The sequence below is a fragment of the Synechococcus sp. Nb3U1 genome, from assembly GCF_021533835.1.
Taxonomy (GTDB): domain Bacteria; phylum Cyanobacteriota; class Cyanobacteriia; order Thermostichales; family Thermostichaceae; genus Thermostichus.
Window position 1 is genome coordinate 113,209 of the sequence record NZ_JAKFYQ010000003.1, and the last position, 57,671, is coordinate 170,879.

The window sequence follows — 57,671 nt, forward strand, 5'->3', positions numbered from 1 at the left end:
GGCCCTCAGTTTGGCCGGAATCGGGGGGATGAGCCTGAGTGGGATATTCTCCGGGCTGGCATCCCTCAGTTGGGAAGCCATTGGGGCGCTGGGGGAGGTATTTGGGGCGGCAGGACAAATCTTGATCGCCATTCTGGCCGCCTACATTGCCTGGAGGCAGTACATCATCTCGCGGGATCTGACCATTCAGCAGAACGTGATCACCCAACAGCAAACCATCGATGCTTACTTTGAGGGGATCTCTGGTTTGGTTTTGGCCCCGGATGGACAACTGGATGATTGGCCTCTGGAACGCGCCATTGCTGCTGGACGCACCGCCGCACTGTTGAATGGGGTAGATCGCTTTGGTAAAGCCAAGATCCTGCGCTTTCTTTCCACGGCCAATTTGCTCAGCCCTTTACGCCGCGATGATCATCTTGGGCGCCCGATTTTGGATGGCAAAGGCGGCTACCAACGGGATCGCCTGCACGGGATCCGCGTCGTCAAACTGGAGGCGATGTTGGAGGGGGCCGATCTGCACGACACCCAGTTGCGGGCTATTGATCTGAGTGAAGCCAGCCTGGAGGGGACCGACCTGCGTGACTGTGATCTCAGCCATGCCAATTTGTGTGGAACCAACCTACGCCATGCGGATTTGCGGGGAGCGGATTTGCACCGGGCTTTGTTGTTTGTGGGATCTTTGGAGACGGCTTCTCCCGCTCAACCGGGGCAAAAGCCCGACTTCAAAAGCGGAGCCTATGCCGGTGCGATCGTGACGGGGGCCGATTTTCGTCAGGTGCGTCGTCTTTCTCCGGAGCAACGGGCCTACCTAGCCACTTGGGGAGCCCAACTCAGCCCAGAACCGCCTCCGCAGGTACTTCACAAGAATCCGGATCCCAGCCCTGGCGCTTCCGAGCCACCAGACCCCATAGGCTAGAGTGAGTGGCCGGTGCAGTTGGAGGATCGCCAGGTTGCTGACCAAGTTCTGGCTGTTGGAGCGCTATCTATTTGGGCAGATGCTCACCCCAGTGCTGGCCGGTGTGGCGGGGGGAACGATGCTGCTGCTGGTGGGCCGGCTGTTTACCCTGGCGGAGCGATTGGTGGAGGGATCCGTCCCGCCCTTAATGGTGATGCGCCTTCTGGCTTTGGATATGCCGGAGATGGTGGTGCTGGGGATGCCCATCGCCGCTTTTTTCGCTACCATGCTCACCCTCGGCAAGCTGAGCGGCAACAGCGAGATCACCGCCTTACGGGCGGCTGGGATCCCGTTTACACGAATTTTCATGCCCCTGTTGTTGGTGGGCCTGACCATGAGCCTCAGCGCTTTTGGCATTAGCAACGTGCTGCTCCCGGCCAGCAAACAGCAGATCCGCGAGATTGACCAGCAGGCTTTGCTCACCCAAGCCACTACTCCGGTTCAGTACGATGTTTTTTTTAAGACCGAAGATAACCTCTGGTTTTTCATTCGCCAGGTGGATCCGCGGCTGAATACGATGCAGGATGTGAGCGTGTTGCAGGTGAATCCCCTACCGGGGGGAAAATACCAGTTGGTGGAAGTGACTCTGGCGGCTCAGGCGGTGTGGAATGGGCTGGAGTGGAGCTTGATTGAGGGAGTTCACCACATCTATGGCCCTGCTGGCACCAGTATTGCTGAGCAACCCTTCGACCGCAAACCGTTGCAAGTGTCGGAGGATCTGGCCACCCTAATGCAGCCGCCGGTTCCCCCGAGCGAGTTGCGCTTACCGGAATTGGCGGAGCGAATTTCTCGTCTGGCCCGCTCCAACCTGAACACACAAGCCCTGCGCACCGAGTTTCATCTGCGCTTTTCTCTGCCCTTGGCCAGCTTTTTTGCGGTGTTGATTTCTTTGCCTCTAGGATCCGGCACCGCCCGTCGGGTAGGTCGCTATGGCGGTGTGGTTTTCGGCATTTTGCTGGTGTTTGGCTACTACGTGATTCTGAGTGTGTCCCGCAGTTTGGGAGAAGCCGGGGCATTGCCCCCTTGGGCAGCGGCCTGGAGCTTCAACATTCTGTTCGGAGGCATCGGTATGGTGTTGTTGGCTCGCTTTTTGCGTTAGGCCTCCCACTCAGGATCTTGGCCTAAAGCGCGCAATCTTTCTGCTAGGCGCTCGGCTCTTTGGCGCTCTTGCTCCGCTCTTTGACGTTCCTGCTCGGCTCGTTGCCGCTCGAACTGGGCCTGTTCATCTCCTGTCAGAAGCAACTGCCCTTGCGCATCGCACCAGCGTAGCCAGCGGGCCTGTTTTGCCTCAAAAACTCCCTCCCACACCGTGAGTCCAAGCTCCACCTGTTCCAGCCAAGTTTCGGTCATTTCCACGTAGTGGCGGCCCCGCAGCTCAAAAATTTGCAGCTCGTCTGCTCCTAGCTCGTGATTCGGGTCAAAGACAACATAGTAACTAACCCGCATCTGTTCATAGCGGCTCAGCTTGCTTTCCAACTCGTTGCCTTCGGGATTAGAGACAATCTCAATCACCACATCTGGCGGCTTATCAAACTGCCACAGTAGGTAACAACGGTTCTGCTTCTCCCACCACTGCTCCGGCACAGTGACATCTAGGCTGAGAAAAACATCTGGCACAATTGGAGGCCGACCAATGGCGGTGTAAATGCCCACATTAGCCGCGGCCAAAAAGGTCTTGCCCTGCAACGCGCTGTAGAGGACTCCAGTCAAGAGGCGCTGCTGCTTTTCAGAGGCAAAATTGTCTACGGGGGTGTCATCCTCAGTCACGAGCTCAGCAACGTCAGGAGCCAGTAGTTCGATATCCATCAGCAGATGCGGTTGTAGGTAGGTTTTGGTGATCTTAGCCGCCGACAAGCAAAAAGCCGCAGGTTTGGCTTTGCCAGAACTGGTGTTGGTGGTGATTCTGTACTAATAAGACCCACTGCTGGCATCACAAGTACTGGGATCATTGCCTGAACCGGTGTTGCCATTGAGGTTAGCCACATTGGGGCCTGTTGAGGCTACGTTGGCTGTACTGCTGGGAACCGCCGTGCCGAATTTGTTGCTATTCAAAATCACAGTGCCCCCAAGGTTACTGATAGCTCCACCGCTGGTTGTAGCGGTATTGCCGCTGAGATTGCTGTCTGAGACAGTGGCTTTAGAAAAGGTGGTGAATAAGCGGATTCCACCGTCAGAGTCTGCGCTGTTGTTACTGAGGGTACTGTTGTTCACAGTGAGGGTAGAGCCAGTTGCCGCAAAGATCCCGCTGCCATAACCAGAAGATCCGTTGGTAATGGTCAGCCCATTGATGGTGACATTGAGATTGGATCCGATATTAAATACCCGGAATTTCACTTAACTGAGGGCCATTTGCAGCTGTTCTTGAGCCACCTGCAAGGCTTCTGGTAGTTTCTCCGGTTGTTTCCCGCCCGCTTGAGCCAGGTTGGGCCGTCCACCCCCGCCCCCGCCAGTCAGCTTGGCGATCTCGCCAATGAAGGATCCGGCTTTCAGACCTTTTTTCTGCACCAACGGGCTAAAGGCTGCCACCCAGCTCACCTTGCCTGGCTCCGGCAGGGATCCCAGCACGATGGCTCCTTCCCCCAGTTTGTGGAGCAGATGCTCGGCGGCGGTTTTCAGGGCTTCGGCATCGGTGGATCCCAGTTCTGCCACCAAGATTTTCAGTCCACCGACGGAAATCGCCTGTTCCAGTAGCTGTTCTGCTTGTAGCAACGCCAGCTTGGCGCGGGTTTCCTCCAGTTCCTTTTGAGTGGTTTTCAGCTCTGTTTGTAAGGCCACGATCCGTTCTGGGATCTCCTGCGGCTTGGCCTTAAATTGGGCGCTCAGTTCTCGTACCACGCTATCCCGCTCGTTTAGGTATTCCAGCACCGCTGGCCCGGCTACGGCTTCAATGCGACGGATCCCAGCAGCGATGCCGGTTTCGGAGATGATCTTAAACAGCCCAATTTCAGCGGTGTTGTTGACGTGGGTGCCGCCACACAGCTCCATCGATACCCCCGGAAAATCGATCACCCGCACCTGCTCGCTGTATTTCTCCCCGAACATGGCCAGTGCTCCCTTAGCCTTGGCCTTGGCTAAGGGCATGACCGCCACCTGGGCAGTATGGGCTTCGGCAATCCAGGTATTCACCAAGCTCTCGATTTGCTCCAACTCAGCAGGGGTGACGGCCCGCGATAGGGTGAAATCGAAGCGCAATCGGTCAAAGGCTACCAGGGATCCCGCCTGACCCACCGAGGGATCGACAATTTTTTTCAGGGCCGCCTGCAACAGGTGGGTAGCGGTGTGATGGGCTTGGACGCGCCGCCGACAGGCCAGATCAATCTGAGCCTGGACGGGATCCCCGACTCGCAGGGTGCCTCGTTCCACTCGACCCAGGTGAATAAACAGATCCGACTGCTTCTGGACATCCTCAATCCGCACCAGCAGCTCATCCCCAGATAGATAACCCCGGTCGCCAATTTGACCGCCCGACTCGGCGTAGAAGGGGGTGCGATCCAAAATGATCTGTACGGATTGTCCCGCTTCCACCTGTGGTACCGATTCCCCCTCCACCAACAGGGCCTCCACTACCCCTTTGGCTAAGGCTTGGCTATAGCCCAAAAACTCCGTTTGGCTCAAGAAACCCGCCAATTCATCCAGGGATCCCTGGGCGGTGAGGTCGATGGTTTGGTGAGCCGCCCTAGCCCGTTGCCGCTGCTGCTCCATTTCCTGCTCAAACCCGGCCAGATCTACGCTGAAGCCCTGTTCTGCGGCGATCTCCTGGGTCAGTTCCAGCGGAAAGCCGTAGGTGTCAAAAAGTTTGAAAGCATCGGCGCCAGAAATCTGCTTTTGCGGGGTTTTCTGGCCTTTTTTACCCGCCTTAGCAGAGCCGGTGGCCGTAGCAAACAGGTCAAACAACAACTTTTCCCCTCGCTCCAGGGTTTTGAGAAATTGCTCCTCCTCCCGTTTCAGCTCCGTTTTGATCAGGATTTCCCGCTCTCGCACCTGCGGATAGGCTGCTTCCGCCAACTGAATGGAGGTTTCCACCACCGCTGGGGTAAAGGGATCCATGATCCCCAACAGCCGCCCATGGCGCACGATCCGCCGGATCAACCGCCGCAACACATAGCCCCGATCCACATTGGAGGGAATCACCCCATCGGCAATCAGGTGCATCACCGCCCGCGCATGATCCCCAATCACCTTCAACGAGGTTTGTTGCTCCGGGGTGGCCTGGAAATAGTCCAGTTGGGCGAGGCCGGCAGCCGTTTGAATGATTGGCAAGATCAGATCCGTCTCGTAGTTGTTGGGCACCCCCTGCAGCACCTGGGCCAGCCGTTCCAGTCCCAGGCCGGTATCGATGTTTTGCTTGGCCAAAGGGGTGAGGCGACCTTCGCTATCCCGGTTCAGCTCCATGAACACCAGGTTGTAGATTTCCAGGAAGCGGGAATCATCCTCTAGGTCGATGTGGGCATCTCCCAATTCCGGCTTGAAATCAAAGTAGATCTCGGAACAGGGGCCACAGGGACCGGTCGGGCCAGAGGCCCAGAAGTTATCCGCCTCCCCCATCCGTTGAATGCGGTGGGCCGGGATCCCTACCTCATCTCGCCATAGGGCAAAAGCGTCATCATCCTCCCGAAATACGCTCACCACCAGCCGCTCCGGAGGCAGGCCAAAGACCTCCGTCACCAGTTCCCACGCCCAGGCAATCGCTTCTTTTTTGAAATAGTCTCCAAAACTAAAGTTGCCCAGCATCTCGAAGAAGGTGTGGTGGCGAGCGGTTCGCCCAACATTCTCGATATCGTTGGTGCGCACACATTTCTGGGAGGTGGTGGCCCGTGCATAGTCGGGATCCCGTTGCCCCAAAAAAATCGGTTTAAAGGGCAACATCCCGGCAATTGTCAACAACACCGTCGGATCCTCCGGCACCAGCGAGGCACTAGGCAGCACTTGATGGCCCCGTTGGGCATAGAAGTCCAGAAAGGTTTGGCGAATTTCTGCACCGGAGAGAGATGGGAACATAGCAGGGGCAAAGGGAGACTGTATCAATTCTAAGTTTTTTGCATTCTGGGCAACCCACTCCTTCCCAGACTGGCGCCTAGTCCACGCCAATCAACGGCAAAACTAAGCGATTTCTCCGATTTATCTCAAGAGGGCAGACGCTAAAATCACCCTATCCGCAGCAGTTGTGCAAAATTTATTCCCTCCCGGTCTAACCTAGATGTATCTCTCACAACTTGTCTGCCCCCCTTGCTCCTCAGCCCCGCACCGGTTGCACGAATCGTCAGCTGGTAGGCCCTGAACTGGTATGCCCAACTGTTACTGCCTCAATCCTGCCTGTTCGCAGCCGGAAAACCCGCCGGAGGCTTCCACTTGTGCAGCTTGTGGCCATCCGCTTCTGGTTCGCAATCGCTATCGGGCATTCAAACGAATTGGGCAAGGGGGCTTTGGCTCCACTTTCCTGGTGCGCGACCAAGATATGCCCTCCAAACCTTGGCGGGTGATCAAGCAGCTACGCCCAGTGGAGAATTCACCGCAAATTGCCAAGCTTTCAGAAGAACTGTTTAACCGCGAAGCCCAGGTGTTGGAGCGTCTTGGGGAACATTCACAAATTCCCAAGCTGTTTGCCCACTTTCAGGAGGGTGGCAAATTTTATTTGGTGCAGGAGTTCGTTCAGGGCATCACCCTCTCCCAAGAAATGCACCGCAATGGGCCTTTTTCGGAGGAACAAGCCCGACAGGTGATGCAGGAGGTGCTGCTGATCCTCAGCTATGTCCACAGCCACAACACGGTTCACCGCGATATCAAGCCCGCCAACCTGATCCGCCGCAAAGAGGATCAGCGGTTGGTGCTAATCGACTTTGGGGCCGTGAAGGAGCTGGGCCCGGCCCATGAACAAGTGGTGGAAGTGACGGCGATTCGTTCCCTAGGCTTTTCTCCTCCAGAGCAGGTGCAGGGGCAGGCGGTAGGCCCCTCCAGCGATCTTTATGCCTTGGCGGCCACTTGCATCAACTTAATGACCTTAGAATCGCCGGCCAAGTTTTATGACCACGACACGGGTCAGTGGGATTGGTCGAACCGTCTACAGCTCAGCCCGGAATTCAACGCCATTTTGACCCGGATGTTGCAGCAGACTGTAAATCAACGGTTTGCTACGGCGACCGAAGTGTTGCGGGCGCTCCAGGGGATGTCGCTAGAGGAAATTAACGGCCCGGTTTCTCAGCCGATAGTTTTACCCCATCACCCGGTCGGCATCAGTCCGAGTCCGTCGATGATCTCCAGTCACTGGGCCAGACGCCGTTCGGAGGGATTTTCCCAGCCCACACCGATCGCGCGACCCACCGCTGGCGGGATCCCCTCTGGGGGTCTAGGGACTACCCCCACTGGGTTCATCAGCACCACTGGGTTTGCTCAAGGTCGGGTTACCAGCACTACGGGTTTCGGACGAGTCAAACCTGCCACGCCACCCCGAAATCAGTCTATGGCCGGAGCCGATTTGCGCGGACAATCTTTTGCCAACCAAAACTTGGCTGGTCAGGATCTGCGGCGGGCGGATCTGCGGGGAGCGGATTTTTCGGGGGCCAACCTCCAGCGGGCCGATCTGCGCGGGATCCTCTTCAATACCCCTCAACCCAGTTGGTTACAGGCCCTCAGCAGGTTGTTTGGGCGGGCCAAGACTCTGGGGGGAATCGCAGCTGGCTTGGGGGGGTTGCTGGGCTCAGGGCTCCTGGCCTTTTTGATTATCCGCCTTGCCACAGGTAATTTGGTCTACGCTTTGGGAGCAGCTTTGATCGCTTTGGTGGTGGCCGGCTCGGTGCTTTGGTCGATGACAGGGCGGGTGAGCTTGGCCCAACACACAGAGGAAACCAACAAACGCTTTACCAGCTTTCGCAAAGCTGACCTACGGGGGGCACAGATGGATGAGAAGTTCCGGGAGTTTGCCCGGCGGCAGGGTGCCTTGCTGGGTTAGAGAGATGGATTTGAGAAGCTGATGACGTGACTCGAACACGCGACCTGCTCATTACGAGTGAGCTGCTCTACCAACTGAGCTACATCAGCAGGGTATGCTTCAACAGTTGAAAGACTCCGAAAACCCGAGCGGCCACCAAGTCTGGGTTTCTTGTCATTCCCCTGAATTGAGCTTATCGATTCTATCTCATCCCCGCCGCGCTCGGGATCCCCAACGCCAGCGCAACAATCCGAAAGACAATGCCAGGGTTAGCCATGCCATCCAATCGCCGCTGCGGCTGAAAAAGGTTTGCTCCGAGCGCCGCATCACCTCTCCAGTAATCACCCCCCGCTGAAAAATCGGGCCTACCTGTTGCAGCCGCCCCGAGGGATCCACCACCAAATTGCCGCCGGTATTGTTCACGAACACTACGCTCCGCCGATTTTCAATAGCCCGGAAAACCGAAAGCTTGCCGTGCAGCATCGGCCAGTGACTGTTGCCAAACCAGCTATCATCCGAGATCACAATCAAAGACTCTGCCCCATTGCGAGTCAACGTCCGACTCGGCGCAGGCAAAACACTCTCCAGACAGACCATCACCCCCAGAGCCCCGAAACGCTCACCTCCCGCCAGAGGCCGATATCCATCCGGTGAAGGCACATACCGCCCCGACTCGAAATAGGGAAAAATCCACTGCTTGCCAAACAAATCCAGCAGATTACCCTGAGCATCGAACAGCAGGGCGGTGTTGAAAAACTGCATTTGATCATCAGGCAGATCCACTGTGCGGGGATCCGGCTCAGTGGCACCCGTAATCAGCGCTCCTGTGGGGAGGAGGATCCCTTGCATTGGCTCGAGCACATAGGGTTCCAACCCCGTGTTGAGCAACCGCGCCCGCAACGCCCCCTCCGGCCAGATCACCAACTCCGCCCCTTTCGCCACCGCCTGCCTAGAAAGTTGATGCAGCTCTCGATACCGCTCTATGCGATACTCCCAACTGCGATCTGCCTCCAACCAAGCCACCTGCTGTACAGCCCCCACCCGAAAACGGGGAGCCCCTGCGCCCGCCGCCCAGTTATCGAAATACGCCAACCGCCAGCCCCCATAGGCCAATACGGCTCCACTCAGACCTAACCCCAAAGCCAGCGTCCGCCAGAGGGTTGAACGGTCAGAGAGCTGGTTCTTCCAGATCTGCCAACCTTGGGTGGCCACTTGCCAGAGCAGCCCATTGACGAACACCGCGAAGAAGGTCACGCCCCAGATGCCTGTCACATCGGCCATTTGGATCCCTAAAGGCCAGTCAAACAGCAGGGATCCCCAATGGAAGGGAATTGGAGACCACAGCAAGCCCAACAATCCATCCAACCCTGTCCAGACGGTGGCTATGCCCAGAGGACGCACCCAAGCGGGCAGGGGCCGACTGAGGTAAAGGCTGAGCAGCGTAGCGGTGGTGAAAAACAGCGGAATAAGCGGAGCGACCACAAATCCGCCCAGGATCTCCCAAGCGCTGAGCACCTTGACGGAAAAGGGATCCACCCAGAAGGCATAGAGACAAACACAGAACCAAAGGCTGTAGGCCAAGCCCAGTCGCCGCCATCCTTGCCGTTGTTCACACAGATAAAACAGCGGCGCCAAACCCAGCAGTGCCCCCGGGAACCAGTGCAGCCAACGATTGGGGGAGCCCAGGCAGAGCAGCAGAATGGTCAAGATGATCAGCCAGTGCTCTCTCCACTCGGTGCCTCTCTGATTTGACAGATTCTCCTGCCAAGTTGAGCGTTCTGGTTCCAGCTTTATTACCATCTCATCTGCCGCTCCATGTCCTGGGGGATCCCTAGACCCTTCTCCTCAACGGGCTGCGGATCCCTCAGCCAAGCATACCTCTTTCGTCACTTTCGGAAATTTCGATGAGTTTACATCATTTCAGCAAAATTTCCGACTACGAGAAATCAAGTCTTTCTCCCAACTTGACAGAAGAGGCGTATGGTGCCTCCAGTTACCTTATTGCGGATACCACTGCTCTCGCCAGCCGCGCATTTGATCGATCTCCGCCTGTTGGCTGGCCAAAATCGCCTCCGCCAACTGGCGAATTTCAGGCCGTTGGGATTTTTCTAGGGCCTCTTCTGCCATGATCACAGCCCCTTCATGGTGGCGGATCATCGCCTCGATAAAGCGCAAATCAAACCAATCGTTGGCAGATCCCAAATCACTATCCATGCGCATATCGGAGAGTCTTTCCGGGGTCATCGCCATCATGTGCCCCATCTCCTCATGCCACATCAGCGGATAACGGGGTGCCTCTGGGTACCAACTCGGCCGCCAAGCCTGCATTTGCTCAATTTCTTCGCTTTGGGCCGCCAAAATCGCCTCCGCCAACTGGCGAATTTCAGGCCGTTGGGATTTTTCCAGGGCCTCTTTTGCCATGATCACAGCCCCTTCATGGTGAGGAATCATGGCATCGATAAAGCGCAAATCAAAAGCTTCATCTGCAGGGCCCAAGCTCATCGCGTGAGTCCCATGGACAGAGGGATCCGCATTTTTCACATGAGCAGCCGATTCTGCTCTTAAACCCATTCCAATCTCCGCAAGGGCAACCACACTGGTCAGGATCAGGCCATAGGCTGCTTTGTTCCGGATCATCGGTCACCTCCAACTGACAACAACACAGAGCCCATCCTAAAGGTTTCAGCCGACTGGAGAGTCAAGCACTTCTGCTATCCTGGCATCCATCCCCTCGGGATCCTTTTTCTCTGGGAGCACAGGTATGACCGGCCAGGTGATTACCATCGACCATCCCCTGGTGCAGCACAAACTCAGCCTCATGCGCCGCGTTGAGACCACCACCGCCGAATTTCGGGCCCTGATGCGGGAGATCAGTCTGCTGATGGCCTACGAGGTCACCCGCGATTTGCCCCTCAAACCGGAATCGATCCAAACCCCAATGGCTTCGATGTTGGCGCCGATGCTGGCAGCAGAGAAAAAGTTGGTGCTCGTCTCGATCATGCGGGCTGGACAAGGGATCCTTGACGGCATGTTGGAGCTGATCCCGGCAGCACGGGTAGGGCATATCGGCCTATACCGGGATCCCCATACCCTGATCCCCATCGAGTACTACTTCAAGGTGCCCACTGATATTGAGGATCGGGAGGTGTTGGTGGTGGATCCGATGTTGGCTACAGGCCATTCAGCCACTGCAGCTGTTCTCCGTCTGCGTCAGACCCGCCCCAAGTCGATCCGCTTTGTCTGTTTGGTGGCTGCCCCAGAAGGGATCCAACATTTCCATGAGCAGAACCCCGATGTACCCATCTACACTGCCGCAGTGGATGACGGCCTAGATGAGCACGGCTACATCATCCCCGGCCTGGGGGATGCGGGGGATCGCCTGTTTGGTACCCGTTGAGGTGGCTTGAGGTTGACTCTGAGGCAGAGGTTAGGAAGCTGGACTGGCGGACAACAACTGTTCTCCCTCCAGCATGCGAGCGGCAGCGCTGAGTAGCTCCTCTTCCAGATAGGGTTTGGTGAAGTAGGCGGTTGCCCCCAGTTCCCGCGCCGTTTGCCGGTGCCGTTCGGCTCCCCGTGAGGTGAGCATGGCCACAGGCAGACGGTTGAGGGTACTGTCTTCCCGTAGACGAGTCAGCAACTCCAGTCCATCCATCCGCGGCATTTCGATGTCGCAGAAAATCAGATCGCAGGGCAAACCACCCCGCAGCTTTTCCCAGGCATCCTGGCCATCCCGGGCCTGTTCCACCCGGTAGCCCACCTTCTGGAAAGACATCGAGAGCAACTCGCGCACCGTAATCGAGTCGTCCACGATCAGCACCGTGGTTTGGTGCACCTCTTCCGGTGTGGGTTCATCATCCCGATGATCCAACCAGAAGCGGTTCAGATCCCGACGACGACCGTGGGCCATATCCACCAGCTCGATGATGTCGGCAATCGGCAACACCCGCCCGTTCCCCAGCACCGTCGCCCCGGAAATACCCGGCGGCTTGGCCACAGGCCCGCGCAGTTGCTTGATCACGATTTCCTGCTCTTCCACAAAGCTGTCTACCTGCAGGGCAACATACTGGCCAGCACTTTGCAGGATGACGATGGGGATGATGCCCTCATCCTGGCTGATGCTGTAGACCTCAGAGCGGCTGCGGTTGTGGCTGCGGCTGTAGGCCAACAGATCCGAGAGGGGTTGGAAATGCAGGCGTTGATCCCGCCAGGGAATGGTGGGCCGCCCTTGCTCGTCCATCTGCACTTCGTCGGCAGGAATATCCAGCATCTCCTCTACCCCATCGAGGGGGAAGGCCATCAGGGCTTTGTCGCTGACACAGACCATGGCTTTGGAAATGCTCAGAGTGAGGGGCAGGCGGATGGTGAAGGTGGTGCCTTTACCTTGCACAGAATCCACCTGAATGCTGCCGCGCAGTTCACTGATGTTGCGGCGCACCACATCCAGACCGACACCTCGTCCGGCCAGATCGTCTACCTCTCCCTCGTCACGGGCACTAAAGCCAGGGTTGAAGAGGATGTTGAACACCTCGTCTTCATCCGCTTGCTCCGACAGCAGGCCCAGCCGTTGGGCTTTGGTTCTCACTTTGTCCACCGGGATCCCACCCCCATCATCCGAGACGACCATAATGGTTTGGTTGCCTTGATAGAAGGCTTTGATAGTGATCTTGCCTTCGGGGGATTTGCCGGCACGGCGGCGCTCCTCAGGCGGTTCGATCCCGTGCACTAGGGCATTGTTCACCAGGTGGGTCATCGGGTCATAGAGTTCTTCGAGGATGGCCTTGTCGATCAGGGTGTCGCGCCCCTCTACCACCAAGTTGGCCTGCTTACCGGTCTTGATGGAGAGATCTCGAATGGCCCGGGGGAGCCGGTCGGCAATTTGCGAGAAGGGCACCATGCGCGCCCGGTTCAAGCCCTCCTGGAGCTGAGTGGTCACTTGGCGGAACTGGCGGGTGATCTGCTCTGCCTCGTCCACCGCAAACTCAATATCCGAAGACGACTCCCTTACCCGCACGATCAACTCGATAATTTCTTGAGCCAGGGTATGGAAGGCCGTGAACTGATCCATCTCCAACTTGTCGAAGTCTTGGCCGGAGGAGTGACCACTCCTGTTGTTAGATCCGCCAGATCCGCCTGGCTTGCCTTCTCCATAGCGACCGGAGCCAACAGTAACCGCGCCGCTGTAGGCGGAGCTACGGCTGGAAAACAAAGCCGATTCCAGCAAAGAACGGTCATATTGATCCCGCATTTGCTGGCCCAAATCCCCCAACTGCTGTACCCGTCCCAAAAGGCCATCTAGGAACTGGCGCAGACGCGTTTGGTTTTGCTCCATGCTGTTGCGGTTGACCACCAACTCTCCCACCAAGTTGTTGATGGAGTCGAGGTGGCGCACTTCCACCCGCATCACCGGGTTACTAAAGGCAGGGGTTCGCCGGGTGCTGGGGGCTGTCACCGCTGGGGTTGGTGCGGTAACCGGAGCAGCAACGGTAGGAGTCGGTACTGATGCGGCAATCGGGGCTTTGGGAGCTGTGCCCAAGTCTCCCAACAGAGATTCCAGTTGTGCCTCAAAATCGATTCCAACATCACTGGTGGCCACAGGTTCTGGGGCAAGAACAGGCTCTTCAAGGGTGGCTGTTGGCTCTCCTTCATCGAAGAGGGCGGCCAAATCATCCAAGCGGGGGCCGGAGTCGAAGTCCAAGTCCTCTATCTCTGCTTCTGCCGCCAGGCTGGACTCACTGGCAAAGAAGTCATCCTCGGCAAAGAGTCCGGCCAATTGGCTTTCCAAATCCACCTCTGCCGGAGCAGGGGGGAGTTCTGGTTCGGGCATAAGCGCTGCTGCGGGGCTGTCCAGTTCTTCGCCAAAGCTCGTAACGGCCTCTTCCTCGGCGAAGAACTGACTCAATTCGTCCAGATCAACTTGCCCATCCCCATCTGCATCCATGGCCGAGAGCGAGGGATTGGTCTCCAGATTTAAGCCTTCGGTATCCGCCTCATCCGTAAACAGGGCATCGAGGCGGTCGAAAGAGGCTTCGGTAGAGGCGGCAATGCCTCCCAAGTCGGTGGACTGCGGTTCCACGAGGGCCTCTTCTTGGGCCGGGAACATGTCTTCCAGCAGACTCCAATCTGTATCGCCCGCGCTGACTGGTTCGGGAAGTTCTGCCGCCGCGGATTCTGGTGCGCCCCAAGCCCAAGCCTCAGACAAGTCTGACAAGTCTGACGGAGGCACCTCGAGCGTAGTCTCTGGGCTCACTGTCTCCTCTAGGTCATCACTAGAGAAGAGATCACCAAAGCTAAGCTCCGCTTCTGTGTCTGCTGTGGGCGGTAGCGGCATCGAGTCCTCTGCGAGAACAAAGGAGGCTTCTTCAGATTCACCAGATTCAACGGGTGTCTCTGGTTCTGTCCACAGGCTGTCTGGGGGTGCGGCAAACTCCTCCAAGCGGGGAAAAGGCTCATCTGCTAGGAAGTCTTCAAACTCGGCTGAATCTACCGATTCTGGGGTGGAGAACAGGGAATCGGCTTCCCCTGCAGGTGTGGAAAAGAGCTCTTCTAGACTTTCCTCTTCCGCATCGAGGGCTAGAGTATCGGAGAACTCCACCTCCTGAGATCCTGTCTCTGCCGGTTGTGAGAAATCCGAGGCCAAATCCTCCCAATCCGATAGCTCGGCAGGGGGAGAAAAATCATCCAGATCCAGGCCGGCAGGAGGTTCGGCCAAAAAGTCTGCGGCAGCATTTTCAAGATCTGACTCCAGATCTGAGGGTTTTGCCCCCCAAAGCTCGGCTCCGAACTCTGCAAATTCAAAACTGGATCCATCCGAGCCCAACAGATTTGCCTCTTCAGCCACACCTTCTGGAGCAAGTTCCTCCGCCGATTCTGCCAGCAAATTTGCCAGGGATCCGGTGGCCTCCTCGGCTCCGGGGGTGAAACCGGGCACCTCACCCATCCACAGGTCAAAAGCATCCTCCGGTGCGGCTTCCTCGACGGATCCCTCGGAAATGAGGTCGGATGCAGGCGCTGGCTCAGCAGAATAGGTCAGAAAATCTAGCGCCGACGGGGAATCCTCAGCGGGAGGCTCTGTCCAGGTGGATAACGCCTCTGCTGCAGACGACGGGGAAAGATCCCAGGACTGACCGGTCTCCTCAGCCCACTCCAGCTCTGGGGGTTCTGCCGGTAAAGACTCCGCCACCGCTTGATCCACCACTTCTGCAAACAGATCCGACAAATCCCCTTCGGCTTTCACCTCCTCCAGCCGTTGGCTCAGATCCTCGAGATCTTGCGAGAAAGGCTCGGGGGAGGGTGCGAGCAGTTCCGGTGGTGGTTCTTCGATACCAGAAAGCTCTTCGGCATTGGCAAACAGATCGTCAAAGGCAGTGGAGGCTTCCTCTTCCAAACCCAAGGGGGTGGGGTCAAAGCCTTCTAGGTCAGAGGCTAAGCTGATCTCCGGTTCACTACCCAGTTCGGGTGGGGTTGCGCCCAAACCAGAATCTGAGGAGGGATCCCAATTCCCCCACAGATCCTCGGCTTCGGTTTCCCCAGCAGAAGCAATTTCCGGCTCCCATCCCTCGCCAGGGCTAACTGCATCTGGCCAGCTCAGATCCAGTTCCGCCTCCCCCATGTCTGGGATGAACAGGTTGCCTGGGGCAGCGCCCTCTTCCAACGTCCACTCCGATTCTGCACCAGATGGTTGCTCCTCCAACAACAGATCCCAAGCGGCTTCTACACCCTCGGTTTCCGGCAACGCACTCTCTCCGATCCAATCCCATTCGGAGGATCCCTGCGATAAGTCGCCGCTGGCGCGAACGGGAGTCTCGGGGGCTTCTTCTAAAGGCTCGGGTTCCCAGCTCAGGTCAGAGCTGAAACGCTCTTCTGGAGGGATCCCGGCAGCCGCCCACTCCTCTGGTGCACCAATGCCATCGGGTTCTGGGAACAGAGGTTCTGGCTCTGCCGCAACCTCAGGTTCTGGCTCCCCAGTCAGGCCGAAGTCGAAGGCTTTGAGGGTTTCTGGCTCTTCAAGGGCTACTGGAATAGGACAGAAGGCCAATAGCTCAGCGGAAGGCTCAATGCTGCTTGCCGTGCCACTGCCCAGCGATTGGTGGGCTTGCTTCAGATCCCGCAATACTGGCAGCGCCAGTTGGCGCAGATCCTGGCCGGGATCCGCCAAAATTTCACCAATCAGACGGGTCAGAGAAGTCCACCCCCCCACGTCTAGCCCTGAGGACTGTCCCAGATCGTGCAAAGATTGCGCCAAGGTTTGCAGCGCCGGTCGAGTTGCCGGATCGTCGGGTCGTTTGAACAGATCCAACATCTGGCGCAGCAAAGGAGGGATCTGCTGTTGCACCAGCACCTCTAGAGGAGCCAAGGGTGCGCTGGGGGCTGCGGGTTGAGCCAATTGTTGCAATTCTGCGGAAGCGGCTACCTGCTCAGGTCTGCCTTCCAAAATTAATTGTTGCCCCTGTTTCAAGTCCCGTAGGGCAACCAAGGCCAAAGTGCGCAGATCTGTGTCGGGGTTTTGGAGCGCTTGCCCTACTGTTTCTGTTAGCTGTTGCCAGCCGGTGAGGGCATGGGTCTGGCCAATCTCTGTCAAGATGCTGTTCACTTGGGCCAATCGCTCCCGGATATCTGTTTGATCCCGCTGCTTGAACAGATCCAACATCTGACGTAACCGTTGCGGCACCACCTCGGCCATATCCTGTTGGAGGGTGCGGGCCACCGCTGCAACCACAGGAGCCGGGGTGGGGGTGGGAACGGATCCCTCGCCGAGGAGGTTTTGAATATGCTTTTCGGTTTCCTGAAAAACAGGCTCCAACTCTGCCAAGGTTGCGTTGCCCACTTCTTCAGTCAGGCCCCGAGGACTTTGCAGCTCTTCTAAAAGCATCGACAGACTGTCGAAAGCCCGTAACAGTAGAGTTTCCAGGTGTTGATCCACCGGCACTCCGCCCGGATGGGAGCGAAAGATGTTGAAGAAATCCTCCATACGGTGGGCTGTCCGCTGGATGCTGGTCAGGCCGAGCATGGCGGATCCCCCCTTGATGGAGTGAGCGGCCCGAAACAGCTCATTGATCAGCTCTGGGTCATTCATGCTGTCCCGCAGGCTGAGGAGCACTTGTTCGATCGTTGTCAGGTGATCCCGGGCTTCTTCAATGAAATAACTTAGGATCCGCTTCTGTGCTTCTTCGTTCATGACAGGAGGCCCTTCCTACAGCCCACAGTATTAATCAGTAGTAACAGATCAGACAGATTGAAGCTCGTTTATGCGGAGATTTAGGTGCGCCATGCAACAAGGATCCCTGGATAAAAAGGGCTAGACCCCCTCTATTGAGATCCTTCTCCCTAGAATGCCCTCAAAACGGTAGAATTGCTCATTCATCCCCAACCCGGAATCGACCTACCGAAGTTTGCAGCTCACGAGCGATACTCACCAACTGCTGCAGCGAGGCGGCCACCTTTTGAGACTCTTTTGAGGTCTCGTTGGCGGTCAGCTCCACCGATTGCATCACCTGCGCCACAGAACGGGAGGTTTCCGTCTGTTGCACGGTGGCCTGAGAAATGGCCCGCACCAACCCATCGATTTGCCGACTGACGCCAATGATCTCGTCCAAGCTGTTCTTGGCCTGCTCGGCCCGCCGAGTGCCCTCGATCACTAGCTGGGTGCCTTCCTCCATAGCCGTCATCACGTTGCCGGTTTCCGACTGGATCTGCAACACGATCTGCTCGATCTCTTTCGAGGCTTTTGCAGCCCGGTCTGCCAGTTGGCGCACCTCATCGGCCACAATGGCAAAGCCCCGCCCCGATTCCCCGGCACGGGCAGCCTCAATACTGGCGTTCAAGGCGAGCAAGTTGGTGCGGGAGGCAATTTGAGAGATCAAGGCGACGATCTTGGAAATTTCCTGGGAGGATTCCGCCAATCGCTTCACCTTACGGGTGGTTTCCGCCACGGTTTCTCGGATCTCTAGAATGCCGCTCACGGTGCGATCCACCGCTTCTCCCCCTCGGGATGCTGCTTCTGTTGCCTGTGCAGTCACATTGGCTGCCTCACGGGCATTGCTGGCCACCTCTTGAATAGAATCCGTCATCATTTGAATGGAGTTGAGGGAGGTGGAAATATCCTCCGCCTGGCGCAAAGCATCAGCAGAAAGGCTGCGAGCAAAGTCCTCATTTTGGAGAGCCGCATCATTCACGGAGGTGGCGGCGCGTTTCACCTGGCTAACAATATCTCGCAGGCTGCGGATGGTCAGGTTAAAGGAGTCGGCAACGGCCCCGAGTACGTCAGCAGTCACTTCTGCCCGTACGGTGAGGTCGCCTCGAGCGGCACCTTCCACATCGTCTAGCAGGCGGATCACCTGGCGCTGTAGGTCTTCCTTGGCCTGCCCCTGTTCGGTGGCCCGTTGGTTTAACTCTGTGAAGTTGGCTTCAATGGCTGCAACCATTTGGTTGAAGCTGTTGGCCAGGCAACCCAACTCGTCATTGGCACCGGCTTTGGCCCGTACCGAATAATTCCCTTGCGCCAAAGTAGCAAAGTGGCTGGCCAATTCATTGGTGCTGGAGCGAATTTGCTTGGCATTGTTAGCGCCAAGCAGTACCCCTGCCCCTGTACCGATAACTCCACCCCCAATCACGCCCCCAATCAGGCGAGCACCCCCACTGGCCGGGATCCCGAGGCCGATCACCAACCCAGCGGCCAAACTGACGGCCCCTTGAATCAGTGCCATGGCCAACTGCTGATCGGCGATCGGTCGATTGGAGAGGCCGGAGAATACCCCGGCTGCCTTGGCCGTCGGAATCGGCATGGAGGAAGTCGGTGTCCGAGGTTGCGAACTGGAGGTCGTCCCTGCACTCACTCCAGCCATCGAGGTCATATCACCGGCTTCACCTTCATCCCCGTAGAAAATATCCATCTGCCCACTGCCGTCCATATCGGCGATCTCTCGATCCAGGCTGTCGAGTTCATCAATGTCAAACAGAGTGGGGCCAGGGCTGGCTGTGTCTTCTTCGGGGGCAGGGATCGGCTCGCTCATCGGGGCGGCCAACTCTGTGGGTAGGCTCTCTTCCAGGGATCCCTCATCTCCGAAAGCGGGTAGAGAGAAACCCATCTGATCCGGAAAATCTTCGCTACCGGCCACCTGAGTGATGGACTCGCTTTCCATCGCCTCGAGGGGCTCTTGATCGAACTCATTTAGGAAGGCAAAATCGTCATCGGTCACGCGATCTTCTGGTTCTTCCACAATCGGTGGTGTCAGCAGAGAGCTTGGCTCAAAAGATTCACCAGAGGGATCCGGCATCTGTAGCCCAGTCTCAAAGGGATCCTCAAATCCTTCTTCTCCAGCGAAGATATCCTCATCAGTTCCCACTGGGAAGGGATCCCCTCCAAAGGGGTCGGCAAAAGGATCTGGCGCAGAAAAGTCCTCCGATCCCTCTTCTATGCCCTCAAACTGCGGGAAGGGATCCCCTTCCGGAAACCCATTTGGATTGGAGAAGACATCGGACGTGGAGAAATTCTCCTCCTGAAGGCTCTCCATTGCTTCTGGATAGGGCATATCCGCCAATTCCGGCGCCATTTGCAACAGCTCATCCAGGCCTTTTTGCGCCGACTGCAACTCATCCGGGCTGCTGGAGGTTTGCAGAATGATGTCGTAGGTGTGACGAGCTTCAAGCAACTGACCCGCCTGCTTTTGAGCAGAAGCCAGCAACAGCTTGACAGCAGTATCCTGCGGCTGAGCAGCGATCACCTGGTTGAACAACCGCACCGCCTGGACGTAGTCTCCTTGCCAAAATGCGGCCACCGCATCGGTGTAGTCTCTTCGATTGTTCGCGCTCGAAACCATGGATCCTCCCTTCACTGCTTCGTTACCTCTGTTCGCGCTTCAACACGGATTCAACGGAACTCTCCTCAACACCCATACCCCAGAACCTCTCGTGGTATATATGAGTTATATCCCCAGTGTGTTCTGCGGCCTCTGCTCTCCCAACCTCTGGCAATTTACCTGACAATTTACTTTTTACTTTTTGCGACCTGTCGAACGCTCCGTTGGGGAGATCGGGGAGGGGGCATCCTCGAGAACTGGATGACTCCCATAGAAGATTAGGTAATTTCAGCTTTTCCCCTCTCCAAAATGGTTCAATCTGATCGTTTGATACGAACTATACACCCTCTCCCCACCGACACTTCATCACCCCCAATGATTAGATCTCAGGATGGCTGACTGATCCAGCAATGGCAAGGTTGACCCCGTCTCGGCCACCATCCATTCCCCCCGCAAAAAGGGAGCCATAGCTTCGGGAGCCGTGAAGGCAGGCCGTACCGATTCGGTCTTCAGCCATTCCATGCCCACAATTAAATCCACAGCCAAGCCCATGAGCAAATCTTGTTGCTCCATGACCGCCACCACCGGGAGCTCAGTGCGATCCACATTCAAGGGTGGGCTAATTCCCAAAAACTGCCCGAGATCAGCGACCCAAATGATTTCGCCCCGCAAATTGAGGGTGCCTAGCAAAACAGGTGCCACATTGGGCATGGGGGTGATTTTCTCAGGCCCAATGCTCATCACCTCCACCACCGAAACTGCTGGCAGAGCAAATTGTTCTCCAGTCGTCACCTTGAACTTCAGGAATAGCTCCCCTTCTGGGGCCTCCATTTCCTGTAATTCTTGGGTCTCATCCCCTATTAATAAATCCAGATCCCCCAGCATGGTGCTCCCCCGCGTGATGGTTTGATGCATATTAGCGGCCCGCTTATACCCTTCTCCAAAAGTGCTGGAGTACAGCGTGCCTTGCGGGCATCACCGGAAGGGATGGGTAACGGGCGGTTCTTAACCTCTCAATAATTGTTTAATCGTACCTACTAATTCTTGAGGCTGAAAGGGCTTGGCAATATAGGCATCAGCCCCCTGCCGGATCCCCCAGTAGCGATCAAATTCTTCCCCCTTAGAGGAACACATCACAATCGGTGTGTTTTGGGTCAGAGGATCGGCTTTGAGGCGACGGCACACTTCGTAGCCATTCATGCGTGGCATGACAATATCTAGCACGATCAAATCTGGCCTGTCGCCCTGCACCGCTTCTAGGGCTTCCAATCCATCCCCAACAACGGTCACCTCCAGCCCACTCTGCTTCAGCAAGTTGCTGATCATCTCCCGCTGAGATTGGCTGTCTTCTACAACCAAAACGCGACTCATTTCCGGTTGATCTCCCGCAACTGGTTTTTGATGGTAGCTAGTAATTCCTGAGGTTTGAAGGGTTTGGTCACATAGGCATCCGCCTGGTTGCGCTTAGCCCACTCGATGTCAAAGGCCTGATCCTTGGTGGAACACATGACGATGCGAATGTGCTTGGTACTTTCATCTCCCTTCACTTCTCGGCACACCTCGTAGCCATTCATACGCGGCATAACCACATCCAGCACCACTAAGTCCGGCTTTTGCTGACGGATAGCATCCATGGCCTCTACGCCGTCCATGGCTGTCGAGACTTCCAACCCACTGTCGGAAAGCAGACTAGAAATGGTCTCTAGGTAGGTACGGTTGTCATCCACCACCAGCACTTTACTCATCGTTGTCTTGCTCCTGTTGTTTTTGGCACCCCACCCGTTGCGCCTGCTTCGATTGAGACCTGGTATGATCTCGCTCCAGCTCCCTGATGCTAGGTTGGCTGTGCTACCCCTATTGTTTCGATGGGGTTACCCTTCTGTCCAGTATTCCCTCTTTGGGAGGGTTTGGCTGCCACTTCTTTGACTCACTGTTGCTTACTCATTAGGGCTGCGTTTCGGAGGTGGGCCTACATAGGATTCAACAATGGTCAGTAATTCCTTCTCAGCGAAGGGCTTGCTGAGGAATTCGTTAGCTCCGGCCATGCGGGCTTTGATGCGGTCGGTGAAGCCATCTTTGCCGGTCAGCATGATCATGGGGGTTTGGCGAAATTGGCTGGACTTGCGCAACATGGCACACAGCTCGTAGCCGTCCAATTTAGGCATGGCCACATCGCAGAGGATCATGTCGGGGTTGAGAAGAAACACCTGCCCTAGGGCTTTGAGAGGGTTGCCGATGGTGGTCACCTGATAGCCCTCGTTCTGCAAGATAAACTCCACGGTTTTTTGGATGGCCATGGAGTCGTCGATGCAGAAGATGTGGCTGGGTTTGCCGCTCAGGCTGACGGGACGACTGGGTTTAGGTTCTGCAATCAGGATAGGTTCTGACAGTTGAATGGCCCCCTGCCGGACATAGGGGTAGATGGCTTTGGCTACAGTCAGGGTATCTCGACCGAGGTAACGCCCCATTTGACGGATGCTGGTTTTGCCGTTTGACCACTCGCTCAGGGCCTTGAAAACAGGGGCAGGCAGATTTTGCTGCAGGGGGGTGGGGTTGAGGAGGGTGGGGGCTTGGTTGGGGGTTTGGATGTAGGGGTATAATTTTTTCCACTCCTGCACTTGCGTCACAATCTCCGTCAGTAGCGGGGTAACGGGGAAGGTGGTTAGCTGAGGGGCTAACGGGGATCCGGCCTCAAAAATAAAAGAGCCGTGGTGGAGGCTGAGCAGATCGAAGAGGACTTCCCGCACCATGCTCAGGAGGATTTGTTTGCCTTGGCTGGGGTTGAGTTTGTGGTTTTCGAGTAAAGACCAGAGGCGGTTGTACTCGGGAGCGTTGACGGCGGCCTTGTGGGGGATCTGGATTTGGTCGAGGGCGGCTTCTACCTTGAATCGGTGTAGGTAGTCCCGCAGGCGGGTGATGTTGCCTTCAGTGTCGGAGGCGTAGATGATCCGCCCGTTGAGAAAAAAAACAAACCAGTAGGCGGAGGGGCTGGCCTCCACGAAAAGCTCCCCGGTGCGCTGGCCCAACTCGATCAGCTGGAGGATGCTGCGGATATCGATCTCTTGTAGTTTCCCCTGCATGGGAGCCCTGCCTAAAGTCCAGCGAGATATGACTATTATGCCGTTAGTCTTCTTAGTGCTATCCCAAACTGCGGTGGATTGGGCCGTTTCTGCAGAAAAGACTTGGAGTTTGCTCCGTTCCAATCCTCCGATTCCCACTGGGGTGGCCGCTGCCGGTCGCGGGATCCCGGCGGCTGTCACAATAGAAGGGATCCGAATCTGTTGCTCCCTTTCTTCTGTAAAGTCTATGCTCCTGTTTCTCTCTGCCTGGGTACTTGGCCCATTGCTGGCGATCTATACTCTTCTGTTTGTACTGCGCATCTTTCTGTCTTGGTACCCGCAACTGGATACCGCCCGACTGCCTTACGCTCTGGTGATTGGGGCAACGGAATTTCTGTTGCGGCCCACTCGCAAGTTGATTCCACCTTTGGGGGGAGTGGATATGGCCCCTGTGGTTTGGGTGGGCTTGGTCACTTTACTGCGGGAGGTTTTGCTGGGTCAGCAGGGGTTGCTGACGATGGCTTTGCACTGAAGAATTTGCATTGAGAATGCTTGAGGGGTTTGCAGAGCCCACCAGTCTGGGCTGGGCTGCTCTGCCATTTTTGGGAACCCCGTTGCGGCTATTGGGGCACTGGGATCCCACTTACCCCCAACTGGTGGCGTCGGCTGGGGTAATCGGCGAGGCTCACCGACAGCGCCCGGGATCCGGCCAGGCTGGAAGCGGGGATGCGGATGGTGCCCTGAAACACCTGACCATTGGGGGGAAGTTCTCCGGGCAAGCCTTGGGTGAGGGCATTGATCGCCCGGCCATTGTCGTCAGTGATGTTCATGAAGCTGTAGAGGAAGCGCACCGTCTCCGCTGAGTTGTTTTGCATGGCTACATTGAGAACCACCTGACCTCCTTCTCGACGGGCGGAGAGCACCTGCATGGAAACCTGTCCGCTAGCGGCAATTTGCTGGGGTGGGGGGGTGGGAATGATCGGAGGGGGTGTCGGAGTGGGAGGGGGTGTCGGAGTGGCGGCAAGCGGTGTGGGTGGGGGCGTGGGAGCTTCCGCCAGTTCTGGGGAAAGGCTAGGGGTTGGAGTGGGGGTGGGTGTCGGGGTTGGGGGGGGCGTTGCGGTCACCAGGGGGGTTGGGGTGGGAGCGGGCTTGAGGTTGGCCTCGGCTTCGGCAATCACTTGCGCTTCATTCACCAGAGGTACCGTGCGGGGATCCCGTGCTTCGCCTGGGGCGGCAGCACCGTCGGAACTGACAACGGGAGAAGAGACCCCCGAGAGGGCTCGTTGGCCAAATAGATAGCCTAGACAGGCGCTCAACACCGCTGTGAAGAGAAACGCACTCAGCCAAAACAACACCCCAGAGAGTGTGGAGGCGAGATCCCGCGATGGTGTGGCTTGGCTCCTCAACGGACAACGGCTCCTGCTGCTCAGACTGCTTTACCCATGATACGAAAGGTTAAGGAGCCTGAGGGTTGAGGGGGGTGGAGTTTTTGCTCTGTTGCGGACGGGTCTGTAGAGTGGTGCTATCCAAATTGGGCAGTCGATCCCCTAACCACCAACCCGGATCCTCCCAGGTGAGGGATCCCAGCCATTTTCTGGCTTGATCTGCTAGAACCAAGCCCAGCAAAACTGGGGCAGTGGTCAAGCTGAGGGCAAGATGGATCCAACCAGCAGTGGGGGACTGAGATGCCGCTTTCGGAGCCTGGATGTCCTGGATATTCTGCATGACAAGGCTTTCGCTACTCTATGTAAACTCGTTCCCATCCTAACCCCCATGCCGATCGTGCTTATCTGTGGCCCGGCTCGCTCCGGCAAAAGTCGTCTGGCCGAAAAGCTGGCGATGGCTTCGGGTTTATCGGTGATGTATCTGGCTACTGGGCCTAAAGCTGATCCGGTGAGGGATCCGGAATGGGCAGAACGGGTGCAACGGCACCGGCAGCGACGACCGTCCAGTTGGAAAACCTGGGAAACAGGCCTGGATTTGAGTGCAAAACTAGAGAAGTTGCCGCAGCCCTGTTGTGCTCTGGTGGATTCCTTGGGGGGCTGGGTGGCCCAGGGATTGGACTATTCTCCCTCAGAATGGGATCCCTGGGTGCAGTCTTTCCTGGCCCACCTAGAGGGCTTTGCCGGGTATGTGATTTTGGTGGCGGAGGAGGTGGGGTGGGGGGTGGTGCCCGCTTACCCGATGGGGCGCTTGTTTCGGGATCGGCTGGGGGAGTTGACCCAGAAAGTGGGGGTCGTGGCGGATCAGGTCTTTTTGGTCACGGCAGGTTTTGCCCTGGAGATCAGCCGCTTGGGGATCCCGGTGGATCAGGTGTGGCAGGTGTGGGATCCCGGTGATCCAGAGCTGCGATAAGCTGCAAAAGGCCCCATGGCGAGAAATCCCTGGCTCTGTTCAAGGTTCATAAATGCTCGCATAGCTGTGAAATTGTGCCCATCACCCTTTACCTTTCTGCCAAAGCCATCCAAACCCTGGATTTGACTCCGGGACATGAGTTGATGCAAACCGTGATGGCGGATCCCGCTCGGGCCGCCCAACAGGTGCAATGCGTGATCGACTACCCGCGTAGCCCTGAAGATCCACGGGAGTTGTCGGAGATCCCGGAGGTGCGCCTATGGTTCATCCGTTGGGATACGATTTATCCCTGGTTGCCCTACTTCCTCGATTGGCGACAGGGGGAACTGGCTCGCTATGCCGCGATGCTGGTGCCCCATCAATTTAATGCCCGTGAAGGGATCCTCTATAATCCAGAGGCGCTGGAAATCTTCGTTTACCAAAAACTGTTTGTGCTGATGCGCTGGCTGAAACAACAGCAGTTGGGCTCGGTTTCCACGCTGCGGGATATGGCTTTGGTGTTTGGCTTCGAGATCCAGCCGCAGTTTTTGGCCCTTTGGGATGCAGAGACTCTGGGTGGAGAAGCATGAGTGTGCTGATGGCGGGCACTTGGGTGGGGCCGGGGATCCCCAGTGTGACGGAGGTAGCTCAGGCTTGGGTCTCTGGCTCTCAGCGCTCCTACCACTGGCTGAGGGGGGATCCCCTGCCTTCAGAAGTGCATCTGCGGGAGCTTTGGCAGCAGATCTCGACATTGAACCACGAAGGGACGGCAGAGCCTCTGCTGGTCTTGCTGGGTAGCCTTGCCGATCCGATCGGGGCGGGACAAACCTGGGCGGATCTGTCTCGAGCTTGGAATTTGCCGGTCTTGCTGACGCTGCCGAGGGGGTCGGCGGCGAGCCAAGCGGTCGCCTTTGCGGCGTTGCTGCACCAAGCTCAGGCCCGCTGTTTGGGATGGGTTCTGCTCGGTGAGCCGAGGTTTGGAGGTTCGACGGCTGCTGGTGGAGTGTTGGGATCCCGGCCAGACTTTCCCGCCTCTACGGTTCAGGATCGCCGGTCTTTGGAGCTAGAAGATCTAGAAGATCTGAATGAACTGGATTCAGCCCTGGCCACGTACCTGGAAGCTCAATTGGGGATCCCGGTGTTGGGACGTATGGATCTGCGGGGGCAGATCACCTGGGATACGGATTCTCTAGCGGCAATGGGCTATATCTAGGGCTATACCTAAATGACTCTGTTGCCTTCCTCGTCATCTGTTGGGGTGCTGCCATGACCTCCTCTGTCCTTTCTCCATCCCCGACTGTCCAGGGTTTAACGGAAGCAGAACTGCGCCGTCAGCTGGCGGCCTGCTATCGGCTGATTGCCCGTTTTGGCATGGATGATCTGGTTTACACCCACATTTCCGTGCGCCTGCCGGGGCCAGAAGACCATTTTTTGATCAACCCCTTTGGCTTGTTGTTCGAGGAGGTGACTGCCTCCAACCTGGTCAAGATCGATACCGATGGGCAGATTGTGGAACCTAGTAACTGGCCGATTAACCCCGCTGGCTTTGTTATCCACAGCGCCATCCACAGTGCCCGTCCCGATATCTGCTGCGTGCTGCACACCCACACCACTGCTGGAATGGCGGTTGCCGCTTTGCCCGAAGGGTTGTTGCCGATCAGCCAATTTGCCATGCAGTTTTATGGCCATCTGGCTTACCACGACTATGAAGGCCTTGCCCTCGATTTGGCGGAGCGGGAACGGTTGATCGCCGATCTCGGATCCCATCACAGCCTGATCCTGCGCAATCATGGTCTGCTTACCGTCGGGCGCACCATTCCGGAAGCCTTCGTGCGCATGTACTACTTGGAACAATCTTGCCGCATTCAGATCGCGGCCCAGTCGACCAACTCTAACCTGCTCATCCCGCCCGCCTCTGTTTGTGAGCATACCGCCAGGCAGTTCGAGCGGGGGGGAGGCCCGATCGGGGAACGGGAATGGCAAGCCCTGATCCGCAAGTTGGATCGTGAGGATCCCTCCTACCAGGATTGAACTGGAACCACCCGCTTCCTTATGGGGTTGGGATCCCGTCTAGCTGCGGTAGACCCGATACACCGGCAGGGTGAAATGGAAGCTGCTCCCCTTACCTGGGGTAGACTCTACCCAGATTTGCCCATAGTGAGCTCGTAAAATCCGCCGACAAAGGGAAAGCCCAATGCCATAACCTTCCTGCTGTTGATCCCGCGACAGGCGTACCGAGTCGGAGAAGATGTTCTCTTGGTCGGCTGCCGGGATCCCTGGGCCTGTATCGCTAACGGTGACCTGAACTTTTTGGCTGGTACGGTGCAGGACGTTCAGACGAATGGATCCCTGGGCAGGGGTATATTTGATGGCGTTATCCAGCAAATTGAACAAAACCTGGCGAATCTTATCGCCATCCACTTGCACTGAAGGCAAATCCACAGGAATATCCGCCTGGAACTGCAGTTGTTTGCGCTGCATCCGCGGCCACAACTCCTCGATCACCGATTGGCAAAGGCTGGGCAACTGGATTTCTACAGCTCGAATGGTTAGCTCCGATGTCGTACCCCGGGCAGACTCCAGGATGTCGGTGATCATGCCATCCATTTTGCGCAGTTGCTGGCGGGCATGGTCGAATAGTTGCTGCTCCAGCTCTTCATCCAGGGATCCCTCACGCCCTTGTTGTAAGGTTTCTACCGCTAGGGCTGTAGCGGTTAGGGGGCTGCGTAAATCGTGAACCAGCATCGCCAAGATACGGTCTTTGAAATGAAGCTGCTCCCGCAATTGTGTCCGTTCCTGTCGCAGCAGGAACACCTCTTCCGACATTTGCAACAGGGCTTCGGTAGTGGGAGGTGTAGGGGTGGGATCCTGCCCGGCATTCTCTTGATTAGAGACCAAGGCCACTTGCCCTTGCCAACGGGGCCACCACACCTCCAATTGCGTAGCCAAATCTCCTCCAGCCAGTACCTGAGCAGGCAAGGGTTCAGCCTTTACCAACGCCGGGGTAACCACCAGTTTGTAATGCTCCGCCAGATAGGGGTGATCCTCTAGCAGCACGACTTCCAACTTAGCAGGGTATTGACCCGCTAGCCCTCGAATGTGCTGACGTAACTGCTCGGCAAGATCAGCAATACTGGCTCGATTCTTGGCAAACAACAACAGGCGGATACCCGAGCGAGTGGAAGCGCGATCTAGCGAAGTTTGCATAGGCCAAAACCGAAAGGGCCAAAGATGAGTGTGGGGATAACAGTACCTGAGGTGCCTGGAAACCGGGGATCCCTCCCCATCAGACTCTTCTCCTCCTTGCTAACATCTAACCTTAGGAAAAGCTTAAGAAGTGTCATCGAATGTAATGAAGAAAACAATCTTGCCTCCGTCCGTTGGATTGGCCAGATGCAGCAGATGAGAAAACTAGTGAAACAGGTAAGCCAGCCCCACCAAGATTGCCACCAACCCGATTGAGGTGAGGGCAAAGTGCAGCAGGGAAGTCTTACCTTTGCGCACCATGTTGCGCATGGCCAGACGGGTATAGCTGGGTTGAGGGGCCGAGGTCTCAGGGACAGAAACGGGATCAGCAGAGGAAGGCTGCGACATCAGAATGCCTGAGGCAACAACTTAAGGTTACCTTTAGGCTAGCTCAAACCGCCCACCAGATAAAGGTGCGCCCTATCTTGACACTGGTGGAAGTCCCTACTATGGCTCGCGGTGATAGGGCCGATGGTGGTGGGCTTCAAAGCCTTCCGGCTTCAACACTCTGGCTTCTCCTTGCAACAGCCCACTCACCCCCAGAGAGCCTTGTGGGATCCGGGCCGGTTCCACATAGTCCTGCGGTTCCTCATAGGCCACGATCAGTCCTTCATAATTGCGCAGCACAACCCGATGGGATCCCTGACTGAGGATGTAGTTGGGGCCAACCGGCACCTTGCCTCCCCCTTCCGGTAAATCCACCACGAAAGTGGGCACCGCATAGCCGCTGGTGTGGCCGCGCAAGCCTTCGATAATTTCGATCCCTTTGGAGATAGAGGTGCGGAAGTGACCGGCCCCCTTCACCAAGTCACACTGGTAGAGATAGTAGGGACGCACCCGGTTCTGGACAAGCTTGTGAACCAGTTGCCGTTGGATCTCGAGGCTGTCGTTGATCCCGGCCAGCAACACACTTTGGCACCCCAACGGGATCCCTGCATCCGCCAGTTTGGCCAGCGCCTCGCTCAGTTCGGGAGTGATCTCCTTGGGATGGTTGATGTGTACATTCAGCCAAAAGGGGTGATGGCGGCGCAGCAGGGCACAGAGATCGGCGGTGATCCGTTGGGGCAAAAACACCGGCACACGAGTGCTCATGCGTACAATCTCAATGTGCTCAATCTGGCGGAGTTGGCCGAGTAGGTACTCCAGCAAGGCATCGGAAAGGGTAAGGGGATCCCCGCCACTGAGCAAGACATCCCGCACCTGCGGGGTACGGCGCAAGTACTCTATCTGCCGATCCAACTGCTGCTTGCTAAACGCCTGCTGCGGATCCCCTACCATGCGGCTGCGGGTGCAGTAGCGACAGTAGCTGGCACAGTGGGTCGTCACCAACATCAACACCCGATCCGGGTAGCGGTGCACCAAACCGGGCACAGGGCTGTGCTCGTCCTCCGCCAGACTATCTACCCGCATCCCCTCAAAGGCTTGAAATTCCCGGCTGAGGGGAATCACCTGCCGACGGATCGGACAGTGGGGATCCACCGGATCGATAAGGCGGGCAAAGTAGGGGGTGATATCGACACGAAACTTCCTCTCCTGATCCAAAGCCTCCTTTTCCTCCGGTGTAAGCTGTATCAGCTGTTCCAAATCTGCGCGGGAGTTGAGGCGATGCCCCAGTTGCCAGTGCCAATCCGCCCACTCAGTTAGCGGCACTTCTGACCATGGATTGGGGATGGCAGCTTGGGGAACAGCGGTGGCTGGCATAAAAGCTTGTGTTACTTTGGATACAGCTGCTTTGCGGATTAACACGGAAGCACTAGCTTCAGCATAATCGTTTTCGCGCCCACTTTCTCGAGTGGCTTCTTAATTGAACTTTTGTTAAATCAGACGGACGACTCTTGGGTGGGTTTCCTACAAGAATACCTTTGTCCTTAGGAGATTGTAGGAGAATGCTCTAGTGATATGCTCTGCTGATATGCTCTGCGTCAGTGATTAGCGTTGCTCTATGGGCCGCTACAGGCGAACGCGCTCGGGTGCCCTTGGCGTAAAGGACTGTGAATCGTCCTGGCTTGCCAAGATTATCTTTTAGGTTCTGATGTGCAAGTACAAGGCATAATCCTTTAGAAGTTATCGCTATCTCGGCATAGCTCCATCTTCTCGGGTTAAAGTCAAAGGCGTAGCTTCCAAAACCTGTCTACTGAGCTGTGTCTCCCCAACGTCTGCTGTCCACCTACCCGAATTGAGGTTAGAGATCAATCATGGCAAAAATTGTCTCCATCCACTCCTATCGAGGTGGGACTGGGAAGTCCAATACAACAGCCAACTTGTCTGCTCAAATCGCCAAGCAGGGCAAACGAGTGGCTGTCATCGATACGGATATCCAGTCCCCTGGAGTTCACGTGCTCTTTGGACTGGAAGAGGACAAGACAGGCCACACCCTGAACGATTATCTCTGGGGAAAATGCCGCATCGAAGAAGCTGCCCATGATTTGACCCCCAAGGCCGCCAAAGCAGCAGGAGGCACCCTCTATTTGGTTCCCTCCAGTGTCAAGGCTAGTGATATCGCCCGTATTCTCCGCGAGGGCTACGACGTCGGTATGCTCAACGATGGCTTCCAGTCCTTGCTCAAGAAGTTAAAGCTCGACTACCTGTTCATCGATACCCACCCCGGCCTCAACGAAGAAACGCTGCTTTCTATCACTATCTCGGATGTCCTGGTGTTGATCCTGCGCCCAGATCGGCAAGACTTCCAAGGGACAGCCGTGACGGTGGATGTGGCTCGCCGTCTTGAGGTTCCCAACATGTTGTTGGTGGTGAACAAAGTGCTCACCTCCTTCGATTTCGCCAAAGTTAAGCAGCAGGTGGAGTCCACCTACAATCTGACGGTGGCTGGAGTGCTTCCCCTTTCAGAAGATATGGTCAAATTGGGCAGTGCTGGCATTTTTAGCCTTGAATTTCCCGATCACCAATGGAGCAAGACGATTCAGCAAATCGCCGCCTACATTCTTCGTTAATTTGCATGGCCAATTGGGATCCCAGTTCACCCTCAGTCTGTCTGGGATCCAAGTCTTTCTTCTTCATTAAATCTTGATTTTGTTGCTTGTTTGTGAAGGTGTCCCGCGTCCAATGGTGTCCAAAGATCGGTGCAGGGGGATCCTTATTTGGAGCTTCAATGGACTATCCGATGGCACAAACGCTATGAATGAAGGTTATGAATGATGAAAAAAGGTAAATCAAGTAAATTAAGGAGTCGGTGCGGGAGTGTCCTCCAGTTCCCCAGATAAGGTGCTGGTGGCTCGTTGTATTCGGGCAAGGGCGCGGTTGTAGCCAAGAATCGCCTGTACCAGGCTGCTATTGGCTTCCGTCAGTCGGGATTCCGCATTCAGCACATCCAACTGGGTGCCTAAACCAGCCTGGAAGCGCAATCGGGCAATGCGCAGAGCCTCTTGGGTTTGCTCTAGAGTAAGAGAGGCAGTGGCGATGTTGCGCTCGTTCACATCCAGCTCCACAAAGGCTTGCTCCACCTCCAGGCGAATTTGGGCAGCCAAATCTGCCACCTGCAAGGCCGAAGAATTGGCGGTGGCCTGTTGTTGCTCTACCTGAGCTCGTGTACGCCCCCCGTCGGAAAAGGTCCACAGAGCATCCAGTTGCAAAGAGTACCCGGCACCCAAACCTTCAACACGGCTGGCGGGGCGCGGATCGTCGGTGTAGAGCTGCACCAAGTTGACATTCCCAGAAACGCTCACCTGAGGTAGCAAATTGGCTAAAGCTGCCCGCCCTTGAGCTTGGCTAATCAATCTCTGCAGCCGTTGTTGCTCCAGCTCGGGTCGATTCTGCAGAGCACGAACAATACTTTCCTCCAAACTCAGCTCCCACTTGCCAGCCTGTTCAGCCTCTGCTGAGGTGCGGATGCTGGTATCTGGCGGCAAGTTCAGCAGACGGGCCAAAGCACGAGGGGCGATCGCTTGGGTTCCTCGGGCTTGGGCCAGACGCAAATTGGCGTTCTCCAACTGAATTTGGGCGTTGAGCACATCCAGGCGGGTGGCCAAACTGGCTCTCAGCAGTGCTTCTGCATCTTGCAAGCTACGACTGGCCTCACGGACAGCCGCCTCTTGGATCACCACCTGTTGATCGGCTTCCTGCAGGTTGTAATAGGCATCGATCACCTCCAGGCGCAACTGTTGCAGGGCATTTTGCAGCTCCAGCTCACTGACTCGCAGTTGAGACTCTGCCGCTTCTACCAGCGCATCCCGTCGCCCCCCGGCATAGAGGGTTTGGTTGATGGTGATCAAGGCATTCAGGCTGAGGGTACCGTAGTTTTGGGTGCCGCCGATGCTATCCGGCAGGGATTCCGCCTCTCCCAATCGCTGTTGCAGTTGTTGAGACACGGAGAAAATCTGTAGCTGCTGCTGGATCAGTTCCACCGGATCAGTTGGCAAAGGCAACGCCTGCAAACGGGATAGCTCGGCAGTAAGCAGGGGAATGGCCGCCTCGCTGTTGCGCAGTTGTTGTTCTAACTGTTGCCTACTGATCGTGGTCTGGACATCTCCGGTGGCTGAAATGGAACGGTTGGCGGACAACTGCAGGTTCAGGGTCGGATTGAATTCCGCCTGGGCAGCGCGCAGAGCAGCTCGACTGCTATCAATCTGGGTTAGAGCCAGTTGTAGCCGCAGACTATTGGCTTCCGCGAGAGCCAGCGCCTCCTCCAAGCTCAGAGTCAGCACTTCCCGGATCTGGACTGCTTCCACCCGCGAAGGCAACTCGGGTATCTCGATCTCTGCCTCAGGGGAAAGTTCCGCTGCTGTCGGGATCCCTTGCCCGGCAGACATCATGGCGGATCCCAACCAAGCCGCCAAACCGAGCACAAGAACACGGATTCGAGACAGAGGAGAAAACGACATCGGAAGCAGGCTCATAGAGGGGAACCGCAGGAACAACCCAGCTTAATATGCCGAGTTCACTTAGCCAATACAGGGGATCCGAGCCCGAGACCGTTACAGAAATTATTACTTCATTGCTTTATAAAGGTCAGGCAAAGAAACAAAGAAAGAAGAAAGCCCCATGAAGAAGAAAATGACTAGACAGTCCAGTCTTCCCAGCCATAGGGCATCATCTAGCAAGCTCAAAATCAGTCAAGAACATAAGGAGTGTTAAGCTGCTCGAATCCTATCTATGAAGTTGCATAATAGACTCAACTTGCCACGGCGAACTCACGCTTTTGAGTCTACCGACTTTTGTATGGTTTGGGTTATGAGCTTTAGAGATTATCTAACGCTATAATCTGTTCGATCCCAGGGATTTGGGTATGGATGTCGATTCCTTTCGCGCTGATGTTCATCGCTTCTTCGGGGCCAGTCAAGCGGCATCAGATCAGTTGCTAGCCTACGGTCAGAATGCCTTTGCCCAACCTCCTTCGCCCCAAAACTGGGACATTTCCCCAGAACCGCATATAGCCGCTTGGCAAGCGTATCAGGCGGAAACCTTGGGGCAAGGGGTTTTTCCTGTGCTGCAACAAAAACTCGTACAGTTACGCTTTCCTATTCAGCTGGGTATTTCCGAAGCAGACTCCTACCGAGCGGCAACCCGGCGTGGCATCTCCGTCGAGGGCATGGCAGAGGCAACTGGACTACACCTCGAACATCCGGAGGGCTTACAGTTGCAAATTCATCCCAGTTTGGCGGGGCCAATCCCGGTGCTGATTCCGGCATGTCGGGAGGATTTTGTGACTTTGGTGCGGGCTCTAACGATGCGCAATGAGCCCAAGCCTGTGCCCGATTCCATGGGGGCTTGTATTGTGGCGGGTTTTAACAATTGGGATCGAGTGGGCACCTATCGGCAGTATTGGCAAGCACAACACCCCGAGTTAAATCCGGAACGAGATTGGGCAGCGGAATTCCAGCGGCTCATTCCCCGCAAAGAGTTATACCAGGATCGGTTTATTCTGCTGAGCTTAGGGCCCTACAGCAATGTATCGGCCTCTCAGTTGGATCTAGGCGAAAAAGAGTGGTTAGACTTCTCCCTAACCGTGCGCCTAGAGCACGAATCCACCCACTACTTAACGCGGCGGTTGCTGGGATCCATGCGCAACAACGTCTTGGATGAGCTGATTGCCGATTATCGCGGCATTGTTTCTGTTCTGGGCCATTTTCGAGCCGATTGGTTCCTACACTTTGTTGGCCTGGAAAATTACCCCTACTACCGCGAAGGGGGCAGGTTGCAAAACTATCGCGGTCAACCTCCCCTTTCCGATGAGGCTTTTCAGGTTTTGCAAGCGATGGTCAAAGCAGCTGCTGAGCACCTGGAAGCCTTTGATCGCCAGCAGGCAGAGTCTCTGAGTAGCGCTGCTGCTCAAATTCGGCTGATTCTGGCCTTAACAGCCTTAAGCTTGGAAGCACTGGCCTGTACAGAAGCTCGAGATCACTTGCAGCAAGCTTGGGATCGCACGCCAGAAATTCCTTCTCCCGACAGTGGCCCGCAGCTCGTGGGTTCTTTCTCGTCGGGGTGATCCCAAAGATTCGCCGATTCAATTGCTTCTTTTTTGCGTTCTCATTTGGTGCTGGTAGACAAACACGCTGGAGTTCTTGCCCATGTCAGACATTCTCCTGCAAGAGATGAGCAACAGCGACATCGACTGGATGCTAAACGCTGGTCACAAGCTGGATCTGATACCCGATGGGATCCTGTTTCGGCAAGGCAGCCAGCTCGACCACGTCTACCTGCTGTTGGAGGGCAGCCTTAGCTTGCGATTGGCCATTGCTCAGTCGGGCCGCAGGGCACTGAACCGCGCCTTTGCCGCTCTGGGGGGAGAAGAAGACACCGGCAAAGAGGTGGGACGACTGGGCAACGGGGAGGTAACCGGCGAAAGCGTCCTCTACAAAAAAGATCTGCCCACTCCGGTAACGGTACAGGCAATCACCCGCTCCTCGTTGTTGGCTTTGCCCTTGACGATGCTGCGTCCCAAATTGGCGGATGTGGGCTTTGGATCCCGCTTCTATCGCATGGTGGCCTTGATGTTGGCTAGCCGCATTGAAGCCATTGCCGGGCAAATGGGCCGGAATATCGGGCGCATCGCCGCTGATCAGCCCCAGTTGCGAGAGGTGCTGTCGGTGTTTGGGGAGTTGCACGATAGCGATATCGACTGGATGATCGCCGCTGGAGAAACGCGGGTATTGCCCCCGGGGGGAGTGCTCATCCAAGCTTTTCGCCCCGTCGATGCCCTGTACATTTTAATCAAGGGATCCCTCTCGGTATCCGTCAGTGAAGACGAAGGTAACGCCCTTAACCGAGCTTTTTCCGCATTGGGAGCAACCTCCACAACCCCAACCCGCGAGATCGATTGTCTGGCCAAGGGGCAAATGGTGGGGGAAATGGCCTTTTTGGAGGGACGTCCTTCGGCAGTCACCATCGCTGCCAAGGAAGAATCCTTTGTCTTGACGCTGCCTCGCCAGCAGTTGGCGGCCAAGTTGCAGTTGGATCTAGACTTTGCCGTGCGCTTCTACCGGGTGCTCGGGTTGCTGTTGCTGGATCGCTTCCAAGGCACGATCAACCGCGTCGGGTTGGGCCGCCGCACCTACAGTGGCGATCAGCCCCTGGACAGTCGGTTTGAAGATGAGCTGGAGACCGAAGATTTGGATCAGCTCAGTTTGGCAGGTACCCGCTTTGACTGGATGGTGAAGCGGCTGCTGCAAACGCTGTCTTAACAGGATCCCTTGAATCCTACTCGCTATCGGTTGGAGGTGTCGGGCATGGCAGATAACAATACCGGGTTATTCCGCAAAGAATCCTTAGAGCGGCTTTCCTCGCCGGAGCAATTGGATCAGTTGCTACAGGTGGTCAACCCACGGGATTGGTTGCCGTTGGGCTGCTTGGCGGCTCTGGTGGGGGCTGGTCTGGTGTGGAGCATTTTTGGGCGGATCCCGCTCACCGTCAGTGGCCAGGGGGTGTTGGTTTATCCCAGCCGGTTAATACCCGTACAGGCCACCAGCGCAGGTTCGATTCTGCAGCTCAATGCCCAAGTGGGGGATCGCTTAGAGGCAGGGCAGGTATTGGCGGTGCTCGACCAAGCTGAACTGCAAAAGCGCCTAGACGAAGCCCGCAATGAACTGGAAAAGTTGCGTACCCAAAACCAAACCCTGACCGACCTGGAAAATCAGCGCCTGGATTTAGAACTGCGCAATTTGCAGGCGCAGCGGCAGAACCTCGCCCTGAGCATTGCCGAAGCCCAAGAAGCCATTCCGGTCTTGCGCGACAAAGGGATTGCCGCCACCGAAGAGCAGCAGCGCAATCTGGAACAACGCTTGGTAGAAGCCCAACAGCAGGTACCCGTTTTGCTGGAGCGACTGGAGCAGCGCCGCCGTCTCTTAGAAGATCAGGTAGTGACGGGAGATGTGGTGCTCAGTGCCGAGCAAGAATACCTGGCGGGGGTAGCCCGCATTTCCGATATTCAAGCCCAACTCAAACAAATCGAAGCCAGCTTGGCGGAGGCAGAGCGCAACTATCTGAGCAACCTACGCCAATTGGATAGCACCCGCATTGAGCTGCAGAGCCTCGACAGCCGCGAAAATACCCTACGACAGCAAACCCTAGAAGCTCGGCTAGCCCGCCAAAACCAAATTGAGCAGCAGCAGAGCACCATTGCCCAGTTGGAGTTACAACTCCTGACCCAAAGCCAGATTCGCGTCGAACATACGGGGGTAGTTACCGAGTTGACGGTGATCCCCGGTCAGGTGGTGGGCACGGGACAACGCCTTGGCACCCTGGAGGTGGAAGACGAAGATAGTCCTCTGATCGCCATCAACTCCTTTTCGGTGGGGGATGGCAAGCGCATTCAACCGGGCATGCCGATTCAGGTGACACCGGTTTCAGTGCGTCGGGAAGAATTTGGCGGCATCTTGGGGCAAGTCACGCAAGTCTCCAATCTGCCGGTTTCTCAGGATGAGGCATTGCGGTTGGTGGGCAATGAAGGCTTGGTGCGGGCGTTGGTGAGTGACTCCCCCACCATTCAGGTCTACGCCAACTTAGATTTGGATCCGAATACGGTCAGTGGCTACCGCTGGTCTTCGTCCTTGGGGCCACCCGTGCAAATTACGGCCGGAACCACCACTCTCACCCGCGTCACCATCGGGGAGCGAGCTCCCATCACCTTTGTCATGCCGTTCTTGAGGGATATCACGGGTGTCTATTAACTTCATCAATCCCCTACTGCGGCGACCGCCTTCTCGTGTCAAAACCCCCACCTTGCTGCAGATGGAGGCGGTGGAATGTGGTGCAGCGGCTCTAGGTATCATCATGGGCTACTACCGCCGCATCGTCCCCTTGCCAGAGTTGCGTCGGGAATGTGGGGTATCGCGAGACGGTAGTAAAGCCTCCAACGTACTGAAGGCGGCCCGTCGCTACCAAATGGAGGCCAAAGGTTTCAAAAAGGATCTGGACGGCCTTAAGGAGATTCCGGTACCTTACATCGTCTTCTGGAACTTCAACCACTTCCTGGTGGTGGAGGGAATGACGCCGCAGTGGGTTTATCTGAACGATCCGGCCTCGGGTAAACGGCGGGTGAGCTGGCGAGAATTCGATGAAGGCTACACGGGTGTAGTTTTGGTCATCCGCCCTGGCCCCGATTTCAAGCGGGCCGGTCGCAAACCCAGTGTGATTGGCTCCTTGCAAAAGCGCTTACAGGGATCCTACGGCGCGTTGACTTACTGTCTGTTGGCGGGCTTCCTGCTGACGATGGTGGGTTTGGTGGTGCCGGTCTTCAACCAAATCTTTGTCGATTCGATTCTGATTCAGGGGCGACAAAATTGGCTGCGGCCCCTGCTGCTGGTGATGGTGGTAACCACCCTGTTGCAGGCGGTGATCCTGCAGGTGCAGCAGCGATATTTGCGACGGCTTCGTCTCAAGCTCTCCATTGGCATGTCCAGCCAGTTTCTCTGGCACATTTTGCGCTTGCCCATGAGCTTCTATGCCCAGCGTTACTCTGGGGAAATTGCCAACCGCCTTAGCCTCAACGATCAGGTGGCGGGCGCTCTCTCCGGGCAGTTGGCCACCAGTGTGATCAATGCGGCCATGGTGATTTTCTATGCTTTGGTCATGCTGCAGTACGACCCGGTGCTGACGGCGATCGGGATTTTCTTCGCCTTGGTCAATGTTTTTAGTTTGCAGTGGGTGGCCCAGAAACGGGTGGATGGCAACCTACGTCTGTCCCAAGAACAGGGGAAATTGTTCGGGACGGCCATCTCCGGCCTCTACAGTATGGAAACCCTGAAGGCCTCCGGTTTGGAATCAGATTTCTTCGGGCGGTGGTCGGGCTACTACGCCAAGATGGTGAACGCCCAACAGGCTTTGGCTATCACCAACCAAAACTTAGGGGTTTTGCCCTCTTTGCTCACCTCCCTCACCTCGATGTTGATCCTGGTGGTGGGCGGGTTCCGCGTCATGGGGGGTAGCCTCAGCATTGGGATGTTGGTGGCCTTCCAAACCCTGATGCAGAGCTTCCTGTCGCCGGTGAACGAGCTGGTGGGGTTCGGGAGCTTGCTGCAAGATCTGGAGGGCAACCTGAATCGGCTAGACGATGTGTTGCAAAACCCCACCGATTCGCAACTGCCCAAAGCTCCGCCCCCCTCTGTTCAACCCGCCACCCCGACGACCGTCAAGCTCCAGGGCTATTTGGAACTGCGGAACATCAGCTTTGGCTACAGCCATGTGGATCCCCCATTGATCGAAGGGTTTAATCTCAAGGTGAATCCCGGCCAGCGGGTAGCACTGGTGGGGGGGAGTGGCTCGGGAAAATCCACCATGGCTAAGGTGGTCTCCGGCCTTTACGAGGCTTGGGGAGGGGAGGTGCTATTCGATGGGATCCCACGTGAGCAGTGGCCCCGCTCCGTGATCACCAACTCCATGGCCATCGTTGAGCAGGAAATTCTCCTCTTTAGCGGCAGCGTAAGGGATAACCTCACCCTTTGGGATGCCACCATCCCGCAGGCCAACTTGATTCAAGCCTGTCAGGATGCCGTCATCCATGATGTCATCCTCTCCATGCCGGGGGGGTACGGGGCAGACCTGCTGGAAGGGGCGACCAACCTCAGCGGTGGACAGCGGCAACGGCTGGAAATTGCCCGCGCTCTGGTGAACAACCCGACGATCCTGATTTTGGACGAAGCCACCAGCGCTCTCGATGCAGAAACAGAAAAGATCATCGACCAGAACCTGCGCCGGCGCGGCTGTACCTGTTTGATCGTGGCCCACCGCCTCAGCACCATCCGGGATTGCGATGAGATCATCGTCCTGGAGCGGGGCAAAGTGGTGCAGCGGGGCACCCACCAAGAACTCTGGGAACAGGGTGGCTATTACGCCCGCCTGCTGCAAAGCGAAGAGGAAGAAAACGAAGACAGTTCAGAAGGTGGTGAGTCCGACTCCGCACAAGGGGAGGCTTGAGTATGTTGGCTATCGATCGCATCCAAACCCTAAAGGGATCCCTCAAAGTGGTGCGGGGCAACCGCCCCCTGCTCTTGGAGCAGGGGATCTGGATTCTACAGTCGGGGGGCTTGGCGGTATTTGCCGTGCGCCGAGAGGGCGGGGCCCTACAGGGAATGCGCCGTTATCTATTTACGGTACAAGCGGGTACGGTAATGATGGCCTTTCGCCCGGAGGAGACCGCTTCCTCCAACGGGGTCGAGGTCAAACCCGATTCCGATTATGGTCTGCTGGCTGTCGCTCTAGAAGAATCGGAAGTGTTGCAACTAGAACCCGAGGAATGGGATCCCTTTTTGGCGACTGAGAGCGGCCATGAGGGGGTGGTGGACTGGATCGGCAAACTGGGATCCTCCTTTCACGCCCCTTTGCCCAGCCGGGTTCCGAAACCTGCGGCCACCGCCAACGTCTCGTTATTGGAGCAGGAAACCTTTCAGCCCACCACACCGGTTTGGGTGGAGCTGCGGGCCGGGCAAGTGCAGCTGTTGGGTCTACCGGAAATGGCCTTGCCCACCATGGGCCAAGTTTTGCCGGTTTCGGAACATTTGTGGCTGTTGGCCACCGAACCCAGCCAAGTGCGCCAAGAGGGCACCGCCAGCCTCTCGCCGGGTCAAATCCGGGGTGGCATTCAAACGTTGCTAGAACACCTCTACACCTATCTGAAGCTGCGGGAGCAAGAGCAACTCCAGGTGGAGGTCGCCCAATATCAAGCCCGCGAACAACTGAACCAACAGACGGCAGCCAATGCCTTGGGGGGCTTGGCAGGGGTGCTCAACCCTCGGCGCACCGAGGTACTCGCCCAGGGTGCGCCGGTGCTGATCGCCGCTCAGGCGGTGGGGAACATGATGGGGGCAGAAATCTCCCCTCCAGCCCGCTCCGAGGATCTGACACGGGTGAAAGATCCGATTGAAGCGATCACCCGCGCCTCCCGGTTGCGTTTTCGCCGGGTATTGCTGCGGGCCAACTGGTGGAAACAAGATAACGGCCCTCTCTTGGCCTACACCGAAGTGGAGAACTGTCCTGTCGCCCTTCTACCCAAGGGGGCTGGCCAGTATGAGCTGTTCGACCCGGAGACCCAAACCCGGAAACCAATGAACGCCAAACTGGCAGAAACCCTGACCCCTGTGGCCTATATGTTCTATCGCCCGCTGCCCCAACAGGCGGACAAAGCTTTGAACCTGTTGCGCCATGTGATGCGGGGCCGCTATCGGGATCTGTTGATTGTGGTCAGTTTGGCCATCGGCGGTACCCTGTTGGGGATGCTGACACCGCAGGCAACGGCGATTTTGATGGATACCGCCATTCCCGACAGTAACCGCTCCTTGCTGCTGCAATTGGGGATGGGTCTTTTGGCTGCAGCCTTGGGATCCGCCATTTTCGAGCTATCGCAAGGGATCCTGATCACTCGCCTGGAAACCGGTACTGAAACCGATATGCAAACGGGGCTTTGGGATCGTCTGCTGACGCTACCCACCGCCTTCTTTCGTCGCTACTCAATTGGGGATTTGGTGGGGCGGGTCTCGGCGGTACAACAAATCCGCCAGCAAATCGGGGCAACCACAATGCGCAGCATCCTCTCCAGCATTTTTGCCCTACTGAACCTGGCGCTGCTGTTCACCTACAGCGTCACCCTCACCTGGGTGGCCTTGGGAGTGGCGCTGGTTTCCATTTTGGTGACGACGGCCTCCGGGATCCTGCTGTTGCGGCAAAATCAGCCCTTGCTGGAGTTGAGTGGCGAACTGAATGGCTTGATGGTGCAGCTGATCGACGGTGTGTCAAAGCTGCGGGTAGCGGGAGCAGAACAACGGGCCTTCGCCCATTGGGCCAAAGGGTACCAAGAGCAAGTGCGCCGGACGGTGAATATCCAGCTCATCGAAGGGGCGGTACAAACCGTGAACCAGTTGATCCCGACGGTGACTTCCATTTTGCTCTTTTGGTTTGCGGTGGGGCTGATTCAGAGGGCACAAGCCCAAGGGGGGGTGGGGCTGACGGCAGGAACCTTCCTGGCTTTTAATTCTGCTTTTGGCACCTTTATGGGGGGGATGACCGACCTGAGCAACACCATCACCACCAGCTTGGATGTGGTGCAACTGTGGCGACGGGCCAAGGTGATTCTGGAAGAGAAGCCAGAAGTGGATCCGAGCAAGGCCGATCCGGGACGACTGAGCGGCGGTATTTTGCTCGATCACATCACCTTCCGCTACCGCGAGGATGGCCCTCTCACCCTGGAAGATCTGACGGTACGCGCTGACCCGGGGGAGTTTATCGCCTTGGTTGGCCCCTCCGGCAGTGGCAAATCCACGGTGTTTCGCCTGCTGTTGGGCTTTGATATGCCTCTGTCGGGCACCGTCTATTTCGATGGCCAGGACTTGGCCGGGTTGGATGTGGCGGCGGTGCGGAAGCAGATTGGGGTGGTGCTGCAAAACAGCCGCATTATGTCCGGCTCCATCTTTGACAACATTGCGGCTGGCGCTCTGGTCACCCTGGATGAAGCCTGGGAAGCAGCTCGCATGGCCGGTTTTGCCGAGGATGTGGAATCGATGCCCATGGGAATGCACACGGTGATCAGTGAAGGGGGGGGCAACCTCTCCGGCGGCCAACGGCAGCGGCTGATCATCGCCCGTGCCCTGGTGTTGCGGCCCAAGATCCTCTTGTTTGATGAGGCCACCAGCGCCCTCGATAACCGCACGCAAGCGATCGTCAGCGCCAGTGTGGATCGTCTGCGGGCCACCCGGATCGTCATTGCCCACCGGCTCAGCACCATTCGCAACGCCGATCGCATTTATGTGATCGAGGCTGGGCGGGTGGTGCAGCAGGGCAGCTTCGACAAACTCAGCCAGGAACCGGGCTTGTTCGCGGAGTTGATGGCTCGACAGACGGCTTAACCTGGGTCTTGTCTGGAGGCTCAAGATTTTCTCAAAGATTTTCTCAAAGATCTTCATGGCCTCGGGATCCCTTCCCCTTAGCGGTATGCACAAATGCTCGTGGAATCGGTGACCGCGTTGACGGTGATGCAAACGATCCTGTATCGCTCCGAATCGCTCCTGGAACGGCGGCGCAGGCTGAGGATCCCTTCCGGGCCAGAGATCGCCCACGCAGAGGATCCCACGGCTTTGCACTGGGGGGATCCGGTGGCAGAGGCTCGGCTCCAGGCCTGGCAACAGGCGGCTGCCAAAGGGGATGCTGATAAATGGGCACGCCGATTGGCCTGGGATGGGATTACAACTGAGCAGTTGCGCCAGTGGTTGAGCCATCCTGAACCCTGGGGGATCCCGCCTGAGCCATGGCCCCCCTGGGCCCTCCTGCTCCAGCAGGTTTTGCAGATGGCCCCAACTCTTGATCCCCAAGCCTACGGCTATCTGGATCCCGAGCAACCCTTGCCCTTTGAGCCCTTTTTTCAGCCTTTTTTGCAGGTGGCTCGGCAGGCATTGGGCCAGCGGATCCCAAATCCTCCTCTTGAAGAAACCGCCCGACGAACCTTGGAGTGGAGCTTGGTGGAATATCTGAGCGAACTGGCCACTCCCACCCTGTTAGGAGCCTTTCGAGACTGGCGTTCCGGCGGGGATCCGATGCGGGCTTTCCTGCGCCGGCACCTGAAAAAACGGGAGGGATCCCCCTCTCAAGAGCAATACTGGGCTTTTTTGCGGAGTTGGTGTGGAGAAAACCTAACCCATCAACTGCAGGAGTACAGCGTGTTGGGACGGGTGTTGGCTACAGCCACTTGGCACTGGGTGGAAGCCACCGCCGAGTTTTTACAGCATTTGCAGGCCGATTGGCCCCTTTTGGAGCAAACCTACGCCCAGCCGGGATCCCTGCACTTGGTAACGAGGGTGAAACCGGGACTGTCGGATCCGCATCAGCAGGGGCGACGGGTGATCGGCCTCAGCTTCGAGAATGGGCTGCAGTTGGTGTATAAACCCAAAAGTTTGGCCCTGGAGGTGGCCTTTGCCCGGCTGTTGAGTTGGATAGGGGAGCGAGCCGGGGAATCTTTGCTGCCGCTCAAGGCTCCGGTGACATTGGATCGACACACCCATGGTTGGGTGGAGTTTATGGCGGCTTTGCCCTGTGCGGATGGGGAAGCGGCAGGTCGCTATTTCCGTCGCTCCGGGATGTTGCTGGCGCTGGTGCATTTGCTGGAGGGCACCGATTGCCACTTCGAGAACCTGATCGCCTATGGAGAACACCCCATCTTGGTGGATGGCGAAGCCCTCTTTCACCAACGGCCCCGCCCCCAGGGATCCGGATCCCTGCCCCCTCTCAATGCTCTGCAAAAAGCAGCTCGCCTTTTGGCAGATTCGGTCTTGCGCACGGTGATCTTGCCCCACTGGGGATCCGCCCCCAACCAACAGTGGGATGTGGATCTGGGGGGATTGGGGGGATCCGAGCAACAAGTGATGCAAGTCTCCACCTGGAAACACTTGAACACCGATGAGATGGAGATCGGCATCGATGCGGTTTCCATGACCCTCAGCGATTCACCCTCCCATTTGGCGGGGGAACCGACCGTTTTGAACCCTGCTCCAGAGTCAGTCCAGGCCCCACGCTCCCTTCTGTCTGCCAACGATTACTTAGAGGATCTGATCACGGGCTACCGGGAAATGGGCCAATTTGTGATCGACCATCGGGAGGCGTTGCTGGCAGCAGATGGCCCGATCGAAGCGATGCGCCATTCCCAGTCCCGCTATATTTTCCGCTCCACCCGCATCTACGCCGTCATTCAGGAGCAGTCCCTGAATCCTAAGTTGATGAAATGGGGCCTTGATCGCAGCCTGGCCCTGGAATCCCTCAGTCGCGCCTATCTGCTGGGAACCGAAAAGCCTCGACATTGGCCGCTGTTGGCCGCAGAATTGGCCGCGATGGAAATTCTCGATATTCCCTGTTTTTTGGCGGATTGCCAGCGGGATGAGCTGGTTCTTGATCCCATTCATGCAGGAGATCCGCCCAGCACGATTCCCGACTTTTTTGAGGGATCCAGTTTTGAACGGGCTAGGCAAAACCTGCTGGTGTTCGATGCCTCTGCCCTGGAGCACCAAGCCGACATCATTCGACGAACCCTGTACGGACGCTATTGGGTGGAACCTCCATACGCACCCGGAGGTGGGCCAGAGGGGACATCACCGCAGGTGTTGATTCCCATTCCCAGCTCCAGCCCCCCTGAAGCAGACAAGTTCCCAGAACAGCTCCGGCAAGAGGCGATTCGCTTGGGGCAGCGGTTGCGCTCACAGGCGATTGTGGGGGAGGAAGGCAGCTTAGGCTGGCTGGGCATTGTGCCCCGCCCTTCTTTACAGGAGTTTTTGTTGCGGGAATTGCCGCTGGGGTTGAGCGATGGCTTGGTGGGCATAGCCCTATTTTTTGCCGCCTTGGCCCGCGTCACCGGGGATCCCCTCTGGACAGAGACCACCCTTGCGACGTTGAAACTGCCCCGACAGGCCCTGCAGGAAATTCAAGCCCATCCCAGCCACGGCCTTGAGCGTTCGCGCCAGCGGGCCGGAGTCCTTTTGGGGTTGAGCGGGGCAAGTGGGATCCCTTCCATCACCTATGGTCTGGCCTGCTGTGGAGAATGGTTGGCCGAGCCTATGTTGCTAGAGGAAGCCTTGGCCCCACTGCCAGTGATCCAGCTAGCCTGGGAACAGGGAGCGGGGATCCCAGGAACTATTGATGTGATGCAGGGTAGTGCCGGCACCCTATTGGCCCTATTGGGACTGTGGGAACGGGTGCAGCCGCAGGCTCAGGAGCGCGTTTTGCAGTTGGCACAGGCGTGTGGGTCTCACATTCAGGCCAGTTACGCCGCCAGCCAAAGGGGAGCTGTAACCCAGTCGCTGACCGGATTCGCCCAAGGGGCCGCCGGGATCGCCTACAGTCTGGTGCGTTTGTTTCGGGTGACCCAACAGCCTGTTTGGCTGGAGCTGGCGGAGGCCTTTTGCCAGGAGGAACGGCAATACTTTGATCCTGAACACAGAAATTGGCTGGATTTACGCAGCGCCCACCCCTCGACAGGAGCTTCTGATACCCCCCGGTTTGGCCTCAGTTGGGCCCAAGGGGCAGCGGGGATTGGGTTGGCTCGGTTGGCGAGTCTGCCGGAGTACGACACCCCCCTCTGTCGTCAGGAGATCGAGATCGCCCTAGCGACCACCCGTGCTGCTGGGCTGTGGGGCATCGATAGCTTGTATTGGGGTAATCTTGGCCGGTTGGAATTGTGGATTAGCGCTGCTCAACAGCTCGGTCAACCCAGTCTTCTGGTGGAGGCCCAAGCAGCTGCCCTCCATCGGGTTCAACAGACAACCGAGTCTGGCTCCTACACCTTGTTTGCAGGACGGGCCCAGCAAATTGACAATCCGCCCCTTTTCCATGGGTGGGCGGGCATTGGGTATCAACTGCTGCGGCTGGCAGATCCCAACGGGATTCCGGCGGTGCTGCTGTGGGGATAAGGGGCATTGTCTATACTCAAGCCATTAATTCCCAAGGACTGTCAAGGATGTCAGATCCGAATCAAGAGATCAAAGATCTACTTCTGGCTTTAGACAAAAAGCTGGATGGATTCGACCGAAAATTTGAAACTCAGATCACAGAACTCAAAATTGAGATCCGTCTTGTCAAGACCGAGTTACACGCTAAAATCGACCTGACCCGAAATGAGCTGGAGTCTAAAATTGATCTTGCCCAGAGTGGGCTTGAAGGCAAAATTGCTGAGCTGAGCGGCAAGATGGATGGCTACGGAAAACGGCTGGATCAACAGAAATTTATCAGTCGAGGTGCAATTGTCGCTCTTGTGGTGGGAGTGGCCCCTGGTTTTATTAAATATTCTGTTTTTCTCCTCTTGATCTGGGCCTCTTTTCTAGATTCAGCTCTCAATAGCCCTGTTGTCATGTAGATCGGTGGCTCCTGCCCCAGTCTGCTCTAGGCTGGATCCCGGATGTGACTGCGAGTGCTTCATGTTAGACAGGATCCCATCGGCCAGTTTTGACCTCAATCTCTGGCCTCATCTCCTGGCAACTCTGACGGAATCGGAGGTGTTGGATGCGCTGGAATCGGAGGTGATCAAAACCAACCTAGAGCGGTTTCTGCTGGTGCTAACCGTCTCTTTGAGTGTGGCGACCTTGCCACAAGTGTTTCGCTGGGTACGGCAGATTCCCTATACCCTGCTGCTGGTGATCGTGGGTGCGGCCCTGGCGCTGGTGGATGTGCGCTTAGTCAATCTCTCGCCCGAGTTGATTCTGACCATTTTCCTGCCTCCATTGTTGTTTGAGGCGGCCTGGAACCTAAAGTGGGGAGATCTACGCCGGGATCTGTTCCCGATTACCCTGTTCGCGATGGTAGGGGTGATCATCTCGGTGGTCGGTATTGGGCTGGGGTTGGCGCAGTGGGCTGGGATCCCGTTATCGCTGGGGCTGTTGATCGGGGCAAGTCTGTCAGCAACAGATCCGGTTTCGGTGATCGCCCTATTTCGGGAACTGGGGGTGGGGGAGCGCATCAAAACCCTGATGGAAGGGGAGAGCCTCTTCAACGATGGGGTGGCGGTGGTGGCCTTTGGCCTATTGGTCGGGATCCCGTTGGGCATCGAAACCTTTGATCTACAGGTGACGGTGCTGCGGGTCTTTACGGTGGTAGGGATCGGCGTCGGCATGGGGGCGCTGGTGGGGTTTGGCATTTCTTATTTGACCCAACGGTTTGATCTGCCTCTGGTAGAGCAATCCCTCACCTTAATTGCCGCCTATGGTACCTATTTGGTGGTGGAAGAATTGGGGGGATCTGGAGTTATTGGTGTGGTGACAACGGGGTTGATTTTGGGAAATTTCGGATCCCGAATTGGTATGAATCCTCGCACCCGTTTGATCGTCAGTGAGTTCTGGGAGTTCCTTGCTTTTTTTGTCAATTCCATCGTGTTTTTGTTGATTGGCGATCAAATTCAATATAATATTTTAGGAGAAAACCTGATCCCAATCGGAGTAGCCATTGCTGCGATGGTAGGTTCCCGCGCGATCTCTACCTACGGGTTAAGCAATTTTTACAATGTCACGGTCTTATCTGCAAAGGGGCAGACTTTACCTGAAGCAATAGGATCCCATTCTGCTAGAGTGATTGGCTGGAAAGATCAGACGGTGTTGTGGTGGGGAGGGTTGCGCGGATCGGTCTCTATTGCTTTGGCTTTGAGCGTGCCTGAATCATTGCCCGGTCGAGAAGCGATCATCGCCACTGTGTTTGGAGTGGTTCTTTTCACGCTCTTGGTGCAGGGGCTGACGGTGAAACCCCTCTTGGTCAGCTTAGGCCTTTTGGGAGATCAACCCCTCAAACAGGAATATACCGAAAAGTTGGCCCGCCGCGCTGCTCTGCAGCGGGTTTTGGAACACCTGATCCAGATCGATGGGCGAGTAGAAGTGGAGGCGGATTTTTACCAGTACCAAAAGGCTTTAGTGGAAGGCGGGATCCGCGATTTGGAAGAAGAAATCAGCTCTTTACAGAGCCAACATCCGCAACTAAAAAACTTTGCAGCCGAACAACTGCGGGAGGAACTCCTCTCCATCGAAGCCGATACCTATGCCGAATATGTGCGTTCTGGGCAACTGAATCAGGAATTGGCCCCGTTCCTGCAGGAGGTGCTGCGACAAGCCTAAGTGCAGCCGAACCCGTGGGTAAACTACTAGTATTCTCTCCCTCAGTCTTATCGTTCCCATGAGCGAGACCCTTATCCAACTTCAAGAATGTTCTGCTGTCTACTCCGAGCCTGCTATCGCCATCACGGGCCTGACGAAAACCTATCGCACGGGCTTTTGGATGAACAAAGTGGTCAGTTCTCTCAAGGATTTTTCCCTAACGGTGGCCCGCGGGGAAACCTTTGGGCTGTTGGGGCCAAATGGAGCGGGCAAAACCACCACTATCAAATGTCTGCTGGGAATTGTGGATCCCACCCGTGGCAGTGGCACCTTGCTGGGCAAACCCTTGGGGGATCGCTCCATTAAGCAACAGGTGGGGTACCTGCCGGAAAACCCCTATTTTTACGATTACCTAACGGCGTGGGAGTTTCTGCACTTTGCTGGGGAAGTGTTTCGGCTGCCCCACAGCCTGTTGAAAGAGCGGATCCCGCAACTGCTGGAGTTGGTGGGGCTTTCTGTGGATACCGCCCGCAAAAAACAACTGCGCACCTACTCGAAGGGGATGCTACAACGCACCGGCATGGCCCAAGCCCTGATCAACGATCCGGAGCTAGTATTTTTGGATGAGCCGATGTCTGGGCTTGATCCGATGGGCCGCTACCAAATGCGGGAAATCATTTTGTCCCTCAAGCAACAGGGCAAAACGGTCTTTTTCAACAGCCATATTTTGGGAGATGTAGAGGTCATCTGTAACCGAGTTGGCCTGATCATCGGCGGCAAATTGGTACAGCAGGGCACCTTGGATGACTTGCTAGGGCAGACAGAAAGCTATCAGGTGCAAGGGCATGATGGAGATGTCGCTCAATTCCGCGATCGCCTCCAGCATTTTCATCTCCAGGGATGCCATTGGTCGGGGGAATGGGGTGGATCCCTGTCGGAGTTGCTGGGGATCCTCAATCAGGCGGGGGCAGTGGTGACAGATTTACATCTGCAACGACAGTCGTTAGAAGAATACTTTGTGGATCAGGTGCGAGCCATTGAAGGGGATCATCCCCTATCCGCCTAAACTTGCCGGCCATCGGATAGTTGAATTTGCACCCCGGTTCGCAGGGTGGGTTCATCGGAGCCGCTAATTTTCAGCCCAAAGTGGTGAACTTGCAGCAGGGTGCGATCGGGATCTTCGGGGCGAATACAGGCCAGGTTCAGTTGGTGGGCCGCCCGCATTTCATCTTCTCCACAAGCGGCCTGCAATTCCTTTTGCCAGGAGACTTCTATCCCTCGATAAAGCAGTTCTAGGAGCAGCAGAGCCTTGATATAGTCCGGGATCCGTTCCGACTGAGCCATGAGCTGTTCCTGGGTCAGCCGTTTGCTGTCGTTGGTATCGTAGCCCAGTTGCGCCAAAGAGCGATCCAGGTGGATCCCGTGCAGGATCCGGTTCAAACTCCAGGCATAGGTGAGCACTTCTGCGGAAGCCGTTTGGGGATCCTGTGGGTAGGCAACCGGAATGGGTGGGTGGGATAGGCGCAACTGACATAGGGCTCTGACCCACTCGATTTCAGGAGCGTCCACTTCGCCGTAGAGAAGGCCCCAAGATCCCACCTGCACCGACCAGGGAAAAGACAACCAGGGATCCGTTCGCCAGGAAAAGCTGGCCTCAGGTAACCCCACGGTTTCGAGGAGAGCTTTCAGCGCTTCGGGCAGTTGAGGGGATCCCATTGGGTGACCTTGTTGCAGACAGAGATGGCCTTATTCTCCCATCCTCCTTTGCCTCACAGGATGAGCCGCGAGAGTTCGCCAGAATGAAACTTTCCGCCACAGGTCGGCGGGGATCCCTAATCGGCGATGACGGTTCGGTAGTAACCCTCCAACTGCTGGGTGGCTGCCGACCAACTCCAGCGCTCTGCTTCTTGGCGGGCCTGCTGCCGAAATACCTGCCGCTGCCCGGTGCTGCTCAGGAGTTGCTGGGTGGCATGGACAAAATCGCTGTCGGAATTGGGATCGAAGAGAAACCCATTGCGGCCACTGTCCACCACATCGGTAATGCCCCCAGAACGAGGCGCAATCACAGGACAACCCGCCGCCATCGCCTCCAACAAGACCAACCCCAAGGTCTCGGTGCGGGAGGGGAACACGAACAAATCCGCCGACGCAAAGGCTGCCGCCAGGGATCCCCCCTGCAAATAGCCCGTAAACACCACGTCATGCCCGGCAAAATGTTGCTCCAGGGATCCCCGTTCTGGCCCATCCCCGACAATGGCTAGGCGAGCCTGCGGGATCTGCTCCAACAACACCTTGATCCGGCTCACCTCTTTTTCAGCAGAAAGCCGCCCCACATAGAGCAACAGGGGCCGTTCCGGTTGTCCTGCCGTGAGGCGATCCCGCATATCCGAACTGGTTGCCCCGGGATGAAACAACTCCGTATCCACCCCCCGCTGCCACAGTTGCACCCGTTCGATGCCATGCTCGCTCAGCTCCTGCACCATGGCCGTGGAGGTACACAGATTGACCCGCGCCAGATTGTGCCCCAGCTTCAGCAGGTTCCACAACACCCCCTCGAGAAAACCCAGCCCATAGTGCTTCAGGTACTTGGGCAAATGGGTATGGTAGGAGGCCACCAAGGGGATCCCCATTGCTTGGCTATAGTAGAGGCCGCCCAATCCCAATACCGCTGGGTTCACCACATGGATCACATCCGGGCGAAAACGATTGAGCAACTTGCCAATGGCTGGGCCAGGGGCCGCCAGCTTTAATTCCGGGTACAGAGGCAATGGCATCCCCGGGATCCCGTAAACCCGGGCCCGCGCAAACCACCTGGGCGCACCCTGGGGTGCAACCACCAGTACCGAGTTGCCGTGGGCCGTTAAGTGACGAACGGTATGACAAAGCCGAGTGACGATGCCATCTACCTTGGGTAGGAACGTCTCCGTAAACAGAGCTATGCGCATCTAGAGATCCCAGGCTCGACGAAAAGACTCTAGGATGAGTGTTGCACAAAAAGGTAATGCCGTTGCGACTCTAGGCGGCTAGCTCTAAAAAACCATGGGCCAACTTCACTCCACCGGAAAAGAATAGGGGATCGGTTCTTTCAAAAGCTCCGGTTGCGCCCGACCGACGGTATCTGCGGTGGTTTTGCTGATCAACAACAGCGTGGCTGCTAGGGCCAGCCCGATAATGTCTCGCCACATAATGCACTCCTGGACTCCTCACTCCTCATGCCCACTACTGTAGCGGCGGTTTCCTCAATTGGGCAGTGATTTGTGACGGATTTTTGCGTGATGTGAATCACTTCCAGAATTGCGGCTTTGCCCCATGCCAGCTAGTCACGGAAGGTAATCTGCAAACTGGTCATCAACAACACCAAAGAAGACACTGCCATCAAGCCGCCCCAAAACCAGTAGGGCAAGAACAGGTTCTGGGCAATTTGGCTGGAATCGGAGTGGAGCACCTGCCCGTTAATCACGGCGCTGGCGGTAAACAGATAATCTAGCTGACGATAGGTGCTCACACAGGCTTGCACCCCCAAAAATTGAATGACAAAACCCTGCATCCAGGGGGAAGCCCACAGCCCCAGCGCCAAAATCCCCAGCCCCAGGGCGGGAATAAACAGCAACCCAAACCCAGAGCGCACCCAGATCACTGCCGAAAGCAACAACAGGGATCCCAAAAACAACAACCCAAAGCGGGCTGTCCCCTGACGTCGAGAAGCCAGGATGAAAATAGCTCCCGCCATCGGTGGCCCCATTGGCCCGCCAGCGGCTACCAAAGCCCGACCCACTGGCCCCAAAAACAAGCGGCCACTGTGAAAGGCCAGCCCTGATCCATTCGAGTAAATTTCCAGACGATGAAAATCCCCACCGAGCAAGAGGGCCGTCAGGCCATGCCCCATCTCATGGAACCAGGTGGCCAAAATTGTAAACGGGTAGAGGATGTAGTTGCCCCAGGGGAATTGCCAAAGCAGAACTGTCAGGCCTGCAGCAACAACCAACCAAATCAAGCTGTGTTGAGCGGTTTTTTCTGGAGAGGGCGAAGGCAGCTCGGGCTCAGTCATAGAGTGAGGGAGGCTAAAATGCTTGCCGAAAAAGGCTAGGATGCCTTGTCTTCTCAGACTGCAGCAGCAGGTGGAGAGTTCCGCCAGCCTAGAAGAAATAGCCAGTGATAGCATGAAATCAAAAATTTCTACTCTATGCTTTAGAAGCTTGAATGATTAGGCTTTGAAGGATACCGGGATCCATGTGGCGACTGAGCTTTCTGCTAATGGCGATTTTGAGTGGGGTTCTCCTGCCGATTCGCTACCAGTTGGATGGGAAATTGGCTCAAGCAACCGCTTCTGTACCGATGGCGGGGGTGGTATCGACCTGTGTCGGTGCCACAGTCTTGGTGGCGTTGTTGCTCTCGGGTCGTTTTGGTAGCGTGCATTGGGCCGGTTTGCGCTTCAGTCCTTGGTGGAGTTACTTAGGGGGAGTCTCGGGGGGATCCTACGTGCTGCTGGTGACCTATGCGGCTATCCAAGCCGGAACGACCCTGACGATTGGGGTTGGGATTGCCACCCAGATGCTGAGTAGCTTGTTGGTGGATCATTTCGGCTGGCTGGGACTGGAACGGCGGCCCTTGAGTTGGCAGCGGCTGCTGGCCGGGATCCTCTTGGTGGTGGCGGTGGTGTTGCTTCTCAGTTGAGGGATACGCGCAGGTGAACCTGGAAATTTGGCAGGCAGGACTGGCGGCAGGCGTGGGGGGCGTTTTGTTTACCTTGGCCTTTGCCTTCAACAGCCGGTTGCACCGCTCCATTCACAGTCCCCTGGCGGCCTCTGCCATTAGTTTCAGCATTTCTTTTTTGTTTGTCGGATCCCTGGTGGGGTTGTGGGGCGAATGGAACATCTCCTCCCTGGGACAGGCTCCTTGGTGGGCTTTTTGGGGGGGAGCTACGGGCAGTTGTTCGATTATTCTCAGCTTGCTGGCTTTACCTCGAATTGGGTTGGTAGCCTTGGGCATTGCCAGTGTGTTCGGGCAGCTGGGATTCTCGCTGCTGATCGAGCAATTTGGCTTGACCACCCTCGTCAGTGGTGTGCTGGGGGCCAAAGAGGTGCTGGGATTGGTCTTGATCCTGGTGGCTGTGGCGCTGATTCAATCGCAACGGGAAGTCACTCCCCCTGCAGAGAGCAAGGCAGAATCCATACCAGAGGATAAGGTAAGGTGAAAGCGGTGAAAGAACTCAACTAAGGGATCCCTGGATGGCTACCTTCCTGCGAGACTGGAGCTACCGATACCCTTGGCTTTATCGCAGTATCAGCCGTGTGGCTGCGTTGGCGGTGGGAGGCTACGGGCGATTGCGTAGACTGCCTTTACAGGGGATCCACATCCATCCCCAAGATCGGGTATTGGATCTCTGTTGTGGCCCGGCGGAGGTAACCCCAATTTTGGCAGAACTGAGCCAGCAGGTAACCGGGTTGGATGCCTCACCCAAGGCTCTGGCTGCGGCCCGAAAACGCCTGCCTAAAGTTGAGTTTGTGGAAGCCTTGGCCCAGGATATGCCCTTCCCCGATAGCAGGTTTGACTGGGTTCACACTAGCTTGGCCCTGCACGAATTGCCCTTTGCCGACCTTGAACAGGTGCTACGGGAGGTGTGGCGGGTGCTCAAGCCGGGGGGAGGGTTATTGATTTTGGATTTACACGCCCCTGAGCAACCCCTGATCTGGCCGGGGTTGGCCTTGTTTCTGGTGTTTTTTGAAACCGACACCGCCTGGGAGCTACTGAAGCTGGATTTGCCGGAGCATTTGCGGCAGCAGGGTTGGCAGAATGTCTGCCAAATCTTACACGCATGGGGAGCTTTGCAAGTGATTCAGGCACAAAAGCCCTCTGGTTAGTCCTTGTGCAATGGGGTCTTAGCTATTGGTAGGGATCCCTTCCAGGGGAGCTCCTTAACCTTGATGCCAAAAAGGAGTGCCGAGGACAGGTGTACTGGGTTGGGCTAAGTCTTGAGGTTGCATGGCCCCGGCACGGTAAGCTTGGCGGCCGGCATGTACCGCATTGGCAAACGCTCCTGCCATAGCCACCGGATCTCGAGCCAAGGCCACAGCCGTATTCAACAGCACCCCATCAAACCCCCATTCCATCACCTGGCAGGCGTGGGAGGGCAGACCCAGTCCAGCATCGATGATTAGGGGAACTTCGATACGTTCCCGCAGCATACGCAGAGTGTAGGGGTTGAGAGGGCCTTTCCCCGTGCCGATGGGAGCCGCCCAGGGCATGATCACCCGGCAGCCCACATCCAGAAGGCGCTGGCAAAGCACCAAATCATCGGTGCTATAGGGCAAGACCTTGAATCCTCTCCGGATCAGCTCGGCAGCCGCAGTAGGCAGTTGCAGGATATCCGGCTGCAAGGTGTAGTCATCCCCGATCAGCTCCAACTTGATCCAGTCGGTGGCGAAGACCTCACGGGCCATTTCCGCGGTAGTGATGACCTCCTGGAGACTGTGGCAGCCAGCGGTATTGGGCAGTATCGGGATGCCCATCTTCTGCAATAAGACCCAAAATCCTTGCGAAGTGTCCGGCCCTAATGCTCCCTGTCGCCGTAACGAAGCTGTCAGCAAACAAGGGCGGGCACTAGCCACCGCCTGCTCCAAAATGGCCGGAGAGGGATAACGAGCCGTGCCCAGCATTAGGCGGCTTTTCAAAGGTCGATCGTAAAGGATCAAGGGATCCTGATCCTCATCAACTGGGGTCAAGGGGAAGGGATTGAAAAGGATGGACATCTCTCAAGGGGCTTTCAAGGTGGGTCTAACCGCCAGCAGCGGGAGTAATAATTTCCAGCTGGTCGCCTTCTTGTAGAGCAGTTTGGGCGTACTGGGTGCGGGGTACAAAGTTCAGGTTAACGGCCACGGCAAAAGGGTTGCTGACCTCTATTAGAGCTACCGCCTCTGCCAAGGTAATGCCATCTGGCAGCTCACAGGGTTTCTGGTTAATCAAAACACGCATTGGGCAGGTTTCTCGGGAGCGGGTAAGCGACTGTTTGCAGTATCGACCTGAAAACGAATCCCCAACTGCATCGCCAGGGTGCGAGTGCCCTGATGTAAGTATTCTAGAGCAGCATCGTGTAGGGCGGGAGCAATCATAAAACCATGGCGATAGAGGCCATTGATCTGCAGGATCCGGGGTGAGGATTCGACCACCGCCGGTAGATGGTCGGGTAATGTCGGACGGCACTGGCTGCCTAGCTCCAAAATACGAGCTTCTGCAAAAGCCGGATGCACTGCATAGGCGGCACTGAGCAGCTCCAAGGTAGAACGCACACTGATGGGGGAGAGATCATCGGCCTCAATCTCGGTAGCCCCGACTATGAAGAGATGCTCTTGCTTGGGGGCAATGTAGATCGGGTAACGGGGATGTAACAGTCGAGTAGGACGCCTCAGGGTGACATCAGGAGCATACAGGCGTATCACTTCGCCCCGCACACCGCGCAACGGCTCGTCAGCGGCCCATTGACGGCTTGCCCCTAGGCCACGGCAATCCAAAACCCAACCCCCTGTGCGGTACTGCCAAGTTTGGGCTTCCTCCAGACCCAGGGCACAATTCCATTCCACTTCTAGGTTATGGGCCCGCAGCTTGGCCAGTAGGGCTGAGAGTAACTGGCGGTTGTCAAGCTGGCCCTCTTGGGGCAAATACAAGCCCTGGACAAATCGCCCCGCCACTGCCGGTTCCATCTCCGCCAAAGCTTCGGCATCAAGGGGCTGAGGCGTGGGCAAGGAGCTGAGGCGGTTGAGAGCCTCCGCCAACAGGGCCGAAAACCGTTTGGCCTCCCCTTGATCCTGCCGATGCCAAAGGATAAGGGTCCCCTCCTGCTGGAAAAAAACGGGTTGGGGCAGGTGTGCCAGCAGAGATGGCCAGCGGGACAGCGAATAATACCCTTGAGCCACCACGCTGGGCTCTGTCACCGCGGACTCCGCCAGAGGTGCGAGCATCGCGGCGGCCATGTGGGCGGCACTGCTACCTGTGTCGGCACTGGCGGCAGCATCCACGATGCGAACGGGATGCCCTGTTTCCACAAGACTCACAGCCATCAGACGACCCAGTAAGCCAGCGCCCATCACCAGAACAGGTTCGCGTTCGCCGGAAGAGACCGGAGAAATTGGGGTGGACAACAACGGCACAGGAGATTCGGTCGGAATGGCCATGCTTGAGATCATAGCCAGCGGGGGATCCCAGGGTCTACCGGTTGACCAAGGGCGGGATGGGTGCTGAGGCAGGTTGTGAAGTTTGCCCTTGACCGATACTTATGCACAAATCCCATGCCCAACTTGGGGCATCTTTAGGGAGGCCTCTTCTAGATTTTGGAGCTTGATCCTCCATGAACCTGTTCTTTCCCCCATCAGACTGGCTGCTGGGCCAAACTTTGCTGGAGCGCATCTTCACCTGGAGCTTTCTGATCTCCCTGCTGGTGTCGGGCATTCGCTTGGCAGTGCCGGTGTTGCTGGCGGTGTTGGGGGAGGTGATTACCCAACGTTCCGGCGTTCTCAATTTGGGCTTGGAAGGGATCCTGCTGATGGGATCCTTGGCGGGCTTTGCCACCACTTATCACCTGGAACAGGCAGGGGTGATGGGGGCGGCTTGGACAGGATTGGCTGCAGGGATCCTGGCGGGGATGGCCATGGGATCCGTGATGGCAATTTTGGCGGTGCGCCTCAAGGCAGATCAGGTGGTGGCGGGGGTAACGCTGGTGTTGCTGGGGCAGGGGTTGAGCACCTATTTGTTTCGGCAACTGTTGCCCAACAGCAATGTGCGGGTAACGGGGCTTTCCCTCTGGCCCATTCCAGGCTTATCGGGGATCCCTGGGGTGGGCATGGTGTTGTTCAATCATGACCCGATGGTGTACCTGAGTGGGCTGCTGGTACCCACCTGTTGGTTTCTGTTGTTTCGCACCCGCTTTGGTCGCTCGTTGCGGGCGGTGGGGGAAAATCCAGCGGCGGCAGAAACCTCTGGTATCAGCGTCGAGAGAACCCGTTGGATCGCCATTTTGATTGGCTCGGCTCTGGCGGGGTTAGGAGGGGCGGTACTGACGGTGGTACAGTTGCGCCTATTCGCGGAGGGGATCACAGCCGGACGGGGTTGGATCGCAGTGGCGCTGGTGTTTTTTGCCCGTTGGCATCCTTGGCAAGCGCTGCTGGGTTCCTTGTTGTTTGGGGTGGCGGATGCCTTGCAATTTCGCATTCAAGCCCTGGGATCCCAGCAATTTCCCTACGAGTTTTTGTTGATGTTGCCCTATCTGCTCACTTTGGCAGTGTTGTGGCGCAAAGGCAAACAGGTGGAAGCCCCGGCGGCTTTGGGGATCCCCTATCTGCGGGGGCAACGTTAGACGGTTTCAGATGGTTT

General features: G+C 56.7%; 48 protein-coding genes and 1 tRNA gene (2 of these 49 only partly in view). 23 read left to right on the top strand and 26 right to left on the bottom strand.

The annotated features are described in order from the left end of the window. Together L1047_RS14945 and L1047_RS14950 are read left to right on the top strand one after the other, a co-directional pair. Nucleotides 1-916, top strand: the 3' portion of a protein-coding gene (locus L1047_RS14945; RefSeq protein WP_235279798.1) for a pentapeptide repeat-containing protein. 278 nt of this gene lie to the left of the window's left edge; the window shows 916 of its 1,194 coding nt (coding positions 279-1,194); its start codon lies beyond the left edge, outside the window; the stop codon is at nt 914-916. A gap of 34 nt (nt 917-950) precedes the next feature. Continuing rightward, nucleotides 951-2,054 carry an LptF/LptG family permease gene (locus tag L1047_RS14950; RefSeq protein WP_235279799.1) on the top strand — a complete coding sequence of 368 codons (1,104 nt, stop codon included), beginning with the start codon at nt 951-953 and terminating at the stop codon, nt 2,052-2,054. Here the strand turns inward: L1047_RS14950 and L1047_RS14955 are convergent. Genes L1047_RS14955 through alaS form a run of 3 tightly spaced genes read right to left on the bottom strand, consistent with a single transcriptional unit; the run spans nt 2,051 to nt 5,953 of the window. After that, nucleotides 2,051-2,809: a Uma2 family endonuclease gene (locus L1047_RS14955; protein ID WP_235279800.1), complete on the bottom strand. Its 759-nt coding sequence runs from the start codon at nt 2,807-2,809 to the stop codon at nt 2,051-2,053. The genes L1047_RS14950 and L1047_RS14955 overlap by 4 nt on opposite strands. Nucleotides 2,810-2,863: 54 nt before the next feature. After that, nucleotides 2,864-3,289: a hypothetical protein gene (locus L1047_RS14960; protein ID WP_235279801.1), complete on the bottom strand. Its 426-nt coding sequence runs from the start codon at nt 3,287-3,289 to the stop codon at nt 2,864-2,866. After that, the gene (gene alaS, locus L1047_RS14965; protein ID WP_235279802.1) at nt 3,290-5,953 is read right to left on the bottom strand and encodes an alanine--tRNA ligase; all 2,664 of its coding nucleotides are present in this window, start codon (nt 5,951-5,953) and stop codon (nt 3,290-3,292) included. A 286-nt stretch (nt 5,954-6,239) separates the two neighbouring features. Here alaS and L1047_RS14970 point away from each other — a divergent pair, with 286 nt between their 5' ends. Then, a complete protein-coding gene (locus tag L1047_RS14970; protein WP_235279803.1) occupies nt 6,240-7,901 on the top strand; it encodes a serine/threonine-protein kinase in 1,662 nt (553 codons plus the stop codon). Nucleotides 7,902-7,917: 16 nt separating this feature from the next. Here the strand turns inward: L1047_RS14970 and L1047_RS14975 are convergent. The 3 genes from L1047_RS14975 to L1047_RS14985 form a co-directional block, all read right to left on the bottom strand. Continuing rightward, nucleotides 7,918-7,990 (bottom strand) — tRNA-Thr (locus tag L1047_RS14975). A gap of 97 nt (nt 7,991-8,087) precedes the next feature. After that, entirely contained in the window at nt 8,088-9,587 is a 1,500-nt protein-coding gene (gene lnt / locus L1047_RS14980; protein ID WP_235279804.1) for an apolipoprotein N-acyltransferase, read from the bottom strand. Between the two features lie 291 nt (nt 9,588-9,878). Beyond that, nucleotides 9,879-10,517: a DUF305 domain-containing protein gene (locus tag L1047_RS14985; RefSeq protein WP_235279805.1), complete on the bottom strand. Its 639-nt coding sequence runs from the start codon at nt 10,515-10,517 to the stop codon at nt 9,879-9,881. 124 nt (nt 10,518-10,641) lie between these two features. Between L1047_RS14985 and upp the strand changes: the two genes are divergently transcribed. Then, entirely contained in the window at nt 10,642-11,277 is a 636-nt protein-coding gene (upp, locus tag L1047_RS14990) for a uracil phosphoribosyltransferase (RefSeq protein WP_235279806.1), read from the top strand. A 30-nt stretch (nt 11,278-11,307) separates the two neighbouring features. Here the strand turns inward: upp and L1047_RS14995 are convergent, their stop codons facing one another. The 6 genes from L1047_RS14995 to L1047_RS15020 all read right to left on the bottom strand — a co-directional run bounded on the left by L1047_RS14995 (nt 11,308) and on the right by L1047_RS15020 (nt 22,755). Then, nucleotides 11,308-17,055 carry a response regulator gene (locus L1047_RS14995; RefSeq protein WP_235279807.1) on the bottom strand — a complete coding sequence of 1,916 codons (5,748 nt, stop codon included), beginning with the start codon at nt 17,053-17,055 and terminating at the stop codon, nt 11,308-11,310. Between the two features lie 178 nt (nt 17,056-17,233). Beyond that, a complete protein-coding gene (locus tag L1047_RS15000) occupies nt 17,234-19,696 on the bottom strand; it encodes a methyl-accepting chemotaxis protein (protein ID WP_235279808.1) in 2,463 nt (820 codons plus the stop codon). A 345-nt stretch (nt 19,697-20,041) separates the two neighbouring features. Continuing rightward, on the bottom strand, nt 20,042-20,560 hold the full coding sequence (locus tag L1047_RS15005; protein ID WP_443081737.1) for a CheW domain-containing protein: 519 nt from the start codon (nt 20,558-20,560) through the stop codon (nt 20,042-20,044). Nucleotides 20,561-20,680: 120 nt separating this feature from the next. Beyond that, nucleotides 20,681-21,046 carry a response regulator transcription factor gene (locus L1047_RS15010; protein ID WP_235279810.1) on the bottom strand — a complete coding sequence of 122 codons (366 nt, stop codon included), beginning with the start codon at nt 21,044-21,046 and terminating at the stop codon, nt 20,681-20,683. Further along, the gene (locus L1047_RS15015) at nt 21,043-21,420 is read right to left on the bottom strand and encodes a response regulator (protein ID WP_235279811.1); all 378 of its coding nucleotides are present in this window, start codon (nt 21,418-21,420) and stop codon (nt 21,043-21,045) included. Before L1047_RS15015 ends, L1047_RS15010 begins: the two co-directional genes overlap by 4 nt. 192 nt (nt 21,421-21,612) lie before the next feature. Next, nucleotides 21,613-22,755 carry a response regulator gene (locus L1047_RS15020; RefSeq protein ID WP_235279812.1) on the bottom strand — a complete coding sequence of 381 codons (1,143 nt, stop codon included), beginning with the start codon at nt 22,753-22,755 and terminating at the stop codon, nt 21,613-21,615. A gap of 226 nt (nt 22,756-22,981) precedes the next feature. On the opposite strand from L1047_RS15020, the gene L1047_RS15025 reads away from it, so the two are divergent. Beyond that, nucleotides 22,982-23,266 (top strand): YggT family protein, encoded by a 285-nt coding sequence (locus tag L1047_RS15025; RefSeq protein ID WP_235280096.1) that lies wholly within the window; start codon nt 22,982-22,984, stop codon nt 23,264-23,266. Nucleotides 23,267-23,354: 88 nt separating this feature from the next. Here L1047_RS15025 and L1047_RS15030 read toward each other — a convergent pair whose 3' ends face one another. Next, the gene (locus L1047_RS15030) at nt 23,355-24,140 is read right to left on the bottom strand and encodes a hypothetical protein (RefSeq protein ID WP_235279813.1); all 786 of its coding nucleotides are present in this window, start codon (nt 24,138-24,140) and stop codon (nt 23,355-23,357) included. Between the two features lie 49 nt (nt 24,141-24,189). Continuing rightward, nucleotides 24,190-24,459: a hypothetical protein gene (locus L1047_RS15035; protein ID WP_235279814.1), complete on the bottom strand. Its 270-nt coding sequence runs from the start codon at nt 24,457-24,459 to the stop codon at nt 24,190-24,192. A gap of 48 nt (nt 24,460-24,507) precedes the next feature. Between L1047_RS15035 and cobU the strand changes: the two genes are divergently transcribed. From cobU to L1047_RS15055, 4 genes are all read left to right on the top strand, one after another. After that, on the top strand, nt 24,508-25,089 hold the full coding sequence (gene cobU / locus L1047_RS15040) for a bifunctional adenosylcobinamide kinase/adenosylcobinamide-phosphate guanylyltransferase (RefSeq protein WP_235279815.1): 582 nt from the start codon (nt 24,508-24,510) through the stop codon (nt 25,087-25,089). A 74-nt stretch (nt 25,090-25,163) separates the two neighbouring features. Further along, entirely contained in the window at nt 25,164-25,658 is a 495-nt protein-coding gene (locus L1047_RS15045; RefSeq protein WP_235279816.1) for a CRR6 family NdhI maturation factor, read from the top strand. Continuing rightward, nucleotides 25,655-26,281, top strand: a complete 627-nt coding sequence (locus L1047_RS15050; protein WP_235279817.1) for a hypothetical protein — start codon at nt 25,655-25,657, stop codon at nt 26,279-26,281. The genes L1047_RS15045 and L1047_RS15050 overlap by 4 nt, the downstream gene beginning before the upstream one ends. A 53-nt stretch (nt 26,282-26,334) precedes the next feature. Beyond that, nucleotides 26,335-27,099 (top strand): class II aldolase/adducin family protein, encoded by a 765-nt coding sequence (locus tag L1047_RS15055; protein WP_235279818.1) that lies wholly within the window; start codon nt 26,335-26,337, stop codon nt 27,097-27,099. A 39-nt stretch (nt 27,100-27,138) separates the two neighbouring features. Here L1047_RS15055 and L1047_RS15060 read toward each other — a convergent pair whose 3' ends face one another. The 3 genes from L1047_RS15060 to ablA form a co-directional block, all read right to left on the bottom strand. Next, on the bottom strand, nt 27,139-28,275 hold the full coding sequence (locus L1047_RS15060) for a histidine kinase (RefSeq protein WP_235279819.1): 1,137 nt from the start codon (nt 28,273-28,275) through the stop codon (nt 27,139-27,141). A 204-nt stretch (nt 28,276-28,479) separates the two neighbouring features. Next, nucleotides 28,480-28,662 carry a DUF3285 domain-containing protein gene (locus L1047_RS15065; protein ID WP_235279820.1) on the bottom strand — a complete coding sequence of 61 codons (183 nt, stop codon included), beginning with the start codon at nt 28,660-28,662 and terminating at the stop codon, nt 28,480-28,482. A 99-nt stretch (nt 28,663-28,761) separates the two neighbouring features. Next, the gene (gene ablA, locus L1047_RS15070) at nt 28,762-30,015 is read right to left on the bottom strand and encodes a lysine 2,3-aminomutase (RefSeq protein WP_235279821.1); all 1,254 of its coding nucleotides are present in this window, start codon (nt 30,013-30,015) and stop codon (nt 28,762-28,764) included. Between the two features lie 494 nt (nt 30,016-30,509). Here ablA and L1047_RS15075 point away from each other — a divergent pair, with 494 nt between their 5' ends. Then, nucleotides 30,510-31,265, top strand: coding sequence for a MinD/ParA family ATP-binding protein (locus tag L1047_RS15075; RefSeq protein ID WP_235279822.1), 756 nt, complete (start codon nt 30,510-30,512; stop codon nt 31,263-31,265). 228 nt (nt 31,266-31,493) lie between these two features. Here the strand turns inward: L1047_RS15075 and L1047_RS15080 are convergent, their stop codons facing one another. Next, nucleotides 31,494-33,167, bottom strand: a complete 1,674-nt coding sequence (locus L1047_RS15080) for a TolC family protein (RefSeq protein WP_235279823.1) — start codon at nt 33,165-33,167, stop codon at nt 31,494-31,496. A gap of 389 nt (nt 33,168-33,556) precedes the next feature. On the opposite strand from L1047_RS15080, the gene L1047_RS15085 reads away from it, so the two are divergent. From L1047_RS15085 to L1047_RS15125, 9 genes are all read left to right on the top strand, one after another. Beyond that, nucleotides 33,557-34,756: a DUF7005 family protein gene (locus L1047_RS15085; protein ID WP_235279824.1), complete on the top strand. Its 1,200-nt coding sequence runs from the start codon at nt 33,557-33,559 to the stop codon at nt 34,754-34,756. 82 nt (nt 34,757-34,838) lie between these two features. Next, the gene (locus L1047_RS15090) at nt 34,839-35,951 is read left to right on the top strand and encodes a cyclic nucleotide-binding domain-containing protein (protein WP_235279825.1); all 1,113 of its coding nucleotides are present in this window, start codon (nt 34,839-34,841) and stop codon (nt 35,949-35,951) included. A gap of 9 nt (nt 35,952-35,960) precedes the next feature. Next, a complete protein-coding gene (locus L1047_RS15095) occupies nt 35,961-37,436 on the top strand; it encodes an NHLP bacteriocin system secretion protein (protein WP_235279826.1) in 1,476 nt (491 codons plus the stop codon). After that, nucleotides 37,426-39,681 carry an NHLP family bacteriocin export ABC transporter peptidase/permease/ATPase subunit gene (locus tag L1047_RS15100; protein WP_235279827.1) on the top strand — a complete coding sequence of 752 codons (2,256 nt, stop codon included), beginning with the start codon at nt 37,426-37,428 and terminating at the stop codon, nt 39,679-39,681. Before L1047_RS15095 ends, L1047_RS15100 begins: the two co-directional genes overlap by 11 nt. Nucleotides 39,682-39,683: 2 nt before the next feature. Continuing rightward, a complete protein-coding gene (locus L1047_RS15105; protein WP_235279828.1) occupies nt 39,684-42,602 on the top strand; it encodes an NHLP bacteriocin export ABC transporter permease/ATPase subunit in 2,919 nt (972 codons plus the stop codon). Between the two features lie 93 nt (nt 42,603-42,695). Beyond that, the gene (locus L1047_RS15110) at nt 42,696-46,145 is read left to right on the top strand and encodes a type 2 lanthipeptide synthetase LanM family protein (protein ID WP_235279829.1); all 3,450 of its coding nucleotides are present in this window, start codon (nt 42,696-42,698) and stop codon (nt 46,143-46,145) included. A gap of 47 nt (nt 46,146-46,192) precedes the next feature. Further along, a complete protein-coding gene (locus L1047_RS15115) occupies nt 46,193-46,588 on the top strand; it encodes a hypothetical protein (protein ID WP_235279830.1) in 396 nt (131 codons plus the stop codon). Nucleotides 46,589-46,649: 61 nt separating this feature from the next. Next, nucleotides 46,650-48,329, top strand: a complete 1,680-nt coding sequence (locus L1047_RS15120; protein WP_235279831.1) for a Na+/H+ antiporter — start codon at nt 46,650-46,652, stop codon at nt 48,327-48,329. 58 nt (nt 48,330-48,387) lie between these two features. Then, nucleotides 48,388-49,374, top strand: a complete 987-nt coding sequence (locus L1047_RS15125; protein ID WP_235279832.1) for an ABC transporter ATP-binding protein — start codon at nt 48,388-48,390, stop codon at nt 49,372-49,374. On the opposite strand, the gene L1047_RS15130 is transcribed toward L1047_RS15125, so the two are convergent. The 4 genes from L1047_RS15130 to L1047_RS15140 form a co-directional block, all read right to left on the bottom strand. After that, nucleotides 49,371-50,024: a hypothetical protein gene (locus L1047_RS15130; RefSeq protein ID WP_235279833.1), complete on the bottom strand. Its 654-nt coding sequence runs from the start codon at nt 50,022-50,024 to the stop codon at nt 49,371-49,373. The two genes, L1047_RS15125 and L1047_RS15130, sit on opposite strands and share 4 nt — an antisense overlap. 116 nt (nt 50,025-50,140) lie before the next feature. Then, nucleotides 50,141-51,253 (bottom strand): glycosyltransferase family 4 protein, encoded by a 1,113-nt coding sequence (locus tag L1047_RS15135; protein ID WP_235279834.1) that lies wholly within the window; start codon nt 51,251-51,253, stop codon nt 50,141-50,143. Between the two features lie 105 nt (nt 51,254-51,358). Beyond that, on the bottom strand, nt 51,359-51,493 hold the full coding sequence (locus L1047_RS16595; RefSeq protein WP_268836719.1) for a hypothetical protein: 135 nt from the start codon (nt 51,491-51,493) through the stop codon (nt 51,359-51,361). 131 nt (nt 51,494-51,624) lie between these two features. Further along, the gene (locus L1047_RS15140; protein WP_235279835.1) at nt 51,625-52,356 is read right to left on the bottom strand and encodes a M50 family metallopeptidase; all 732 of its coding nucleotides are present in this window, start codon (nt 52,354-52,356) and stop codon (nt 51,625-51,627) included. 182 nt (nt 52,357-52,538) lie between these two features. Between L1047_RS15140 and L1047_RS15145 the strand changes: the two genes are divergently transcribed. The 3 genes from L1047_RS15145 to L1047_RS15155 are packed head-to-tail and all read left to right on the top strand — an operon-like array spanning nt 52,539 to nt 54,169. Beyond that, entirely contained in the window at nt 52,539-52,982 is a 444-nt protein-coding gene (locus L1047_RS15145; protein WP_235279836.1) for a DMT family transporter, read from the top strand. A gap of 13 nt (nt 52,983-52,995) precedes the next feature. After that, nucleotides 52,996-53,502 (top strand): DMT family transporter, encoded by a 507-nt coding sequence (locus tag L1047_RS15150; protein ID WP_235279837.1) that lies wholly within the window; start codon nt 52,996-52,998, stop codon nt 53,500-53,502. 34 nt (nt 53,503-53,536) lie between these two features. Further along, entirely contained in the window at nt 53,537-54,169 is a 633-nt protein-coding gene (locus L1047_RS15155) for a class I SAM-dependent methyltransferase (RefSeq protein WP_235279838.1), read from the top strand. 54 nt (nt 54,170-54,223) lie between these two features. Here L1047_RS15155 and L1047_RS15160 read toward each other — a convergent pair whose 3' ends face one another. The 3 genes from L1047_RS15160 to L1047_RS15170 are packed head-to-tail and all read right to left on the bottom strand — an operon-like array spanning nt 54,224 to nt 56,476. Beyond that, nucleotides 54,224-55,057 (bottom strand): thiazole synthase, encoded by an 834-nt coding sequence (locus L1047_RS15160; RefSeq protein ID WP_235279839.1) that lies wholly within the window; start codon nt 55,055-55,057, stop codon nt 54,224-54,226. Nucleotides 55,058-55,082: 25 nt separating this feature from the next. Continuing rightward, complete coding sequence (gene thiS, locus L1047_RS15165; RefSeq protein ID WP_235279840.1) at nt 55,083-55,280, bottom strand: sulfur carrier protein ThiS; 198 nt, start codon at nt 55,278-55,280, stop codon at nt 55,083-55,085. Beyond that, entirely contained in the window at nt 55,268-56,476 is a 1,209-nt protein-coding gene (locus L1047_RS15170; protein ID WP_235279841.1) for an FAD-dependent oxidoreductase, read from the bottom strand. The genes thiS and L1047_RS15170 overlap by 13 nt, the downstream gene beginning before the upstream one ends. A gap of 173 nt (nt 56,477-56,649) precedes the next feature. Between L1047_RS15170 and L1047_RS15175 the strand changes: the two genes are divergently transcribed. Further along, the gene (locus tag L1047_RS15175; protein WP_235279842.1) at nt 56,650-57,654 is read left to right on the top strand and encodes an ABC transporter permease; all 1,005 of its coding nucleotides are present in this window, start codon (nt 56,650-56,652) and stop codon (nt 57,652-57,654) included. Between the two features lie 6 nt (nt 57,655-57,660). Here the strand turns inward: L1047_RS15175 and L1047_RS15180 are convergent, their stop codons facing one another. Further along, on the bottom strand, nt 57,661-57,671 hold the 3' end of the coding sequence (locus L1047_RS15180) for a CDP-alcohol phosphatidyltransferase family protein (protein ID WP_235279843.1). Its footprint extends 628 nt past the window's final position; 11 of the gene's 639 nt are visible here — the last part of the coding sequence; the start codon falls outside the window, past its right edge; the stop codon is at nt 57,661-57,663.

What these genes read in the sequence shown, in the direction of transcription:
- L1047_RS15015 (WP_235279811.1), bottom strand. Translation starts at nt 21,420, where the DNA reads ATGAGTAAAGTGCTGGTGGTGGATGACAACCGTACCTACCTAGAGACC.
- L1047_RS15035 (WP_235279814.1), bottom strand. Translation starts at nt 24,459, where the DNA reads ATGCAGAATATCCAGGACATCCAGGCTCCGAAAGCGGCATCTCAGTCC.
- alaS (WP_235279802.1), bottom strand. Translation starts at nt 5,953, where the DNA reads ATGTTCCCATCTCTCTCCGGTGCAGAAATTCGCCAAACCTTTCTGGAC.
- L1047_RS15085 (WP_235279824.1), top strand. Translation starts at nt 33,557, where the DNA reads ATGGATGTCGATTCCTTTCGCGCTGATGTTCATCGCTTCTTCGGGGCC.
- upp (WP_235279806.1), top strand. Translation starts at nt 10,642, where the DNA reads ATGACCGGCCAGGTGATTACCATCGACCATCCCCTGGTGCAGCACAAA.
- thiS (WP_235279840.1), bottom strand. Translation starts at nt 55,280, where the DNA reads ATGCGTGTTTTGATTAACCAGAAACCCTGTGAGCTGCCAGATGGCATT.
- L1047_RS15125 (WP_235279832.1), top strand. Translation starts at nt 48,388, where the DNA reads ATGAGCGAGACCCTTATCCAACTTCAAGAATGTTCTGCTGTCTACTCC.
- L1047_RS15130 (WP_235279833.1), bottom strand. Translation starts at nt 50,024, where the DNA reads ATGGGATCCCCTCAACTGCCCGAAGCGCTGAAAGCTCTCCTCGAAACC.
- L1047_RS15080 (WP_235279823.1), bottom strand. Translation starts at nt 33,167, where the DNA reads ATGAGCCTGCTTCCGATGTCGTTTTCTCCTCTGTCTCGAATCCGTGTT.
- L1047_RS15000 (WP_235279808.1), bottom strand. Translation starts at nt 19,696, where the DNA reads ATGGTTTCGAGCGCGAACAATCGAAGAGACTACACCGATGCGGTGGCC.
- L1047_RS15025 (WP_235280096.1), top strand. Translation starts at nt 22,982, where the DNA reads ATGCTCCTGTTTCTCTCTGCCTGGGTACTTGGCCCATTGCTGGCGATC.
- L1047_RS15160 (WP_235279839.1), bottom strand. Translation starts at nt 55,057, where the DNA reads ATGTCCATCCTTTTCAATCCCTTCCCCTTGACCCCAGTTGATGAGGAT.
- L1047_RS15050 (WP_235279817.1), top strand. Translation starts at nt 25,655, where the DNA reads ATGAGTGTGCTGATGGCGGGCACTTGGGTGGGGCCGGGGATCCCCAGT.
- ablA (WP_235279821.1), bottom strand. Translation starts at nt 30,015, where the DNA reads ATGCCAGCCACCGCTGTTCCCCAAGCTGCCATCCCCAATCCATGGTCA.
- L1047_RS14985 (WP_235279805.1), bottom strand. Translation starts at nt 10,517, where the DNA reads ATGATCCGGAACAAAGCAGCCTATGGCCTGATCCTGACCAGTGTGGTT.
- L1047_RS15110 (WP_235279829.1), top strand. Translation starts at nt 42,696, where the DNA reads ATGCTCGTGGAATCGGTGACCGCGTTGACGGTGATGCAAACGATCCTG.
- L1047_RS14995 (WP_235279807.1), bottom strand. Translation starts at nt 17,055, where the DNA reads ATGAACGAAGAAGCACAGAAGCGGATCCTAAGTTATTTCATTGAAGAA.
- L1047_RS15175 (WP_235279842.1), top strand. Translation starts at nt 56,650, where the DNA reads ATGAACCTGTTCTTTCCCCCATCAGACTGGCTGCTGGGCCAAACTTTG.
- L1047_RS15145 (WP_235279836.1), top strand. Translation starts at nt 52,539, where the DNA reads ATGTGGCGACTGAGCTTTCTGCTAATGGCGATTTTGAGTGGGGTTCTC.
- L1047_RS15065 (WP_235279820.1), bottom strand. Translation starts at nt 28,662, where the DNA reads ATGTCGCAGCCTTCCTCTGCTGATCCCGTTTCTGTCCCTGAGACCTCG.
- L1047_RS15140 (WP_235279835.1), bottom strand. Translation starts at nt 52,356, where the DNA reads ATGACTGAGCCCGAGCTGCCTTCGCCCTCTCCAGAAAAAACCGCTCAA.
- L1047_RS15170 (WP_235279841.1), bottom strand. Translation starts at nt 56,476, where the DNA reads ATGGCCATTCCGACCGAATCTCCTGTGCCGTTGTTGTCCACCCCAATT.
- L1047_RS15090 (WP_235279825.1), top strand. Translation starts at nt 34,839, where the DNA reads ATGTCAGACATTCTCCTGCAAGAGATGAGCAACAGCGACATCGACTGG.
- L1047_RS15155 (WP_235279838.1), top strand. Translation starts at nt 53,537, where the DNA reads ATGGCTACCTTCCTGCGAGACTGGAGCTACCGATACCCTTGGCTTTAT.
- L1047_RS16595 (WP_268836719.1), bottom strand. Translation starts at nt 51,493, where the DNA reads ATGTGGCGAGACATTATCGGGCTGGCCCTAGCAGCCACGCTGTTGTTG.
- L1047_RS15055 (WP_235279818.1), top strand. Translation starts at nt 26,335, where the DNA reads ATGACCTCCTCTGTCCTTTCTCCATCCCCGACTGTCCAGGGTTTAACG.
- L1047_RS15075 (WP_235279822.1), top strand. Translation starts at nt 30,510, where the DNA reads ATGGCAAAAATTGTCTCCATCCACTCCTATCGAGGTGGGACTGGGAAG.
- L1047_RS15115 (WP_235279830.1), top strand. Translation starts at nt 46,193, where the DNA reads ATGTCAGATCCGAATCAAGAGATCAAAGATCTACTTCTGGCTTTAGAC.
- L1047_RS15010 (WP_235279810.1), bottom strand. Translation starts at nt 21,046, where the DNA reads ATGAGTCGCGTTTTGGTTGTAGAAGACAGCCAATCTCAGCGGGAGATG.
- L1047_RS14970 (WP_235279803.1), top strand. Translation starts at nt 6,240, where the DNA reads ATGCCCAACTGTTACTGCCTCAATCCTGCCTGTTCGCAGCCGGAAAAC.
- L1047_RS15060 (WP_235279819.1), bottom strand. Translation starts at nt 28,275, where the DNA reads ATGCAAACTTCGCTAGATCGCGCTTCCACTCGCTCGGGTATCCGCCTG.
- L1047_RS15005 (WP_443081737.1), bottom strand. Translation starts at nt 20,560, where the DNA reads ATGCTGGGGGATCTGGATTTATTAATAGGGGATGAGACCCAAGAATTA.
- L1047_RS15105 (WP_235279828.1), top strand. Translation starts at nt 39,684, where the DNA reads ATGTTGGCTATCGATCGCATCCAAACCCTAAAGGGATCCCTCAAAGTG.
- L1047_RS15135 (WP_235279834.1), bottom strand. Translation starts at nt 51,253, where the DNA reads ATGCGCATAGCTCTGTTTACGGAGACGTTCCTACCCAAGGTAGATGGC.
- L1047_RS15120 (WP_235279831.1), top strand. Translation starts at nt 46,650, where the DNA reads ATGTTAGACAGGATCCCATCGGCCAGTTTTGACCTCAATCTCTGGCCT.
- L1047_RS15020 (WP_235279812.1), bottom strand. Translation starts at nt 22,755, where the DNA reads ATGCAGGGGAAACTACAAGAGATCGATATCCGCAGCATCCTCCAGCTG.
- cobU (WP_235279815.1), top strand. Translation starts at nt 24,508, where the DNA reads ATGCCGATCGTGCTTATCTGTGGCCCGGCTCGCTCCGGCAAAAGTCGT.